Origin of the sequence: Corallococcus sp. AB038B, assembly GCF_003668955.1 — a bacterium.
GTDB lineage: Bacteria > Myxococcota > Myxococcia > Myxococcales > Myxococcaceae > Corallococcus > Corallococcus exiguus.
Map to the genome: position 1 here is coordinate 227,478 of NZ_RAWO01000002.1, position 57,671 is coordinate 285,148.

At 69.7% G+C, this 57,671-nt stretch carries 38 protein-coding genes (2 of these 38 cut by a window edge); 23 read left to right on the top strand and 15 right to left on the bottom strand.

The annotated features are described in order from the left end of the window. Together D7Y04_RS12210 and D7Y04_RS12215 are read right to left on the bottom strand one after the other, a co-directional pair. On the bottom strand, positions 1 to 11,174 hold the 5' portion of the coding sequence (locus tag D7Y04_RS12210; protein WP_121759447.1) for a non-ribosomal peptide synthetase/type I polyketide synthase. It extends 6,643 nt beyond the left edge of the window; the window shows 11,174 of its 17,817 coding nt (coding positions 1-11,174); it begins with the start codon at positions 11,172 to 11,174; its stop codon lies off the left edge, out of view. Beyond that, positions 11,161 to 14,478, bottom strand: coding sequence for a non-ribosomal peptide synthetase (locus D7Y04_RS12215; protein WP_158627501.1), 3,318 nt, complete (start codon positions 14,476 to 14,478; stop codon positions 11,161 to 11,163). Before D7Y04_RS12215 ends, D7Y04_RS12210 begins: the two co-directional genes overlap by 14 nt. 290 nt (positions 14,479 to 14,768) lie before the next feature. Here D7Y04_RS12215 and selA point away from each other — a divergent pair, with 290 nt between their 5' ends. The 6 genes from selA to D7Y04_RS12245 all read left to right on the top strand — a co-directional run bounded on the left by selA (position 14,769) and on the right by D7Y04_RS12245 (position 21,048). Beyond that, entirely contained in the window at positions 14,769 to 16,163 is a 1,395-nt protein-coding gene (gene selA / locus D7Y04_RS12220; protein WP_121759449.1) for an L-seryl-tRNA(Sec) selenium transferase, read from the top strand. Continuing rightward, complete coding sequence (locus D7Y04_RS12225) at positions 16,160 to 16,753, top strand: HNH endonuclease (protein WP_014396030.1); 594 nt, start codon at positions 16,160 to 16,162, stop codon at positions 16,751 to 16,753. The genes selA and D7Y04_RS12225 overlap by 4 nt, the downstream gene beginning before the upstream one ends. 122 nt (positions 16,754 to 16,875) lie before the next feature. After that, a complete protein-coding gene (locus tag D7Y04_RS12230) occupies positions 16,876 to 17,922 on the top strand; it encodes a P-loop NTPase (RefSeq protein WP_233601386.1) in 1,047 nt (348 codons plus the stop codon). Further along, positions 17,919 to 19,670 carry a helix-turn-helix domain-containing protein gene (locus tag D7Y04_RS12235; RefSeq protein WP_121759450.1) on the top strand — a complete coding sequence of 584 codons (1,752 nt, stop codon included), beginning with the start codon at positions 17,919 to 17,921 and terminating at the stop codon, positions 19,668 to 19,670. The genes D7Y04_RS12230 and D7Y04_RS12235 overlap by 4 nt, the downstream gene beginning before the upstream one ends. A gap of 77 nt (positions 19,671 to 19,747) precedes the next feature. Next, positions 19,748 to 20,011, top strand: a complete 264-nt coding sequence (locus D7Y04_RS12240; protein ID WP_120526362.1) for a hypothetical protein — start codon at positions 19,748 to 19,750, stop codon at positions 20,009 to 20,011. Positions 20,012 to 20,022: 11 nt separating this feature from the next. Then, positions 20,023 to 21,048, top strand: coding sequence for an RluA family pseudouridine synthase (locus D7Y04_RS12245; protein ID WP_120595648.1), 1,026 nt, complete (start codon positions 20,023 to 20,025; stop codon positions 21,046 to 21,048). On the opposite strand, the gene D7Y04_RS12250 is transcribed toward D7Y04_RS12245, so the two are convergent. Beyond that, the gene (locus D7Y04_RS12250) at positions 21,029 to 22,339 is read right to left on the bottom strand and encodes an HD-GYP domain-containing protein (RefSeq protein WP_120595647.1); all 1,311 of its coding nucleotides are present in this window, start codon (positions 22,337 to 22,339) and stop codon (positions 21,029 to 21,031) included. The genes D7Y04_RS12245 and D7Y04_RS12250 overlap by 20 nt on opposite strands. A 4-nt stretch (positions 22,340 to 22,343) precedes the next feature. Beyond that, positions 22,344 to 24,110 carry a HEAT repeat domain-containing protein gene (locus D7Y04_RS12255; protein WP_121759451.1) on the bottom strand — a complete coding sequence of 589 codons (1,767 nt, stop codon included), beginning with the start codon at positions 24,108 to 24,110 and terminating at the stop codon, positions 22,344 to 22,346. 200 nt (positions 24,111 to 24,310) lie between these two features. Between D7Y04_RS12255 and D7Y04_RS12260 the strand changes: the two genes are divergently transcribed. Next, positions 24,311 to 24,643, top strand: coding sequence for a hypothetical protein (locus D7Y04_RS12260; RefSeq protein WP_121759452.1), 333 nt, complete (start codon positions 24,311 to 24,313; stop codon positions 24,641 to 24,643). 46 nt (positions 24,644 to 24,689) lie between these two features. On the opposite strand, the gene D7Y04_RS12265 is transcribed toward D7Y04_RS12260, so the two are convergent. The 7 genes from D7Y04_RS12265 to D7Y04_RS12295 form a co-directional block, all read right to left on the bottom strand. Then, on the bottom strand, positions 24,690 to 27,155 hold the full coding sequence (locus tag D7Y04_RS12265; protein ID WP_121759453.1) for an OPT family oligopeptide transporter: 2,466 nt from the start codon (positions 27,153 to 27,155) through the stop codon (positions 24,690 to 24,692). A 70-nt stretch (positions 27,156 to 27,225) separates the two neighbouring features. After that, positions 27,226 to 28,113, bottom strand: coding sequence for an RNA polymerase factor sigma-32 (locus D7Y04_RS12270; protein ID WP_120557449.1), 888 nt, complete (start codon positions 28,111 to 28,113; stop codon positions 27,226 to 27,228). A gap of 418 nt (positions 28,114 to 28,531) precedes the next feature. Then, the gene (locus D7Y04_RS12275; protein ID WP_121759454.1) at positions 28,532 to 30,601 is read right to left on the bottom strand and encodes a DUF3488 and transglutaminase-like domain-containing protein; all 2,070 of its coding nucleotides are present in this window, start codon (positions 30,599 to 30,601) and stop codon (positions 28,532 to 28,534) included. Next, a complete protein-coding gene (locus tag D7Y04_RS12280; RefSeq protein ID WP_121759455.1) occupies positions 30,598 to 31,578 on the bottom strand; it encodes a DUF58 domain-containing protein in 981 nt (326 codons plus the stop codon). Before D7Y04_RS12280 ends, D7Y04_RS12275 begins: the two co-directional genes overlap by 4 nt. After that, positions 31,575 to 32,555, bottom strand: coding sequence for a MoxR family ATPase (locus D7Y04_RS12285; RefSeq protein ID WP_120600120.1), 981 nt, complete (start codon positions 32,553 to 32,555; stop codon positions 31,575 to 31,577). The genes D7Y04_RS12280 and D7Y04_RS12285 overlap by 4 nt, the downstream gene beginning before the upstream one ends. A 136-nt stretch (positions 32,556 to 32,691) precedes the next feature. Continuing rightward, positions 32,692 to 33,018 carry an STAS domain-containing protein gene (locus D7Y04_RS12290; RefSeq protein WP_120600119.1) on the bottom strand — a complete coding sequence of 109 codons (327 nt, stop codon included), beginning with the start codon at positions 33,016 to 33,018 and terminating at the stop codon, positions 32,692 to 32,694. 220 nt (positions 33,019 to 33,238) lie between these two features. Then, positions 33,239 to 33,976 (bottom strand): lytic transglycosylase domain-containing protein, encoded by a 738-nt coding sequence (locus D7Y04_RS12295; RefSeq protein WP_120579618.1) that lies wholly within the window; start codon positions 33,974 to 33,976, stop codon positions 33,239 to 33,241. Positions 33,977 to 34,268: 292 nt separating this feature from the next. Here D7Y04_RS12295 and D7Y04_RS12300 point away from each other — a divergent pair, with 292 nt between their 5' ends. The 14 genes from D7Y04_RS12300 to cglE all read left to right on the top strand — a co-directional run bounded on the left by D7Y04_RS12300 (position 34,269) and on the right by cglE (position 50,475). After that, positions 34,269 to 34,427 (top strand): lmo0937 family membrane protein, encoded by a 159-nt coding sequence (locus D7Y04_RS12300; RefSeq protein ID WP_120525751.1) that lies wholly within the window; start codon positions 34,269 to 34,271, stop codon positions 34,425 to 34,427. Continuing rightward, the gene (locus D7Y04_RS12305) at positions 34,424 to 34,993 is read left to right on the top strand and encodes a hypothetical protein (protein ID WP_120579617.1); all 570 of its coding nucleotides are present in this window, start codon (positions 34,424 to 34,426) and stop codon (positions 34,991 to 34,993) included. The genes D7Y04_RS12300 and D7Y04_RS12305 overlap by 4 nt, the downstream gene beginning before the upstream one ends. Positions 34,994 to 35,033: 40 nt before the next feature. Further along, a complete protein-coding gene (locus D7Y04_RS12310) occupies positions 35,034 to 35,687 on the top strand; it encodes a HupE/UreJ family protein (RefSeq protein ID WP_121759456.1) in 654 nt (217 codons plus the stop codon). Positions 35,688 to 35,802: 115 nt separating this feature from the next. Continuing rightward, positions 35,803 to 36,216 (top strand): hypothetical protein, encoded by a 414-nt coding sequence (locus D7Y04_RS12315; protein WP_223743187.1) that lies wholly within the window; start codon positions 35,803 to 35,805, stop codon positions 36,214 to 36,216. A 79-nt stretch (positions 36,217 to 36,295) separates the two neighbouring features. Further along, positions 36,296 to 37,066 (top strand): hypothetical protein, encoded by a 771-nt coding sequence (locus D7Y04_RS12320; RefSeq protein ID WP_120599972.1) that lies wholly within the window; start codon positions 36,296 to 36,298, stop codon positions 37,064 to 37,066. 143 nt (positions 37,067 to 37,209) lie between these two features. Then, a complete protein-coding gene (rplC, locus tag D7Y04_RS12325; protein ID WP_120599973.1) occupies positions 37,210 to 37,878 on the top strand; it encodes a 50S ribosomal protein L3 in 669 nt (222 codons plus the stop codon). 330 nt (positions 37,879 to 38,208) lie between these two features. Next, positions 38,209 to 39,027, top strand: coding sequence for an outer membrane beta-barrel domain-containing protein (locus tag D7Y04_RS12330; protein WP_120599974.1), 819 nt, complete (start codon positions 38,209 to 38,211; stop codon positions 39,025 to 39,027). Between the two features lie 9 nt (positions 39,028 to 39,036). After that, a complete protein-coding gene (locus D7Y04_RS12335; protein WP_120599975.1) occupies positions 39,037 to 40,233 on the top strand; it encodes an outer membrane beta-barrel domain-containing protein in 1,197 nt (398 codons plus the stop codon). A gap of 2 nt (positions 40,234 to 40,235) precedes the next feature. Beyond that, positions 40,236 to 41,774, top strand: a complete 1,539-nt coding sequence (locus D7Y04_RS12340; RefSeq protein WP_121759457.1) for a tetratricopeptide repeat protein — start codon at positions 40,236 to 40,238, stop codon at positions 41,772 to 41,774. Positions 41,775 to 42,033: 259 nt separating this feature from the next. Beyond that, positions 42,034 to 45,687 carry a tetratricopeptide repeat protein gene (locus tag D7Y04_RS12345; RefSeq protein WP_121759458.1) on the top strand — a complete coding sequence of 1,218 codons (3,654 nt, stop codon included), beginning with the start codon at positions 42,034 to 42,036 and terminating at the stop codon, positions 45,685 to 45,687. After that, positions 45,684 to 47,141: a tetratricopeptide repeat protein gene (locus D7Y04_RS12350; RefSeq protein WP_121759459.1), complete on the top strand. Its 1,458-nt coding sequence runs from the start codon at positions 45,684 to 45,686 to the stop codon at positions 47,139 to 47,141. Before D7Y04_RS12345 ends, D7Y04_RS12350 begins: the two co-directional genes overlap by 4 nt. A 159-nt stretch (positions 47,142 to 47,300) precedes the next feature. After that, complete coding sequence (locus D7Y04_RS12355; RefSeq protein ID WP_120547342.1) at positions 47,301 to 47,585, top strand: hypothetical protein; 285 nt, start codon at positions 47,301 to 47,303, stop codon at positions 47,583 to 47,585. A gap of 56 nt (positions 47,586 to 47,641) precedes the next feature. Further along, positions 47,642 to 49,711 carry a TonB family protein gene (locus tag D7Y04_RS12360; protein WP_120599989.1) on the top strand — a complete coding sequence of 690 codons (2,070 nt, stop codon included), beginning with the start codon at positions 47,642 to 47,644 and terminating at the stop codon, positions 49,709 to 49,711. A gap of 164 nt (positions 49,712 to 49,875) precedes the next feature. Beyond that, positions 49,876 to 50,475 carry an adventurous gliding motility protein CglE gene (gene cglE, locus D7Y04_RS12365; protein WP_120580183.1) on the top strand — a complete coding sequence of 200 codons (600 nt, stop codon included), beginning with the start codon at positions 49,876 to 49,878 and terminating at the stop codon, positions 50,473 to 50,475. Here cglE and D7Y04_RS12370 read toward each other — a convergent pair. After that, positions 50,472 to 51,287, bottom strand: coding sequence for a DUF6597 domain-containing transcriptional factor (locus tag D7Y04_RS12370; protein ID WP_121759460.1), 816 nt, complete (start codon positions 51,285 to 51,287; stop codon positions 50,472 to 50,474). The genes cglE and D7Y04_RS12370 overlap by 4 nt on opposite strands. Positions 51,288 to 51,446: 159 nt before the next feature. Here D7Y04_RS12370 and D7Y04_RS12375 point away from each other — a divergent pair, with 159 nt between their 5' ends. After that, the gene (locus D7Y04_RS12375) at positions 51,447 to 52,253 is read left to right on the top strand and encodes a hypothetical protein (protein ID WP_121759461.1); all 807 of its coding nucleotides are present in this window, start codon (positions 51,447 to 51,449) and stop codon (positions 52,251 to 52,253) included. 76 nt (positions 52,254 to 52,329) lie between these two features. Here D7Y04_RS12375 and typA read toward each other — a convergent pair whose 3' ends face one another. From typA to D7Y04_RS12390, 3 genes are all read right to left on the bottom strand, one after another. Beyond that, positions 52,330 to 54,180 (bottom strand): translational GTPase TypA, encoded by a 1,851-nt coding sequence (gene typA, locus D7Y04_RS12380; RefSeq protein WP_121759462.1) that lies wholly within the window; start codon positions 54,178 to 54,180, stop codon positions 52,330 to 52,332. Positions 54,181 to 54,346: 166 nt separating this feature from the next. Continuing rightward, positions 54,347 to 55,270 carry an alpha/beta fold hydrolase gene (locus tag D7Y04_RS12385; RefSeq protein ID WP_120599093.1) on the bottom strand — a complete coding sequence of 308 codons (924 nt, stop codon included), beginning with the start codon at positions 55,268 to 55,270 and terminating at the stop codon, positions 54,347 to 54,349. Continuing rightward, positions 55,267 to 56,856 (bottom strand): sigma 54-interacting transcriptional regulator, encoded by a 1,590-nt coding sequence (locus tag D7Y04_RS12390; protein WP_120599094.1) that lies wholly within the window; start codon positions 56,854 to 56,856, stop codon positions 55,267 to 55,269. The genes D7Y04_RS12385 and D7Y04_RS12390 overlap by 4 nt, the downstream gene beginning before the upstream one ends. Positions 56,857 to 56,969: 113 nt before the next feature. On the opposite strand from D7Y04_RS12390, the gene D7Y04_RS12395 reads away from it, so the two are divergent. Continuing rightward, a protein-coding gene (locus D7Y04_RS12395; RefSeq protein ID WP_120599095.1) for a cation diffusion facilitator family transporter crosses the window boundary here: on the top strand, positions 56,970 to 57,671 show its 5' portion. Its footprint extends 306 nt past the window's final position; the window shows 702 of its 1,008 coding nt (coding positions 1-702); the start codon lies at positions 56,970 to 56,972; its stop codon lies off the right edge, out of view.

A 57,671-nucleotide genomic window follows, 5' to 3' on the forward strand; every position in this document is an offset into this window, starting at 1 on the left:
GAGAAGGCCTCGTAGAGGGCGGCCACTTCGCGCACCAGCACGCCCATGGACCAGCCGTCGGAGACGATGTGGTGCAGCGTGAGCGCGAGCACGTGCTCGGTGGAGCCCAGGCGCCAGAGCTTCGCGCGGGCCAGGGGACCTGCGTCGAGCTGGAAGGGCCGCGAGGCCTCCTCGTGCAGCTGCGGCTCCAAGGGAAGGGCACCCGGCTCCACGACGACGAGCGGCAGCTGAGCCGTGGCGGCGATGCGCTGAAGCGGTTGGCCTTCGTGCTGGACGAAGGTGGTGCGCAGGGCTTCGTGACGACGCACCAGTTCGTCGAGCGCGCGTCGCAGCGAGGCTTCATCCAAAGGGCCCACCAGCCGCACGAAGGTGGGCATGTGGTAGGCGGCGCTCAGTGGCTGCAACTGGTCGATGAACCAGAGGCGCTGCTGGGCGAAGGAGAGGGGCGGGTCGCCGTCGCGAGGAACAGGGCGCAGGGCGGGAGCTTGCGTGCGCGCGGCGGAGTCGATGCGCGCCGCGAGCGCGGCCACGGTGGGCGCTTCGAAGAGCGCTCGCACCGGCAGCTCCACCTCGAAGGTCTGCCGCACCCGCGAGACCACCTGCGTCGCCAGCAACGAGTGACCACCGAGCGCGAAGAAGTCCTCCTCCACGCTGATCCGCTCCGTGCGCAACAGCCCGGCCCACAGGGCCGCGAGCCGTTCCTCGGTGGGGGTTCGCGGGGCGATGAAGGTCGCTTCGCGGGTCGTTTCTTCAGGCCCGGGCAGGGCCTTGCGATCCAACTTGCCGTTCGAGGTGAGCGGCATCGCTTCCAGGTACACGAAGGCGGCAGGCACCATGTAGGCCGGCAGCCGCTCCTGGAGGAATGCGCGCAGTTCCCCGGCGGACACGGGCTCCGCCGCACTCACGACGTAGGCCACGAGCCGCGTGTCCCCGGGCATGTCCTCGCGCGCCACGACCCAGGCCTCACGTACGGCGGGGTGTTCGCTCAGGGCCGCGGTGACTTCTCCCGGCTCAACACGGAAGCCGCGCACCTTCACCTGGAAGTCGGCGCGACCGATGAACTCCACGCGTCCGTCCGGCAGCCAGCGCACCCGATCCCCGCTGCGGTACATGCGCGCGCCTGGGACGGGGCTGTGCACGTCTGGCAGGTAGCGCTCCGCCGTCAGCTCCGGCCTGCCGAGATAGCCGCGCGTTACCTGCGCGCCGCCGATGAACAGCTCGCCCGGGACGCCCACGGGCACGGGCCGCAGCCTTTCGTCCAGGACATACAACCGCGTGTACGCCAGGGCTTGGCCCAGCGGCACCGGTGCCTGGGGCCGGACCTCCACCGGACCCGCGATCACCCCCACGGTCGTCTCCGTGGGGCCGTAGTGGTTGAACAGCTCGCAGTCTGGCGCCAGCGCGCGCAACTGCTCCAGCAGGGCCGGCGAGGAGGACTCACCTCCCAGCACCAGCTTCTTCCGGGGCAGGATGTGGCGGGGCTCGGCCGCTGTCAGCAGTGCGGCCAGGTGCGATGGAACGATCTTCATGCAGTCCACCGCGTGGCGCTGGAAGTACGCGGCCACCTCCGCGGGACTGCTGGCCAGCTCCTGCGGCAGCACGTGAAGCAGGCCTCCCGTGCACAGCGCGGGGAAGAGCACCGTGTTGCCCAGGTCCGCGGCGAAGGTGGAGAGGAGCGCGAAGCTTGCGCACTCCTCCAGCCGCAGCCTTTCGGTGGCGGCCCGCACGTACTGGAAGAGCTGGGCATGCTCCACGGCCACGCCCTTGGGTCGGCCCGTGCTGCCCGACGTGAAGAGGACGTAGGCCAGTGACCGCGCGGTGGCTCCGTGGACGGGAGCTTCCCGTGGCTGGGCCGCGAGCACCTGCGCGTCCGTGTCCATCCGCACCACGTGCGCCGCCAGCGAAGTGAAGGCCTCCGCGTGACGAGACGCTGTCACGACGACGGGCGCGGCGATCTCCTCCACCAGGGCCCGCAGTCGCTGCGCGGGTTGGGACGGCTCCAGCGGGACGTACGCCCCTCCGGCCTTCCAGACCCCCAACAGAGCCACCACCATGTCCACCGAGCGCTCCAGGCACAGCCCGACGCGCGTCTCGGGCCTCACACCCAGCGAGCGCAGCCGCCACGCCAGTTGGTTGGCGCGCGTGTCCAGCGCTCCATACGTGAGCACCTCACCGGCGCAGGCCACCGCTGGTCGCTCCGGGTGGCGGGCGGCTTGCTCCTCGATGAGCGTGTGCAGGGGGCATGGTGCGACGAAGGCGTCCTCGGTCGCGTTGAAGCCTTCCATCACCTGCGCGCGTTCCCCGGCGGACAGCAGGGACAGGTCGCCCACGGGCGCATCCGGCGCGGCGAGCGCGGTCTCCGTCAACGTGCGCAGGTGTTCGCCCATGCGGGTGATGGTGGCCGCGTCGAACAGGTCCGTCCGGTAGAGGATCTCTCCGGCCAGGCCCTCGGGTGTCTCCGCAAGTGAGAGGTTCAGGTCGAACTTCGCCGCGACGACGTCCGACTCCACTGGACTCAGCTCCAGCGCGGATGCGCCCCCCTCCACCTGGATGGCCGCGTCCGGTGTGTTCCTCAGCGTGAACATCACCTGGAAGAGAGGGGAGTGACGAAGGGAGCGCTGTGGCTGGAGCTCCTCGACGAGCTTCTCGAAGGGGAGGTGCTGGTGCTCGAAGGCCGAGAGCGTGGTGGCCCTCACTTGGGCAAGCAGCTGACGGAACGACGAGCGCGGCTCCACGTGGGAGCGAAGGACGAGGGTGTTGACGAAGAAGCCGATGAGGCCTTCGGTTTCGGAGCGGGTGCGGCCCGCGATGGGAGCGCCGACGCTGATGTCGAGCTGGCCGGAGTAGCGGGACAGGAGCAGCTGCCAGAGGGCGAGCAGGGCCATGAAGGGAGTGGCGCCTTGCTGCTGGCAGAAGTCGAGGAGGCTGGAGGTGAGGGGCTGGGGAAGATGGAAGGGGACCCACGCGCCGCGAGAGGACTGGACGGCGGGACGCGGCCTGTCGGTGGGTAGCTCAAGGAGCGCGGGGGCACCGGAGAGTTGCTGGCGCCAGAAGTCGAGGTGGCGCGAGAGGACGTCGCCTTGCAGCCACAGCCGCTGCCACGCGGCGAAGTCGGCGTACTGGAGGGAAAGGGGCGGCAGGGGTGAAGGCCTGCTCTGGGAGAAGGCCGCGTAGAGGGATGCGACCTCACGCACGAGCAGGGCCATGGACCAGCCGTCGGAGACGATGTGGTGCATCGTCACCACCAGCACGTGCTCCTCCGCGCCGACTCGCAGCAGCAGGGCTCGCAGCAGCGGACCCTCCGCCAGATTGAACGGGCGTTGGGTCTCTGCTTCGGCGCATTGCCGGACGCGCTCCGAGTCCGAAGCGTCCGACAAGTCCACCTCTGGCAGAGCGAACTCCGTGGGAGGCTGGATGATCTGCACGGGCTCGCCGTCCTGCGTGGCGAAGACGGTGCGCAGGGCTTCGTGACGTTCGACGAGCCCGCTGAAGGCCCTGCCCAGCGCTCCCCGGTCCAGGCGTCCGCGGATCCGCAGCACCGTGGGGATGTTGTAGGCGGTGCCTCCGGGTTCGATTTGCTCGATGAGCCACAGGCGCTGCTGCGCGAAGGACAGCGGCAGGGCGCCCGTGCGTGGCACTGGCAGAAGGGGCGGAGCCCGCGATGCGTCCTCGGGGCGGGCCGCGTCCAGCCGGCGTGCGAGCGCCGCGAGCGTCGGGGCTTCGAAGAGGGCTTGCAGCGCCAGCTCGACGCCGAAGTCCGCGCGGATGCGGGAGACGAGCTGTGTGGCCAGCAGCGAATGGCCTCCCAACTCGAAGAAGTGATCCTCCGAGCCCACTTGCTCCACCTGGAGCAGCGGCTTCCAGAGCGCCGCGAGCCGCTCCTCCGTGGGCGTGCCCGGGGGCACGTGGCCCGGAGCGCCGCTCGCGCGGAGCTCGGGTGAAGGCAGGGCCCTTCGGTCCACCTTGCCACTAGAGGTGAGCGGCAACGCATCCAGCACGACGAGCGTCGCGGGCACCATGTACTCGGGCAGACGCTGCTGGAGGAACACGCGCAGCGCGGCCACGTCCAGAGGCCCGTCCCCGTTCGCCACCACGTACGCGACCAGCCTGGGCAGCCCCGGTGCATCCTCGCGCACCAGCGCCACGGCCTGGAGGACCGCCGCGTGCGCTTGCAGCGCGGCCTCCACCTCTCCCAGCTCGATGCGGAAGCCTCGCAGCTTCACCTGGAAGTCGGTCCGGCCCAGGTACTCGAGGTCTCCCTTCTGCCTCCAGCGCACGCGGTCGCCAGTGCGGTACATCCTCGCGCCGGGCTCGGTGCCGAAGGGATCAGGGAGGAAGCGCCCGGCGGTGAGGTCCGGACGGCCCAGGTAGCCCCGGGCCAATCCCACGCCTCCGATGAACAACTCTCCCGGCACGCCCACGGGCACCGGACGCAGGTGCGCATCCAGCACGTAGAGCCGAGTGTTGGGCCACGGCTTGCCGATGCCGGGCGCGTCGGCGTGGACTGGCCCTGGCGTGATGGAGGCGCAGACGGTGGCTTCGGTGGGACCGTAGGCGTTGAGCAGGGTGCGGCCCTCACTCCAGCACCGGGCAATCTCCGGCGACAGGGCCTCGCCCGCGGAGATGACGGTGCGCAGGCTCGCGAGGTTCTCCGACGTTAGCTGCGCCAGTACCGACGGCGTCAGCGTGACCGCGGTGATCTCCTGCTCGGTCAACAGCGCGCGCAGCGGCGCGTCCGGCAGCAGCCGCTCCCGAGGGGCCAGCACCAGCGTGGCACCCGCGAGCAGTGGCGCGAAGGTCTCCAGGATGGCGGCATCGAAGGTCGGGGACGCGAACTGGAGGACGCGGCTTTCAGAGGACAGTTCATGCGCTCGGATCGCCGCGAGCACCGAATTGCACAGCCCCCGGTGCGCGAGGAGCGTGCCCTTGGGCCGTCCGGTGCTGCCCGAAGTGTAGATGACGTAGGCCAGGTTCCCGGCGTGGACCTCCACCGCCGGTGGCGTCGTGGGGCGGCGCGAGATGGCGGCCGCGTCGGCGTCGAAACAGCACGGCACGCAGGACGAGGACAGGGGCAGCACGTCCAGCAGCGCGTCCTGGGTCAGCAGCACCTGGAGCCCCGAGTCCTCCAGCATCAGCGCGAGCCGCGCGGTGGGATGGGCGGGATCCAGGCAGAGGAAGGCGCCTCCCGCCTTGAGGATGGCGAGCATTCCCACCACGCCCTCCACCGAGCGCTCCACGCACAGCCCCACGATGACCTCGGGGCCCACCCCCAGCGCGCGCAGGTGGTGCGCGAGTTGATTGGCGCGCGCGTCCAGCTGGCGGTACGTGAGGTGTTGCGTCTCGAAGACGACCGCCCGCGCGTCTGGCGTGCTGCGGACCTGCGCCTCGAACAGCGTGTGCAGGCTCGCGTCGCGCGGGAAGTCCGCGTCGCTGGTGTTCCACTGCACCAGCAACTCGTGGCGCTCGGCGTCCGTGAGCAGGGGCAGCTCGGACAGCCGCAGATGGGGGCTTCGCAGCGCCCCCTCCATCAGCACGTGCAGATGGGTGACCAGGCGCCGTGCCGTCTCCGGGCGGAACAGGTCGCTGGCGTACTCCAGCGTGCCCGTCAGGCCTCGCGGCGTGTCGGTGAGCACCAGCGTCAAGTCGAAGCGGCCCGTGCCGCCCTCGATGGGAATGGGCTCGAAGCGCAGCCCCGGCGCCTCCAGCGTGCCCATGGGCATGTTCTGGAACGTGAAGTTCACCTGGAAGAGCGGCGAGCGCGAGGGATCCCGCTCCGGCCGCAACGCCTCGACGAGCTTCTCGAAGGGCAGGTCCTGGTGGGCGTGCGCCTCCAGGGTCGTGTCGCGCACGCGGGCAAGCAGCTCGCGGAACGTGGGGTCCGCGTGCAGGCGAGTGCGGTACACCAGCGTGTTCACGAAGAAGCCGATGAGCGCTTCCTGCTCCGCGAAGCGGCGGCCGGCCATCGCGCTGCCGACGCTCACGTCGTCCTGTCCTGCGTAGCGGCTGAGCAGGGCCTGGAATCCGGCCAGCAGGGCCATGAACGGGGTCACGCCTTCGGCCTGGCACAACGCCGCCAGGGACTCGGAGAGCGCGCGCGGCAGGGCGACGGGCACTGCGTCGCCACGGAAGGACGCCACCGGCGGACGCGGGAAGTCGGTGGGCAGCGTCAGGAACGCGGGGGTGCCTTCCAACTGCTGACGCCACCAGCGGATCCGCGACTCCAGGGCCTCCCCCCGAAGCCACGCGCGCTGCCACGCGGCGTGGTCGGCGTACTGCACCGGCAGCGGGGCCAGCAGGGAGGGCTGCCCGGACGCGAAGGCCTGGTAGAGGGCCACCATCTCCCGGACCAGCACGCCCAGCGACCAGCCGTCGGAGACGATGTGGTGCATCGTCACCACCAGCACGTGCCGCGCCTCCGCGAGCCGGATCCGCACCGCGCGCAGCAGCGGCCCCGCGGCGAGGTCGAACGGACGCAGTTGCTCTTCCGCCGCGAGCCGGTGTGCCTCCGCTTCGGGCGCGTCGTGGGACGACACGTCCATCACCGCCAGCCGGAAGTCCGCCGGCGGGTGGATGCGCTGCAGGGGCGCTCCGCCGTCCGCGTGGAAGGTGGTGCGCAGTGCTTCGTGCCGGCGGACGAGCTCCGTGAAGGCCTGCTCTAGAGCCGCCGTGTCGACGCGGCCCTCCATCCGGAGGGCGGACGGCATGTTGTAGGCGCTGCCTCCCGGGTGGAGCTGATCGAGGAACCAGAGGCTCTGCTGGGAGAAGGACAGCGGCAGGGGCTGTCCATCGCGAGGCACCGGCGTCAGCGGCGGGAGGATGTTCGCGGGAGCGCCAGCAGCGGTCGCGGCGTCCACGCGCTCCGCGAGCTTCGCGGGCGTGGGCGCTTCGAAGAAGGCGCGCAGGGGCAGCTCCACGGCGAAGGCGGACCTCACGCGCGCGAGCACCTGGGTGGCCAGCAGCGAATGTCCGCCCAGCTCGAAGAAGTCATCGTCCACGCCGAGCGCGTCGATGCCCAGCATCTCCTGCCACAGCTCCACCACGCGGCGCTCGCTGTCGCCACGGGGCGCCACGTACGGAGTCGCCAGGGGAGGGCGGGGATGCCGTCCTGTGTCCTGGGAACCGCTAGCCGGATCCGGCGCCGTCCCGGAGTTCCCACCGGCATCCGGCTCCTCCGCGCGCGGCGGGCCCTGGGAGATCCACCAGCGTCCTCCTTGCCCCGAGGCGGCGAGCAGACCCAGCCACACCGGGATGACCTCCTCCCGCCACGCATCCAGGTCGACCACGTACCAGCGTGGGCCCGGGCCCCGGTTCTGTTGCGCCGCGAAGGTGTCCATCGAGGCATGCGCGGCGGCCAGCACGCCACGGCCCACGCCGCCCACCACGGCCGTCAGCGAAGAACACACCGTTACGAAGTCCGGAGCACGCCCCTGGAGCGCTCCGGCCAGCGCGCCCAGCACGCCCACTCGGGAGCGGAAGACAGGCGCCCACGCCTCATCCGTGGCGTCCGCCAGGGATTGCCTGACCGCGCCCGCCGTGCCCTGCGGCAAGAAGAAGACGCCGTGGATCGCGCCGAAGCGGGCCTCGGCTGCGAGCAGCCCTTGGAGGAGCGGTTCGGGATCACCCGCGCCCATCGGAGCGAGGAGCACGCCCTGGGCCCCCATGCGCTCGAGATCCCCGAGGCGCTCCAGGTGGGACGCCTGAGGCACGGTGTCGGTCAACAGCACCAGCCTCGCCCGCGCGGTGGTGGAGAGCGCTTCGGCCAGAGCGAGGCCTCCGGCCTCCAGGTCTCCCATGATCAGGTACACGCCGCTCTGGCGCAGGGGGGAGGCCGCCGTGCGCGACGCGACGACCGGCTCGAAAGACTCCGTGAAGCGGTGCGGTCCGCGCAGCGCGACCACGGCTGGTGCGCCCGCGCCCAACTCCGCTACCAGCTGCTCCGCCCAGCGTGGACCTTCCTCCGGCCGTGGCGGGCTCACGTCGATGGCGCGGCAGCGCAGCCCCGGGTACTCCTGGGACAGCACCCGGCACACGCCGGACGCGGTGGCCTGCCAGGCGCGCAGGGGCTCCTCGCCCGTCACATCCTGGGCGCCACACGTGATCACGGCCAGCGTCACGGGCCGCGCGGCTGCGGCCGGCCCCAACCGCCGCGCGAGCTCCAGCAGTCCGTGAAGCACGCGGTCCACCGCGCCCGAGCCCTCCTCCGGGGACAGAGGCCACAGGAACGCGACGTGGTCCGGTCCTCCACCGGCAGCCAGCCGTTCCTCGAGCGGCGCCCATGTCGCGTCCAATCCCAGCGCGAGGACGTCCGCGCCCCGCGCCTCCATCAGCCGCGCGATGCTTCCACCAAGCGCGTTCGCATCCTCCATCACCAGCCAGCGCTGATCATCGAAGCGGGGGACGGGAGCGCCCGCGATGCGCTGCCACGTGGGCACCGCGCACTCGAGCGCGGGGGGGACGTCCTCGCGGGGGACCTCGGACACGGCGAAGGCCGGAAGCCGGGCACCTGGAACAGACGCGACCGCGAGCAGGTCGAAGCGCTCCCGCTGGAAGGGGTAGGGCGGCAGCGGAACGCGGCGGCGGGGCTCCTTGCCGTACAGCTTCGCCAGGTCGATGGATGCACCGGCCAGCCAGAGCCGCGCGGCGGTCTCCGTCAGGTGCAGGTGGGCGTCCTGTCCGTCGCGTGGGCGTGGCAGCGACGTGAGGGCGGTGGGGGGATTGCCCGGGGGCGCGCACTGCCGGACGAACGTTCCCAGGGCCTGGCCCGGACCGACTTCCAGATAGAGCCGCTCCGTGCTCCCGAGCAGCGTGGTCGCGGCCTGCGCGAAGCGGACGGGTTCGCGCAGGTGGCGCGCCCAGGTTCGTGGATCCGTGGCCTGCGCGGCGGTGATCCACGTCCCGGTCAGGCTGGAGACGTACGGCCGCTTCGGCGGCGACAGACGGACGCGCGAAAGCTCCTGGAGGAAGCCCTCCACCATCGGCGCCACGGCCTCCGAGTGGAACGCGTGCAGGGCGCGGACTCGCCGGGTGCTCACGTCCCTGGCGGCCAGCGTCGCCTCCAGCGCCTCCAATGCCTGGATGGGCCCAGCCACCACGACCAGCGCGGGTGCGTTCACCGCCGCGACGGAAACCCCTGGTGGCAGCAGCGGCGCGAGTGCGTCCTCTGGCAGGGACACCGACAGCATGCCGCCGGGAGGCAGCGCATCCATGAGGCGCCCGCGCGCGGCCACCAGCGCCAGCGCGTCCGGGAGCGAGAACACGCCCGCGAGGCACGCGGCCACGTACTCGCCCGTGCTGTGGCCGACCATGGCCTCCGGCTCCACGCCGAACGAACGCCACAGCTGCGCGAGCGCGTACTCCACCGCGAACATCGCGGGCTGCGCGAAGGTCATCCGCTCCAGCAGCGCCTCCGCCTCATTCGGTGCCTGATCCGGAAACAGCACGGAGCGCAGGTCCTGGCCCAGGTGCGGGGTCAGCGCGTCGCGGCACGCGTCCAGATGCTTGCGGAAGACGGGCTCCGCTTCGTACAGCGCGCGGCCCATGTCCACGTGGTGGCTGCCGTGGCCTGGGAAGAGGAACACCACGGGGCGGCGAGCGTTCACGCTCGAGCCCCCCAGGTGGCGCCGTGGATCCGCCAGCGCGGCCCGCGCATCCTCCAGGTCCCGGCAGAGCAGCGCGCGCCGGTGCTCATGCGTGCGGCGGCCCCGCTGGAGCGTGGACGCGACGTCCGCCAGCTCCAGTCCCGGCGTGCGCTCCAGGTGCGCGGCGAGCCGGGACGTGGCCTCCTCCAGCGCCCGGGGCGTGCGCGCGGACAGCGGAAGCACGTGCCACGCGCGCCGGGTTCCGGCGGCCTTCGCGCGCGGCGGCTCCTCCAGCACCACGTGGACGTTGGTGCCCCCCAGGCCGAACGAGCTGACCCCGGCCCGGCGCTTCACCGCCCCGTCCCACGGCCTGGGCTCGGCGGTGACGAAGAAGGGGCCGCCGTCGAAGTCGATGGAGGGGTTGGGCTGCTGGAAGTGGGGCGTGGGAGGGATGACCGCGTGCTTCAGGGCCAGCACCGTCTTGAGCAGCCCCGCCACGCCCGCGGCGGAGTCCAGGTGGCCGATGTTCGCCTTCACGGTGCCCAGCACGCAGCGCCGCGTGCCCGAGCGCGCGCCACCGAAGGCCTGGTTGAGCGCGGCGACCTCCACCGGGTCGCCCAGGGCCGTCGCCGTGCCGTGCCCCTCTACGTACTGCACGTCCTCCGGCTCCACGCCCGCGACGCCCAGCGCCTCCGCGATGGCGGCCGCCTGGCCCTCCACGCTGGGCGCGGTGAAGCCCGCCTTGGCGGAGCCGTCGTTGTTGACGGCCGACCCCAGGATGACCGCGTGGACGGTGTCCCGGTCCCGCACCGCCTCCGACAGGCGCTTGAGCACCACCACGCCCACGCCCGAGCCGAAGATGGTGCCCTGCGAACGAGCGTCGTACGCGCGGCACAGCCCGTCCGGGGAGATGATCATCCCTGGCTGGTACGCGTACCCGGCCGCCTGCGGGAACGCCACGGAGACGCCGCCCGCGAGCGCCATCTCGCACTCGCCCGACAGGAGGCTCTGACAGGCCAGGTGCACCGCCACCAGCGCGCTGGAACAGCCCGTCTGCACGGTGGCGCTCGGCCCGCGCAGGCCCAGGCGGTGCGAGGTGCGTGTGGCGACGAAGTCCTTGTCGTTGGCGAGCGACAGGTTGTACAGGCCCACCGTCTGCAACAGCTCTGGACGCCGCAGGAGCGCCTGGAACAGGTACGAGCTGGTGCTGGTGCTCGCGAAGGCGGCGATGGCCTCGGGGAAGCGCTCCGGGTCGTAGCCGGCGTCCTCCAGGGCCTCCAGCGCCGTCTCCATGAAGACGCGCTGCTGCGGATCCAGCACCTCCGCCTCGCGCGGGCTGTAGCCGAAGTACCCCGCGTCGAAGTGCGTGGGCCCGTCCAGTGGATACGCGGCGCGCACCCAGTCCGGCCGCTCGCGCTGGGCACGGGGCACACCGGCCTGCTCCAGGTCCGCCGCGGTCAGCTCGCGCCGGGAGTGCACGCCGCGCCGGAGGTTGTCCCAGAAGGCGTCGAGCGTGGGAGCGCCCGGAAAGCGTCCCGACATGCCGACGATGGCGATGCGCTCCACCGTGTCCGCCGTCTCCTCAGACATCCGCATCCCCGTCCAGCTCCAGGTCCGCGTCGTCGTCCGAGTCCCGCGCGGGTGCGGCCACCGTCTTGCGAGCGAAGGCCTGTCGCCGGCGAGACCGGTCGCGTCCGGACTTCGCCCCGCTGTCGGATCCGCCGCCCTGCGCCAGGCGTTCCGCCAGGGCCCGGACCGTGGAGTGCTGGAAGAGCACCGTCAGCGGCAGCTCCACGCCCAGCTCCGCGCGCAGCCGCTGGTGCAGCCGCAGCGCGAGCAGCGAGTTGCCGCCCAGCTCGAAGAACGGATCATCCAGGCCCACGCGCTCCACCTGGAGCACGTCGCTCCAGAGCCGGGCCAGTTGCTCCTCCCGCTCCGTGCGCGGAGCCTCGAACGTTCGCCCCGATTCCAGCTGACCCGCAGTGGGTGGCGGAAGCGCGCGCACGTCCAGCTTGCCGTTGGCGGTGAGGGGGAACGCGGGCACGGAGACGAAGGCGGAGGGCACCATGTGCGGCGGGAGCCGCTCCAGGAGGAACGCGTGCAGCGCCGTCGCGGTGGGTGGTTGTCCCGCCGTGGCCGGGACGAGCCACGCGACGAGCCGCTGGCCCCCCGCGGGCGTGTCCTGGATGAGCACGGCGGCCTCTTCCACCGAGGCGTGCTGGCGGAGCGCCGCCTCGATTTCCCCCAGCTCGATGCGGAAGCCCCGCAGCTTCACCTGTCCATCGAGCCGGCCCAGGAACTCCAGCTCCCCGTCCTGCCGCCAGCGCACGCGGTCTCCCGTGCGGTAGAGGCGCGCGCCCGGCTCGGACGCGTACGGATCCGGCACGAAGCGCTCGGCCGTGGTGCCCGGCAGGTTCAGGTAACCCCGCGCGAGGCCCACGCCGCCCACGCACAGCTCTCCGGGGACTCCCACTGGCACCGGCGACAGCCGCGCGTCCAGCACGTACACGCGCACATTGGGGATGGGGCGGCCCAGCGGCGGCGCGCGGCCCTCCGGCCGGACCTCCGTCGCGGTGGCTGTCACCGTCACCTCCGTGGGCCCGTAACCGTTGATGAAGCGGCGGCCCTCGCCCCAGCGCGACACCAGCTCCGCGGTGCATGCCTCGCCACCGGAGAAGACGGTGCGCAGCGAGGGCAGGCCCGTGGCGTCGGTGGCCGCGAGCGCAGTGGGCGTGGCGTTGAGCACGGTGATGGCCTGTTGCTTCAGCAGCTGGTGCAGCGGCTCGCCGGGCATCAGTCGCTCCACCGGCGCCAGGCACAAGGTGCCGCCGGCCGTGAGGGTGGCGAAGATCTCCTCCACGGACACATCGAAGCCGGGATTGGAGAACTGGAGCACGCGCGAGGCCGGGCCCAGCTCGCTGACGCGCGCCTCGTGCACCACCAGGTTGCAGGCCGCGCGGTGCGTGGCCACGACGCCCTTGGGCTGGCCCGTGGAGCCAGAGGTGTAGATGACGTACGCGGGGCCGTCCGGCAGGGGCGCTCCAGGGGGCGCCCGCGAGGTGTCCGCATCCGGCACCCCATCCTCGAAGCACACCGTGCGCGCGCCCGGAGCGGAGGGCAGTCCCGCGAGCAGGGTCCGGTGGGCCAGCAGCACCTTCACGGCGGAGTCCTGGAGCATGAAGGCCAGCCGCGCCGCGGGATAGGTGGGATCCAACGGGACATAGGCACCGCCCGCCTTGAGCGTCGCGAGCATGCCCACCACCATGTCGAACGAGCGCGCGGCGCACAGCCCCACGTACGCCTCCGGCCCCACGCCCAACCCGCGCAGGTGCCAGGCCCACTGGTTGGCGCGCGCATCCAGCTGCCGGTAGCTCAGCGATTGGCCCTCGAAGGTGAGCGCGGGCGCGTAGGGCGTGCGGTGCGCCTGGGCTTCGAAGAGGGTGTGCAGACCGTCCTCTTGGGGGTAGGGCGCGGAAGTGCCGCTCCACGCCCCCAGCAACTGTTCGCGCTCGTTTGGGGTGAGCAGGGGCAGCCGAGACAGGCGCTCGTGCGGCGTGGCCAGTGCTCCCTCCAGAAGGCGGATCAGGTGCGCCAACATCCGGCGGACGGTGCCGGGTTCGAACAGGTCCGTGGGGTACTCCGCGGTGAGGCGCAGTCCCTGGGGCAGGTCCTCGGCGATGAGCGTCAGGTCGAACTGGGCGGAAGCCGTGTCCACCGGACGCGCCTCCAGTTGAAGGCCCGGCACCTCCAGGGGCGGCAGCGGTGCGTTCTGGAGGACGAACATCGCCTGGAAGAGGGGCGCGCGGCTCGGGTCGCGACCGGGCTTGAGGGCGTCCACCAGCCGCTCGAAGGGAAGCTCCTCGCGAGCGAAGGCATCGAGCGCCACCGGCTGGAGACGCGCCAGCAGCTCCCGGAAGGACGGGGCACCTGAAAGGTCCGTCCGCAGGACGACCGTGTTGACGAACAGGCCGATGAGCCCCTCCAGCTCCGCGCGGGGGCGGTTGGCCACGGGCGTTCCGACGGCGAGGTCCTCCTGACCGGTGTAGCGGTGGAGCAGGGTCTGGAACACCGCCAGCAGGGTGACGAACAGCGTGCGGCCTTCCTTGCGGGCGAACGCCTTGAGGTCCGCGGTGAGCGCGGTGGGCAGTTCCACCGCTTCGCGCGCGCCGCGAGTGCCCAGCACCGCCGGACGCGGCTTGTCCGTGGGCAGCTCCAGCAACGCGTGGGGGTCGATGCGCTCGCGCCACCAGGCGAGCCGTGCATCCGCCTCTTCGCCCTGCTGGGCCCGACGCTGCCAGCTGGCGTAGTCGCCGTACTGCAGCGGAAGCGGCGGCAGCTCGGGAGCCTTGCCCTCCTGGAAGGCCGCGTAGAGCGCCGTCAACTCGCGGACGACGACGCCCATGGACCAGGCGTCTGACACCCCGTGGTGCATGGCGAAGAGGAGCAGGTGCTCGCGCGCGGACAGCTGGAAGAGGCGCGCCCGGAACAGCGGACCCCGTTCCAGGTCGAAGGGCTCACGGGCCACCTCCGCGACGCGCTGGACGGCCCGGGCCTCCCGTTCTGATTGAGGAAGCGCCTGCAGGTCCTCCAGGGGGAGTGCCGCCTCCAGCGTGGGTGCGACGACCTGCACGGGCCGCCCGTCCGCCAGAGAGAAGGTGGTGCGCAGCGCCTCATGGCGGATCACCAGCGCCTGGAGCGCGCGCTGGAGCACCGGCGCCTGGAGCTCGCCCAAAAGCCGCACGGCCACCGGCATGTTCAGCGCCGAGCCCCCGGGGCTCCACTGTTCGAGGAACCACATCCGTTCCTGCGCGAAGGAGAGCGGAGCGCGCCTGGGGGCCGCGACCTTCTCCTGGAGGAGCTTCGCCAGCAGGGCCCGCTTGTCGTCCGAGGGTGACGTCATGGTTTCCATCATCGCCCTGGAGGGCATGAAAACGTTGAGAACCCCGCGAATGTCTCACGAAACATCCGGGGCTCCGACAAGCCGCTGGATCTCCCCCTTCACGGCGACTTTTCGACCCAGGGGAGGGGGCTCTTGCAGTCGCAGCGAAACGGTGTTTCCGGCCGAGTGGCCTCCCACCGGGCCCTCTCAGGGTGAGGGGAGGGATGTCTGTTATTGATGTGTGGCTTTGCGGTGGAGAAAAGTCGCCGGGCACGCCCGTAGGCACGGTGGTCCGGGTAGACTCCGGAGCCATGGGTGCCGCGTCGAACTCCCCCGGAGGGAAGAATGCGCTCTTGCGCGGCCTTCCTTCCATTGAACAACTCTTGCGTCGACCGTCGTTGGAGTCCCGGCTCGCGAACCTTCCCCATGCCCGCGCCGTCGCGGCACTGCGGCTCGCCGTTGAACGTGTGCGCGCAAGGTTGCTCGGGGGGGACCCGCGTCCTTTCGAGGACGCGGACGTGGAGGCGGCGCTCGCGTCCCTGGCCACGCCGAACCTCCGGCGCGTGATCAACGCCACCGGCGTCGTGCTCCACACGAACCTCGGCCGCGCACCGCTCGCTCCAGAAGCCGTGGAGCGAGTTGTCGCCGTGGCCCGGGGCTACTCCAACCTCGAATACGACCTGGACGAAGGCGAACGCGGCAGCCGCTACGCTCCGCTCATCGGCCTCCTGCGCACGCTCACCGGCGCGGAGGACGCCATCGTGGTCAACAACTGCGCGGGGGCCGTGCTCCTCATCCTCGCCGCGCTAGCCTCCGGCCGTGAGTGCGTTGTGTCCCGCGGCGAGCTCGTCGAAATCGGCGGAGGCTTCCGCATCCCGGACGTCATGCGCCAGTCCGGCGCGAAGCTCGTCGAAGTGGGCACCACCAACCGCACCCGCCGCGCGGACTACGCCAACGCACTGAGTCCAGACACCGGCCTCATCGTGAAGGTCCACCGCTCCAACTTCGCGCTCGTCGGCTTCACGGAAGAGGCGCCCCTGACGGAGCTCACCGAGTTGGGACGCTCCCGTGACGTGCCCGTGTTCCAGGACCTGGGCTCCGGCGCACTCATTCCGCTGTCCGGCCCAGGCCTCACCCCGGAGCCCACCGTGGGCCAGGCCATCCGGGACGGCGCGGACGTCGTTGCCTTCTCCGGCGACAAGCTCCTCGGCGGCCCCCAGGCCGGCGTCATCGTTGGCCGCGCGGACCTGCTCCAGCGCATCAAATCCCACCCGCTCACACGTGCGCTGCGTGTCGACAAGATGACGGTCGCGGCCCTGGAGGCGACGCTGGAGCTGTACCGGGATGGCCGCGCGGACGCGGTCCCCACCCAAAGCCTGCTCACCCAGCAACCGGCTTTGTTGCGATCCCGTGCCGAACGCCTGGCGGCCCTGCTCGCGGCGCACGGCGTCGAGGGCCGGGTCGTGTCCGTGGACGGACAAGTAGGTGGAGGTGCCATGCCGCTGTCCCGGTTGCCTTCCTACGCTTGCAGCCTCACCGTAGAAGCGCCGAAAGTATTCCTGGAACGTCTGCGCGAAGCCGAGGTGCCCGTTATTGGCAGGATTGCGGATGACGAGGTCGTTCTCGACGTCCGGTGTCTCTCAGAGGAGGACCTGGGGCAGGTCGCGCAGGCTGTGGCGGCCGCCCGTTCGGGAAGCCAGCCATGATCAACAGCGCCGTGCTCGTTTTAAACCGGTACTACCAACCGGTTCACGTGACGTCAGTCAAACGGGCCTTTTCCCTGCTGTATCAGGGCGTCGCCAAAGCCATCGACGAACAGTACCGGCTGTATGAGTTCGAGGACTGGGCCGCCCTCAGCGCCACCCAGGACAGCATCACCACCATCGACCGCACCATCCGCGTGCCGCGCGTCCTCGTGCTCGGCGCGTATGACCACCTGCCTCGCGCCAAGGTGCGCTTCTCGCGCCTCAACATCTACGCGCGCGACAACGACACCTGCCAGTACTGCGCGAAGCAGCTGCCCCGCAGCGAGCTCAACCTGGACCACGTCAGCCCCCGCACCCAGGGCGGAAAGACGACGTGGGAGAACGTCGTGTGCTCCTGCGTGCCCTGCAACCTGAAGAAGGGCGGGCGCACTCCGGAACAGGCCGGGATGCGGCTGCTCAAGAAGCCCGTACGCCCGCGCTGGACGCCGCTGTTCCGTGGCGCCATCCGCAAGATCACCTACCGGGAGTGGCTGCCGTTCCTCCACCTCGCGGATGTGTCGTACTGGAACGTCGAGCTGCTCGACGAGTGACAGCGAACGGCTCCCCGGCCGCCTGCTCCCCGAGCCTCCGGGCTCCGGGGCGCGGGCTTCGGGCGCTACAGGGTCGGCCGTGAAATGGCGGGGTGTCGACTCGGGCGGTAGGACGGGCTTTGATGCGAGCCTTCGTGAAGCCCGCCCCCCTGCCTCCATCCGCTCCCGCCCCACTGGCTGGCACCTCGCCGCGTGCAGCCAATGACGCATCGCCCTCGGGACCCGCGGGCCTCGCGCGGCGCTCCCGCGCGCGGCGGATCATCGCGGTGGGCGGTGGCAAGGGCGGCATCGGCAAGTCGATGGTGTCCGCCAACCTGGGTGTCGCGCTCGCGCAGGCAGGCCAGAAGGTGCTGCTCGTGGACGCCGACCTGGGCGGCGCCAACCTGCACACCTGCCTGGGCGTGGGCCCTCCAGAGTCCACGCTGTCGGACTTCCTCCGCCGTGGGAAGGCCAACCTCGAAGAGGTGATGGTCTCCACCGGCGTGCCCGGGCTGTCGCTGATCGCCGGCGCACAGGACTCGCTGGACGCGGCGAACCTCAAGTACGCGCAGAAGCAGAAGCTCTTGCGCACGCTGCTGTCGCAGACGACGGCGGACTACCTCATCCTGGACCTGGGCGCGGGCACCAGCTTCAACACGCTCGACTTCTTCCTCATCGCGGACCACGGCCTGCTCGTCGTGCTGCCGGAGCCCACGTCCGTGGAGAACGCGTACCGCTTCGTCAAGGCGGCCTTCTTCCGCAAGCTCCAGCAGACGGAGGCGCGCTACGGCATCCAGGACATGGTCGAGGGCGCGCTGTCCACCCGCGAGGGCGCCCTGCGGACGCTGCACGACATCGTCGCGCAGGTGCGGCGCAAGGCCCCTTCCGACGCGGAGCGGCTGGAGCGCGAGCTGGCGGCGTTCCACGTGCGGCTCGTCGTGAACCAGGCTCGCACGGACGCGGACGAGAAGGTCGGCGCCGCGATGGTGTCCGCGTGGAAGAAGTTCTTCGGCATCGACATGGATGACCTGGGCGCCCTGCGCCACGACGATGAAGCGTGGCGCGCGGTGCGCAAGCGCAAGCCGGTGCTCCTCGAGCGGCCCGATTCGCCCGTATCCCAGGGACTCCAGCGCATCGCAGCGCGTATCCTGACGCTCGACGGCATTTCCCCCGAGTCCGCCATCCCATGAAGCCCTTCGCGCAGCAGACCTACTACGAGATCCTGGAGGTGCCGCCCACGGCGAGCGACGCGGACATCCGCGCGGCCCACCAGCGCCTGATGGAGCTGTATTCGCCGGATTCCATCGCGGTGTACGCGCTGGGGGATCCGGATCAGGTGGAAGCGCTGCGTGACCGGATGAACGAAGCGATGGAGATGCTCACCGACGCGGACCTGCGCGTCGAGTATGACCGCTCCATCGGGCTGACCACGGAGCGGCTGGCGAAGGCCGCCGCGACGGCGGAGGCCGCGGGCGCGGTGGACTCGGCCGCGCGTGTCGCGGAGGCCCTGGCCACCGCGGCGGCGGCGCTGGCGAAGGCCGCGGGCGCGGTGGATGCCGAAAGGCTGGAGGCGGAGTCGCGACTGAAGGCCGCGACGTCCGTGAACGACGATGAAGGGGAGGCGGCTCGCGCGAGCGGGACGCCTGGAAAGAGCGAGGAGCGGATGCGGGGTGAGGAGTCGACGCGGCAGGAGTCCTCGGGGCTGGACGCGCCAGGCGTGCCCTCCGAGCCGGTGATGGTGGGTGGCGTGGCGGTGGTGGAGGCCTTCCGTGCCTCGTTCACCCGGAGCCTGTCGTTCGTCTACGTCCCCGCGAGTCCGCTGCGCGGCCAGGGCAGGGGAGCCACCGAAGCGCCGGCCCCCGCCGTGGACGTGAAGTCCTCCATTGCAGAGAACGCGCCGGCTGCCTCGGCACCCAGGGCCGAGGCGCCTGGCCCGGTCGAGCCCCCTGCCAATGCGGTCGCGTCGCCTGCGGAAGCCGTGCCTCCGGCCGGATCCGTTTCCGCGCCCGCGAGCTCCTCCGTCGAGCCCCCGGAAGCCGCGGAGCCTTCCGCGGCGGTCGCCCCAGACCGCGTTGAGGCCTTCGATGCGCCTGTTGCCTCCGAGGCAACAGAGGTCCCGGCTCCCCAGCCCGTGACGGACCCCCATCCCGTGGCCGCGTCGCCCGTGGCCGAGGTCAGCGCCACTCCCGCCGCGCCGCTCACGCCGGAAGAGAGCGCCACGCCCTCCGCGCTGGTTGCCGCGACTCACGTGCCTGAAGCGGGCGCCGCGCCGGAAGCCAGCGCCGCGCCCCAGGCCCCGGAGACCGGAGCCGTGGCCGCCAGCCCCGCGCCCGCCTCCGACGCGGCGGCGGTGACGACCACCCAGGGCGAGTCGGATCCGAACCCCGCTCCGGGCACTCCGACCCTGGACTCCAGTACGACCGCGCTGGCCCGGATCCCCGCCACCGGGGCCTCCCGCGCCGCCGTTCGGCCCCTGACGTCGTCTCGCCCTGGCGACTCGCGTCCGCCGCAGAAGGGCCCCACGGGGCCGGGCACCGTGAAGGGCCCCACGGTCCGCAAGCTCGGGGACGCCCAGGTCCTGGCTCAGGACTCCGCCATCGCGACCGCCGAGTCCGCGCTGGCCCAGGTGGCCGCCAAGGTCCGCGAGGCCCGTCCCCGGGGCGTGGACATCCCCTCGGATGCAGAGTTCAACGGCGAACTGCTCCGCCGCGTCCGCGAGGCCCGCGGCCTCTCCATCCAGCAGCTGGCCGACCGCACCCGCATCTCCGTGCGTCACCTGGAGAACGTGGAGGCGGACCGCTACACCGCGCTCCCCACCACCGTGTATCTGCGCGGCATCCTCATGAACCTCGCCCGAGAGCTGGGCCTGGACCCCCTGCGCGTGTCCAAGAGCTACCTCGCGCTGTTCTCCGAGAAACCCGCCAAGTCGGGCCGTTGACCGGGAGTTGGCCAGACCCCCTCCCGTGCGACGGGAAAAGTTGACTCGCACGGGGTGGGTGCCTAAGTAGTGGCACGATGACGGAAGAGGAAAAGGTCAAGGCGATGCGACTCGCTCGCGCGATCGCCTCCGATATCTCGCTCTACAACGAGCAGAAGATCATCAAGGGCATCGAGCAGGACAACCTTTTCGAGGTCCTCAAGGAGGAACTGGAAGAGGGGCGAGCGCTCTACAAGAGCCGCGTGAGCGCGGAAATCAGCACCCAGGCGAACTTCTTCGAGCGTGCCATCAACGACATCGTGTTGCGCTCCAAGGCGCACGTGAAGTCGAAGATCTGGTAGCGCCCTCCGCCGTGGCCGCACCCGACACGCGCGAGCACCGTGCCCTCCCCGAAGCCCGGGGTGAGCGACTGGATGCGTACATGGCCCGCGCGTTCCCGGACCTCACGCGCTCCCGCCTCCAGGGCCTCATCGCCGACGGCCACGTGCTGTCGGACGGCAAGCCCGGCAAGACCGCGCAGCGTCTGCGCGGAGGCGAGCTGCTGGTCCTCCACATCCCCGCACCCGTCGCGGCCATCCCGCAGGCGGAAGCCCTGCCCGTGTCCGTACTGCACGAGGACCGCGACCTCGTCGTCGTGGACAAGGCCGCCGGCATGGTGGTGCACCCGGGCGCGGGCCACGCGTCCGGCACGCTCGTCAACGCGCTCCTGCACCGCGTGAAGGACCTGGCCGGCGTGGGCGGCGAGCTGCGCCCCGGCATCGTCCACCGCCTGGACAAGGACACCACCGGCTGCCTCGTCGTCGCCAAGCACGAGCAGGCGCTGGTGGCGCTCCAGAAGGCCTTCAAGACGCGCGAGGTCCAGAAGACGTACCTGGCCCTGGTGCACGGCGTGCCGCCCGCGGAAGGGCGCATCGAGACGCTCTACGGCCGCCACCCCATCCACCGGCAGAAGTTCACCGGCAAGGTGAAGGAGGGCAAGACCGCCATCACCCTGTTCCGCGTGCGCGAGGCCTTCGACGGCGCCGCGCTGGTGGAGGTGGACCTGCTCACCGGCCGCACGCATCAGATCCGCGTCCATCTGGCGGAAGCCGGACACCCGCTCTTGTGCGACGCGCTCTACGGCGCCGGCCGCAAGGCGAAGGGCGCGGTGGCGGAAGCCCAGGAGGCGGTGGGCCGTCAGGCGCTGCACGCGTGGCGCCTGGCCTTCGAGCACCCGCGCACCCACAAGGCGCTGGACCTGGAAGCCCCCCTCCCGGAGGACTTCCAGAAAGCGCTCACGCGCCTGCGCGAGGCGAGCGTCCCCGCGGGCCCGCCCACGAAGGCGAAGCCCGCGGCGAAGAAGCCGGCGGCGAAGAAGGCTACAGGCCGGAAACGCTGATCTGCTGCTGGCGGCGGGAGAGGACCTTGATGGGCTGGATGGCCATCACCCGCATGAAGACGGACAGCAGCTCCGGGTCGAACTTCTGGCGCATCTCCGTCCACATCAGCATCAGCGCCACCTCCGGGCCGTACGCGTCCCGGTAGGGCCTGCGGGAGGTGAGCGCGTCGTACGCGTCGCAGATGGCGATGATCTTCGCGTACACCCCCAGGTTCGTCTTGGGGATGATCATCTGGATGTTGCCGCGCGCGTCCCGCACCGCGGTGCCGTAGTCCGTCTTGTGCTCGAACGTCGTCACCACGCGCAGGAGCGTGGAGCGGCTGAAGCCCTTCTCCATCAGGATGTTGCGCACGCTGATGAGCGGGGCGCGGGCCACCGTCGTCTTCTCGTCCGCGGTGAGCGCGCCGCGCTTGGTGGCCAGCTCCTCCGGCAGCGTCGTCATGCCCGCGTCGTGGAAGAGCGCGATGTAGCCCAGGTCGCGCAGCTGCGGCTTGGTAAGGCCCAGCTCCGCGCCGAACACGATGCACATCAGCGCCACGTTCACCTGATGGTAGACGAGGTAGTCCTCCTCGCGCTTCTGCGTCGTCATGCCCAGGAAGTGGGTGCGCTGATCGTAGGAGATGTCCACGAAGTCCTGCACCAGGCGCAGCGCCCGCGACGAGCCGATGGGCTTCCCCGCGCGCACGGACTCCAGGTACTTCTGCAGGAAGAACACCGCGCGGGCGTACACGGTCATCGCGTACTTCTTGCGGTCGACCTTCTGGTCGCCCGGGTTGTCCATGTCCTTGTTCAGCTTCTCCTTCAGCTTGGAGAACTTCGCCACGCGCATGTTGAGGAGCTTGCGCCCCTGCAGGCCGTCCTCCTCCGCGGTGGAGGACTGCTCCTTGCTGAAGATCCAGACGAAGTTCTTCAGCTCCTGCGTGGTGACGGGCTTGGTCAGCGTGATGCCGCCCACGTCCTTGGCGCGCAGCTCCGACAGCAGGTAGCGCTGGTTCTCGATGGAGTTGAGGTCCACCTTCACCAGCATGCCGTTCAGGTAGAACGAGTCCTTGACGCCCGTCAGCTCCAGCCGGCCTTCCTTGCCGATGATCTGGTTGATGATGTCCTGGAGCTGGTGGAGCGGCTTTTCGAAAACGGCGTTCTCCGGGTCATACATCTTCACCGAGCGCACCAGCATGTAGAGGCCGGCGAGCATGGAGCGCGACAGGTTCTGGAGCTTCTCGTTGTGCTCTCGACCGTACTCGCCCAGGTTTTCGTCCTGGGTCTGATTGATCTTCAGATTGTCGGCCATGGTGTCAGCTCGCCTCTTCCGGCAGCGCCGAGTCCCCGAACAGGGCCTTGCGCGTCTGGTACATCGCCTTGCGGGCCGCGGTGAGGACGTCCAAGGGCTGCGCCTTGTCCTCCAACACGCCCTGCAACATCTTGTAGGACTGGATGGAACCCGCGCCGCCCAGGCCCGTAATCGCCAGCAGCTTGTCCTCCAGCACACGCCGCTTGTTCAGCAGTGACGGCTTCACCGTCAGCAACTGCTGCATCATCGACAGCGCGGCGGGCAGGTTGGTGGCCCCGATGGCCGCGTAGAAGGCGGCCTTCTCGTCGGATGTCTTCTTGTCCCAGCTCGACTCGCGCACCTGCCGCACCAGGTCCGTGAAGGCCCGCTCGCGGTCGAACTCCGGCAGCAGCTTCGCGGCCAGCATGCGCACCTGCGCGACGCCGTCGGTGAGCGCATCCAGGATGATGCGCCGGGCCTCCGCCGTGCGGCCCCGCCCGATGATCTGCATGACCTCCAGCTTCACCACCAGGTTGGGGCTCTTCATCACCTGGCCGAACATCTTCACCCGCTCCGGGTGGTTGCTCTTCTCCAGGATGTAGACCATGTCGCGCACCGTCTGCGGCCGGTCCGACAAGAGGCGCGCGACGAAGGGCTCCGGCAGGTCTCGCGCGAACGTGGCCAGCACGTCGCCAATGAGCAGGCGGTTCTCCGGCAGTTCAATCGTCTCCAACACGCTGAGCAGCGGCAGCACCGAGTCCACGCCCAGCGCCTGCAGGTAGCGCGTCACGTCCTGCGGCTGCCGCGTGCGCGTCGTCTTCAGCGACTCGCCCAGCCGCGTGAGGCGCTGCTCCTCGCCCATCTTGTGGAGGAAGTTGTTGAGCATGCGCCCCAGGTCCTCGCCGCCTTCGCGCTGGGAGAGCGCGCGCAGCTTGAGGACGATCTGGTTCACCGTGGCGAAGTCGTCCTGGAGCAGCAGCATGTCCAGCAGCTGCAGGAAGATCTCCTCCAGCAGCGCCGCGTCATCCACGCCGCCTTCCACCACCTGGAACACCGCGCCCACCAGCTTGGGAAAGAGGCGCGCGTTCTCCTCCTCGGTGATGTCGCGCTGGATGCGGGCCTTCAGGTCGTCCGAGGCGTGCCGGCCGCCCACGACGAGGCCGCGGATCTGCTCCACGCCGTCCAGCTTCGCGTCCAGGTCCTCCGCGGACACGCGCGCGAAGCGCAGGAAGTCATCCGAGTTCGTCTGGAGGCGGGAGTAGAGGTAGCCCACCACCTTGTCCACCTCCACCTGGACCTCGTCCTCGGAGGCGCCCTCCATGGAGAAGCCCTCCACCACCACGTACTCCACCTGCTGCATGCCCGCGCGCCACAGCTGCGCGAGCACGTCGTCCGCGCCGCGCTCCGGCTCCGACAGCGCGATGAGCGTGAGGGTGACCAGCTCCTCCAGCGGCAGCCCCGGCCGGAAGATGAGCTGGCGGATGCCGTCGCGGAAGAACTTGTAGGGCAGCGGCGACTCTTCGGAGAAGAGCGGCTCGCCGTGCAGCATGAAGTTCTGCTGCTCCACCTTCAGCGAGAGCGGTCCGAACTTCTCCGTGTACGTGGAGATGGCCTCCAGCGCCTTGGAGAGGAACTCCGGGAAGCGCGCCTCGTTGTGGCGGTACATGCCAATCTGCTTGATGCCCTTGAGCAGGTGGAACGCGAACGTCTTCGCCAACTCCACCTTTTCGCGGACCTCCGGTGACTGCTCCGGCTCCGCGGTCGCGTCCGTGACTTTCTGGGGCTGTGCCATGAATCCTGGAAGAATCCGGAGGGGGCGGAAGGCCCCGGTGGGGGGAGCCTGGAGTGTACTCCCGTCCAGGTCCGGCTCCCAATTCGACAACTGCCCAGAATCCAGGGGGTTGGCGTGACACCTGGGCAACATGGGGCGGACTGGCGGTGAAGCCCCGGTGTGTTACGCAAGGAGTCCCTTTGCAGCCTGGAGTCCCGTCCATGAAGCGACTGGCCGCGTCCGCCCTGGTCCTGGCGTCCCTCACGGGCTGCTTCCGCATGAGCGTGCGCAGTCCGGCGCCGCGGGATGGCGCACCGGAGGCCCAGACGGGTGTGAGCCTGGTGGAGGGGCTGACGACGTCCAACGTGGCCGCGGCGGAGTGCAGGCATGGCCTGTCGCGGGTGGACGTGTACTGGCCGTGGTGGAGCCCGTTCGTCTACGCCTTCACCTTCGGCATCGTGACGCCGCTGCGAGCGGAATACGTCTGCGCGAAGGGGTCGGCGAACGCTGCCGGCGGCGACACGGAGGTGCCGCCGTCGGTGCCCGGGCTGTGACGGAAACCTCCCCGCGAGCACGAAGCGGGGAGGGTGCTTCAAGCCGTCAGTGCGACGGCGGCGGGGCTTCCGCGCCGCTCTTGCCCTTGACGGCCGAGCGGAACAGGACCGCGGTGAGGACGGCGAAGAACGCCAGGCCCCAGACGTTGGACCACGTCGGGTGCGCCAGCTCGCTCTCGCCCACGGCGTTGAGGAAGGAGCCCACCGCGCCTTCATGCCCGAAGAGGGCGGGCAGGTTGATGGCGCGCGTCCAGGCCCCGTCGCTGGCGATTTCCAGGAACGCGATGAGCACGCCCGCGATGGAGCCGCCCGCGATGTAGCCGGAGGACATCAGCGTGCCGGGAGAGAACTCGGACTCCGCCGCGCTGCCGCCGCGCAGCTTGTCCACGAAGTGGCGCACCATGCCGCCCACGAAGATGGGGGCGCTGCTGCTGATGGGCAGGTACACGCCCACCGCGAAGGGCAGCGAGGACACGCCGCACAGCTCCAGCATCAGCGCGATGAAGACGCCCAGCAGCACCAGGTCCCACGGCAGCCGCTGCGTAAGGATGCCGTCGATGATGAGCGCGAACAGCTGCGCCTTGGGCGCGGAGTAGCGGGTGAGCGTCTGGCCCTCGTACTCGCTGATGCGGCCGCCGATGCCCGGGTCCACCACGTACTGGATGGTGCCCTGGTCATCCACCAGGTAGCGGCCGGCGGGCACGGGCGTGTCCGCGCCGCGCACGAAGCCTTCCTTGTAGATGCGGTCCGGACCGGCGGTGATGGCGCCCGCGTCCGACAGCTTCAGCGACGGGCCGTTGGCCGGCGCCAGCGTGAGGCCGGACAGCTGCTCGGGCGGCATCGGGCGCCAGCTGCGCAGCTCCAGCGCTCCGTCCACCGGCGTCGCGTCCAGGCGCTCCGCCCACAGCGAGCGCTTGAGCTTTTCGGGCGTCATGCCGCGCTGGGTGAGCGCGTCCTGGGACACCGCCCAGCGCCAGGTGTGCTGGGTGCGCGTCTCCTGCGTCAGCTCCGTCACCTGCACGCCCGGGTGCGCTTCCGGGATGACCGCGGTAGCGCCCTGGTTGAGCAGCACCAGCACCAGGCCGATGAACATGGCGCTGGTGAGCACGCCGACGAAGAGGGCGATCTGCTGCTTCTTGGGCGTGCCGCCCACGAGGAACGCCGTCTTCAGGTCCTGCGCGGTGGTGCCGCCGTTGGACGCGGCGATGCCCACGATGGCCGCCGTGGTGAGCGCCATGAAGCGGTCCGGCGACGACGTCCAGCCGAACAGCAGGTACACGAGGCAGGTGACGAGCAGCGTGGCCACCACCATGCCGGAGATGGGGTTGGACGAGGAGCCAATCTCACCGGTGATGCGCGCGCTCACCGTCACGAAGAAGAAGCCGAAGATGACGATGAGGATGGCGGAGATGAAGTTCACGTGCAGCGGCGGCGCCAGCCAGATGGCGAGGATGAGCAGCGCGCTGCCCACCAGCACCACCGTGATGGGCAGGTCCTGATCCGTGCGCAGCACCGTGGGCAGGGCCCCCTTCGTGCCCGACTGGCGCAGCGTCTCCACGCTGCGCTTGAAGGCGCCCACGATGGTGGGCAGGGAGCGGATGAGGCTGATGAGGCCGCCCGTCGCCACCGCGCCCGCGCCAATGTAGAGCACGTACGCGTTGCGGATCTGATCCGGCGACATGTCCTTGATGAGCATCCCGTTGTGCACCAGCAGCGGCGTCTCCATGCCGCTGCCGAAGAAGGAGATCATCGGGATGAGGATGAGGTAGCTGAGCACGCCGCCGGCGAAGGTGATGCCCGCCACGCGAGGCCCGATGATGTAGCCCACGCCCAACAGCTCCGGGGACACCTCCGTGGAGAGCGTCGCGGCCTTGAGCCCCTTGATGGGCGTGCCGATGGCCTCCTTGAAGAGCTTCATCCCGGAGTAGGCGAACTTGTAGACGCCGCCGATGATGAAACCCAGGATGACCGTGCGCGCGTTGGTGCCGCCCTGCTCGCCGACGATGAGCACGTCCGCGCTGGCGGTGCCCTCCGGGTAGGTGAGCTTGCCGTGCTCCTGGACGATGAGGCCCTGGCGCAGGGGAATCATCATCAGCACGCCCAGCACGCCGCCCAGCGCGGCGGTGAGGAACGCGTGCGTGAGGCTGATGTCGTAGCCCAGGATGAGCAGCGCGGGCAGCGCCGCCGCCACGCCGAACGCGAGCGACTCACCCGCGGAGCCCGTCGTCTGGACGATGGTGTTCTCCAGGATGCTGGAGCGCCCCAGGGCCCGGAAGATGGCGATGGAGAGCACCGCCACCGGGATGGACGCGGACACCGTGAGGCCGACCTTGATGGCCAGGTACACGGACGACGCCGCGAACACGATGCCCAGCACCGACCCGAGCACCAGGCCACGGATGGTCAGCTCCGTGGGCGACTGCTCGGGGGGCACATAGGGTTTGTGCGGGGCACCATGCGCCTCCGCGAGAGGGACGCGATCATCGACGACCGGCGGGGAACCGTGGGACAAGCAGGCACTCCTGACAGGAAATCAGGGGGCCCGTTCTAGCAGGGTCTCCGCCGGGGCGCGAAAACAGCCCTCAGCCCTGGGCGGCGAGCGTCTCCGGATCCACCTCCGCCATCAGGGCGGCCAGCTCCGACTTGAGCTTGTCCTTGGCGCGGATCTCCAGCTGGCGCGCGCGCTCGCGGGAGAAGCCGAAGTGCTCGCCCAGCTCCTTGAGCGTCATGGGGCGCTCGTTCATCACGCGCTGCTCGATGATGAAGCGCTCGCGCGGGTCCAGGCGCATGAGGGCGGTGCGGACGCGGTTGTTGATGAGGCCCGCCTCCTCCTTGTCCGCGAACTCGTCGTCCTGGGGCGCCGCCGCGCTCACCACGAAGTCCACGTGGCTGTTGCCGCCGTCCTCGCCCATGGGCGCGTCCAGGGACAAGTCCCGGCCACCCATGCGCTGCTCCATCTCACGCACTTCACCGGGCTTCACATGGAGCTTGCGGGCAATCTCATCCACGTTCACCACGGTCTCGCCGCTGCCCAGCTTCTCCAGCTCCCGGCGGGTGCGTGCCAGACTGAAGAACAGCTTGCGCTGCGCCTGCGTGGTTCCAAGCTTCACCAGGGACCAGCTCTTCAGGATGTAGTTCTGGATGTACGCGCGGATCCACCACACCGCGTACGAGATGAGGCGGATGCCCTTGTCCGGATCGAACTTCTGCACGGCCTTCATCAGGCCGATGTTTCCCTCCTGGATGAGGTCCGACATCTTGATGCCGTAGGAGCGGTACTCGTAGGAGACCTTCACCACGAAGCGCAGGTTGCTCGTCACCAGGCGGTGGCCCGCGGCCAGGTCACCCTTGATGAACCGGCGCGCCAGCTCCTGCTCCTCCTCCACCTTCAGGAGCGAGTACTGGTTGATCTCCGAGAGATACATCGCGAGGGAGCCAGAATTGGACGACTGCTCGGTCGAAGCCTGCATGGATGGATTCTCCAAATCGGGCCTCCTGCCGCGGCGGAGGCGCTTGAAAGGTGCTCTGGGTTCAAGTCCTACAACTTGACGTGTCTGCCCTGAGCAACCGGGATGCCAACCAGGGTTGGATGTATTCGCGTGTGTCTCCGAGGGGTTGGAAGGCGCAGATGGGCGTCCCCTGGCAACGGTCTGTAACCGTTACCCGTGGCCGGTAGGAAAACCGCGGGTCTGCGAGGGGAGAAAATGCACGGCGCGGTGCCCTCGAGCGCACGTCGCCATGACGTTCGCGAATGGGGTTTCGTGAAACGCTTAATGGCGACGGGTGGCGGCTGTGGAGACATTTCTCCACCTCGGCCGGGCGTTCCTGGGGAGGGCGAGCGACCGGCGACGGAAGCCCGCTTCCATCCAGAGGGCACTTCTCTTCCGCTCAGGAGGCGCGGGCGGTAGGGCCCGCCTGTCCGGCCGGCTTTACTGCTCGACGGGCGGCTTCCGCCTCCAGCGCGCGGCGCAAGGTGGCGAGCAGGTGCTCGGCCTCTCCCTCGCGCAGGGCACGGCCGCCGAAGCGGGCCTCCAGGTAGCGGCGGGTGAGGGGCGTCAACGCCAGCGCCAGCGGATGACCTTCACGCGCCAGTCGCGTGGTCAGGTCCTCCAGCGTCTCGTGTTCAAAGCGCGGCACATGGGCCTTTTGGAGCACCACGTCCACCCGGTCGAGGAAGCGCGTGGCCTCCAGCACCGGGGCGCGGCCCGTCCAGCGGGAGACGAAGCGGCCCGCGCGCCAGACCACAAAGGCCACGACGGCGGCCGTCACCCACGCGCGGGGCGGGGGCAGGCGGCTGGGGCCTTCGTTCGTTGGAGCGCCGGGCGCACGGCGCGGCGGGCGGACCAGGGCGCTCGCCAGTTCGAACTGGTCGCGGAAGGAGTAGTCGACGACGGAGTTGCGCCAGCGCGACTCCACCGCTTCATAGAGCGCGAGCACCTTCTCCAGCAGCGCGGAGCCCTGGCTCGTGCGGTTCGACGGCGGCGTCGCGTCCACGGTGACGAAGCCCCGCCCCGGGACGAGCACATGCGTCCAGGCGTGCGCGTCGCCCGCGCGCACCAGGTAGCCGCCGTCCATGCGCGCGCCGCCATAGAAGCCCGTGGCGAGCCGGGCCCCGATGCCCTGTGTGCGCAGCATCAACGTGAGCGCGGTGGCGAAGTGCTCGCAGTGGCCCGCCTTGCGCACGAAGAGGAACTCCGCCAGCGGATCCTCCGGGGTGCCTGCCTGGTCCAGCGTGTACCCGTAGTCCCGCTGCAGGAAGCTGGCGAGCTTGCGCGCGGCGGCCAGCGGCTCCCTCTCTCCCTGGAGCACCTGCGCCGCGAGCTGCGCGACACGCGCATCCAGGTGCTCGGGCAGCGCCAGGAGTTGGTCGCGCTCCGCCTGGACCAGGCCGTCGGACATGCCCTTCTTCGCGTCCGGCGGCAGGCTGTAGGCCTCGTAGGTGTACGAGGGCGCGGTGACGGTGAAGCGCACCTCGCCCCCGCCCTGGAGTTGCACCGGGCTGTTCCGGGTGCCGGTGGGCGTGTGGGCCATGGCGTTGCCCAGGCGCGAGGGCATCTCCAGGGCAATCAGTGTGCGGGCGCCGTACGCGGGCAGCAGCTCGATGCGCTGGTGGAGGAGCGTGTCGCTGGCGGGGCGCAGGGTGATCTGCCGCTCCGTCTGCTGCGCGCCGACGACGTTCGTCCACTCCATGCCGTCGAAGGTGTCGTAGGTGCGGCCCACCCAGTAGGCGTCCAGCGCTTCGCGGCCCGGATCCGGCGTGAGCGTGGCGCGCAGCACCACGCGCGGGTTGCCCTTGATGGTGCCCGCGCCGCCCAGCCGCACGGTGTTGGAGTAGCCCGCGCTGCTCACCGCGCCGAAGCCCGGCGCCGAACGCGGCCCCACCATGGCCCAGTTGAGGCGGGGGAAGAGGACGAAGAAGGCCACCGCGCCGGCCACCGCGAACATCACGCCCACGGACAGCGGTCGCAGCACCGCGCGCACCGGCACGGGCTCGCCGTCCGGTACCGCCGCCTCCACCACGCCCAGCGCCAGCGCCAGGCTGGCCAGCACCCCGAAGGCGATGAGGCACAGCGCGTACGTCATGTCGCCCGACAGCGCCGCGCCACCGGCCACCATCAAGAGGCCCGTCAGGTGCGTCTGTCCATCCGCCGCGGCGTCCGGCGTGGACAGCATCCGCTGCGCGGCGATGAGGCTCGCGAAGGCGCACGCCGCCACCACCGCGTTCATCGCGCCGGCCGTCAGCTGGAGGCCCAGGAGCACCGCGGCGATCAGCAGCCCCAGCGCGGACAGGCGGGAGAAGCGCGCGACGAGCCGCACGTCGCACAGCGCCAGCACCAGTGCTCCGATGAAGACGCCCAGCACCCACACGGGGAGCTGGCCGGACATGGCCATCGCGGCGAAGGCGAAGCCCACCGCCAGGTCGCGCAGGGCGAGCCGCAGCCTCAAGGGGCGCTTCACGCCGCCTCCCGGGAGTCCGTCCCTGCGTCCACGCCCTCGAAGCCCACCCACGCGAGCGCCTGGAGGATGCGCCGCTCCTGCGAAGCCCCCGCCGCGGGCCGCAGCGCGCGCTCCGGCAACTGGAGGCCGACCTCATGTCCCGCGTCCAGCAACTGGTGCGCCTGGGCGGCGACCTCTTCACACCGGCGCTCCAGCGCGTCGCCCGTGAGGCCCGTCTCCAGCGCGAGCTTCCAGATGCGGCGCTCCTCGCGCTCGCGCTCCACCTTCAGGAGGCGCCCCGCCGCGGCGCTCTTCAGCCAGTGGATGCGGCGCGCGTCCTCGTTCGGGGCAAGCTCGCGCAGGCCCGCCACATCGCCGGTGCCGTCCAGGTGGCGCGGGCTGCCTGACTCGCCCCGGGGGCCCTTCTCCGCGGGCCCCGGTTCCTTGCAGGCGTAGCCGCGGCGCGGATACACGAGCAGCGTCCCCTCCAGGGAGAACACGCGCGTCTTGGCGAACAGGCCCAGGGGCCACGTGGTGGTGACGCGCACGCCGGACAGACGCACGGGGCCCCGGTGTGGCGCGGCCAGGTCCGCCCGGACGATGTGCTCACTGCCCGCGGACAGGTGCCCCAGCTTCCCGGTGCCGGTGAGCGGCGAGAGGTCCTCGGAGAACGTCAGCGCGAAGCCGTGGCCCTTCTTGCGCGACACCGCCCAGCGGTAGGCGAAGGGCTCGCGCGCGAAGGCCGCGTCCGCGCCCACCCGGCGCACCGTCAGGTCGCGCAGGCAGCGCTCCGACAGCACGCCGGACACCACCACCATGCTGAGCAGCAGGCCCAGCAGCAGGTAGAGCAGGTTGTTGCCCGTGTTGAGCGCGCCCAGCCCCACGCCGAACGTCACCACCAGGTACGTGCGGCCCGTCTTCGTCACCGACAGCGTGCGCGGCGGACGAAGGAGGGCGCGCAGCCGCGCCTTGAGAGGGGGGCGGGCTTGAGCCTTCACCGGGGCGCCGCCACCTTGCGGGCGATCTCCTCCACCAGGTGCGCTGCCTCGTCCCGCGCGGACACGCCCTGCACGGCGCTCCTCAAGAGCACGCGGTGCGCCCAGCAGGGCACCAGCATGGCGCGCACGTCGCCGGGGGTGACGAAGTCGCGCCCCTCCCACAAAGCCTGTGCCCGGGCCGCGGACCCCAGCGCCAGCACCGCGCGGGTGGACGCGCCGCGCTCCAGGTCGCCGTGCTCGCGCGTGGCCCGCGCCAGCCGCACCACGTAATCCGCCACCGTCGCGTCCAGCTTCACGTCCTGGGTGAACTCACGCAGCGACGCCAGCTCCTCCGGCCCCGTCACCGCCTCCACCGACGGCAGCGGGGACGCCGCGCCGCGCGTGGTGAGCAGGCGCGCCTCCACATCCGGCGCCGGGTGGCCCAGCGACAGGCGCACGAGGAAGCGATCCAGCTGCGAGTCCGGCAGCGGATAGGTGCCGGAGAAGTCCACCGGGTTCTGGGTGGCCACCACCGTGAAGGGCGAGGGCAGCGCGTGGGTCTGGCCGTCCAGCGACACCTGGCCCTGGGCCATGCCCTCCAGGAGCGCGGATTGGGTGCGCGGGGGCGCGCGGTTGAGCTCGTCCGCCAGCACCAGCTGACGGAACAGCGGCCCGGGCCGGAAGGAGAAGGTGGCCGTCTGCGCGTGGAACACCTGCGCGCCCAGGATGTCCGTCGGCAGCAGGTCCGCGGTGAACTGGATGCGGGCGAAGGACAGGGCGCACGCTCGGGCCAGGGCCTCCGCCAGCGTCGTCTTGCCCACGCCGGGCATGTCCTCCAGCAGCAGGTGCCCGCCGGCCACCACGCAGGTGACGACGCGCCGCACCTCCTCCGGTTTTCCCTGCACGGCGCGGCCAAGCTGGGCGGCGAGCCGCTCCATCACCGCGCGCGCGGAAGCAGGGGAGGGAACTGGACCGAGGACGCGAGCGGGCTGGGTCATCTAGGCGCGGACTCTAGCCCAGGCAAACGCCCGCCGGCACCCCTCCAGGCCGCCCGTGTTCCACGCCGGATGCCCGCTTGCCTTGGAGGCGCGGGCACTTGCCGGGGATGCACACGGCCCGGAGGGCCCTTCCTCCTCAGACGGAGAGGATGTCCTCGGGCGTGTAGTACGCCCGGTGCGTCGTCGGCGAGGCCAGCACGCCGAAGTAGCGGAACATCCGCTCGTGGTGCGTCGCCAGCCCGCGCAGCTGCACGGCGCCGTCCTTCAGGCCGTGGGTCAGGACGCCCACCGCGCTGTCCTTGAACTCACGCAGGTGCGCGAAGTCCAGGACCACCTCGCTCTGGCCCAGCGCCTGGAGCGAGTTGCGCAGCTCCTGGGCCGTGCGGCCGTCCAGCGTTCCTTCCAGGCGCAGCGTGATCCGACCCGCCGCCTCCTCCTCCCGATGAATCTGAAGCCCCGTCATGATCCGCGCTCCCGCTAAGGTGTGCACGTGTGTGCCACCCGCGATGTGATGGCGGCTGCCGCACGTTTCCGGACCACAGGGGTGGTCCGGGTTCCCACCGCAGGGTGGGGGTGCACAGCCGGAGCCGAACAGTGCATCTTCACCGGCGATCAGGTCAGTGCCGGGCATGCAACTTCGGCTGGAGTGTTGGCGACCGGGCGGAGCGCATGTCACGCAGCGGTCAACCCTTGCGGTCGGCTGTCGGCTGCTCGGCACGCAGGCTGATGGCGCGCTCCTGCTGGGCCTTCAGCTTGCGGAACTCCTTCACGACCTTGGCGGGGTAGCCGGCCATGAACTTCACCCGGTTTTCCTTCTTGGCCAGGATGCGCTTGGCCAGCCCGGGACCCGCGTTGTAGGCGACGAGCGCGCCCTCCACGGAGCCGAAGCGGCTGATGAGGTCCGCCAGGTACGCGGTGCCCAGGTTCACGTTCGTCTCGAAGTCGAACAGGTTGGTGTGGCGGCCCAGCCGCCAGCCGGACTTCTCCGCCAGGTACTTGCCCGTGTCCGGCATCACCTGCATGAGGCCCATGGCGCCCACGCCGGACACCGCGTAGTTGTTGAAGGACGACTCGCAGCGGATCAGCGCCACCACCAGCAGCGGATCCAGGTTGTTGCGCTCCGCCTCGCGGACGATGGAGACCGCCAGCCGGCGCTGCTGCCGCTCCGGGAGCCCGGAGGCGCGCACGGCCTCGGCCACGCCCATCTGCTCCGCGCGGAGGTAGTCCGCCTCGTCCTCATAGTGCTGCAGCCGAGCCAGGGCGGCCTTGAGCTGTGCGTCCTTCTCCGCCAGCTGCGCCCTCAGGGCCGCGACGTCCGGCGCTTCCCCCTGCGCACCCACCGGAACCTGCACCGGGAACGCCACCGCGTTCGTCCCCATCAGCACCACCGCCGCCGCCATCGCCACCGTCCAACCCCTCATCACGCCCTCCCCTGGCGCCCAACCACTCGCGCCCGCTGACTCGCCCACACCCAGCGGCTAAGCAGGCAACGTGCCAGCGTACGTAGCGTGCGCCAGCTGCCTCACGGATCCTTAAGAGAGGGGCTGAAACAGGGCTGGCATGGCCCACGGCATCCGGAAAAAATGCCCGGCCTGGGAAGTTTGTTTCCCAACCTGACCCTGCAGAAAGCTCCACCTGTTGCCGCGGTGCCTCCGCGTTCCTAGCTTGCGCCCGGTCTGATTATCCGAGGCCCTGTGTGGCGGGAGGCGTGGCGTGTACTGGACCATGGGCATCATCTTGATGGTGTTGTGGGTGATGGGGCTGATCACCGGTTCAACGGAGGGGCAGTGGGTGCACCTGCTCCTGGTGTTCTCGCTCATCGCGTTCGTGCTGGCCGTCGCGTCGCTGGGGCGCCGGCGGGGGCTGGCATGAACCTGCCGGAGCTGGACATGGCGTGGCTGGAGCTGCCGCGGGACAAGGCGGGCTTCGTGCGGCGCGAATGTCCCCGCTGCCAGCGCTCCTTCAAGACGCGGCCCAGCCGCCACGACGCGGGGATGCTGCAGCGGCTGCTCGCGGGCTACTTCCCCTTCGAAAACCTCCACGAGGCGTACACGCCCGAGGAGCTGCCCGCGTGGCACTGCCTGTACTGCGGCCACCGCGCGCTGCCGGACGCGTGGCTCACGCCGGATCAGTCCGCGCACGTGGAGCAGATGGCGCGCGCGTGGGCGAACCACGTGCGGTACGAGCAGCTGGCGTACGTGCAGCGCACGCTGTCCCAGAACCCGCGGCCCACCTTCATCTCCGTGGCGCCGGAGCCGCTGCCCCGGCCGCTGCCTCCGGACGAGGAGATGCTGCGCACGCTCCCCATGGTCTGTTGCGGGGACGAGGTGCAGGCCCAGTGGGAATGGGATCTGCCGATGGTCTGTCCGCGCTGCGGCGCGCACCACGGCGGGCTTTCGGGCCGCCACCAGGTGCAGCTGGAGTTCGTGCACGAGTAGTGGACGGGCAGGGCGCGCGGAGGGCAGGCTCCTTCGCGCGATGAAGCCGTTCCCCCCGGTCCGGGTGGTGTTGCTGGCCTTGCTCCTGTTGGGACCGGCCGCCGCCCATGCCCACGAAATAGAGGTCGCGCCCGCAGCGGTGGACGGCTTCGCCGGCTGGGTGGGCGAGGGCATCCGCCACATCCTGGCCGGGGCGGATCATCTCCTGTTCCTCCTGGCGGTGCTGCTGGTGGGCGGCTCGTTCCGGCGGATCCTCTTGTTGGTGACGTCCTTCACGCTGGCGCACTCGCTGACGCTGGGGCTCACGGCCCTGGGCGTGGTGACGCTGGGCGCGCGGGGCACGCGGTGGGCCGAGGCCGCGATCGCCGCTTCCATCCTCTACATGGCGCTGGAGAACCTGCTTCTGCGCCAGCACGGGCACCGCGCGGGGCTGACCTTCCTGTTCGGCCTGGTGCATGGGCTGGGCTTCGCGAGCGTGCTCGGCGGCTACGGGGTGGGGACGGACGTGGTGCCGGCGCTCCTGGGCTTCAACCTGGGGGTGGAGATGGGGCAGGCGGTGGTGGTGGCCTTCCTGGTTCCCGTGCTGCGAATCGTTCAGCGCAGGCCCCGTTTGCACTCGAGGGTTGTGCGCCTGTCGTCCATTGGCCTCGCGGGAGTGGGGCTTTATTGGATGGTTGCTCGCGCGGTCGGTTGAATTGCACCAACAGCGTTCCTAGCTTGCGTCTCACGAGGGTGGGGGAGGGACGCTGATGGGAGCGAGGCATACCCGGCTGGCAGCCGCACTGGCCGCCGCGTGGGAAGCAGAAGTGGTGTCGGCCCGTCGTATGACGGGGCTGGCGGAGCGCATGAACGACGCGCGGGTCCGGGCGCGCCTGATGGTGCTGGCCGCCTTCTGCCGCGCCCATGCATCACGGCTCCTGGCCCGCCTGGCGGCGCTGGGACGAGGGCCGTTGCCGGTGCCTCCAGAGGAAATCGATCTGGATCCGGACACGGTGCTGGAACTGCGACGGGAGGGGGCCTTCGCTCGAGCATCGGCCGCGCGCTACGAGACAACCGCGGAGATGGCGCGCCAGCACGCGGACCTGTCATCCGCCTGGGTGTGCGAGCTGAACCGGACCGAGGAGCAGGATCGGGCCCGGGAGCTGCTCGCCCTGGCGGAAGGGGCCCTGGCGGCGGTGCGACGGGGCGAGTCCCAGGCCGTCGCGGCTCCCGCGGATTCCTGAGGGGGCGGAAAGAGGGCCGGGCGCGGGGAATGCGCTCGGTCGGTGACAGTCCTGGCGTCTTGGGCGTATGAATCCGCCCATGGCGAAGGAGAGCTACAACGATCTCATCTTCCAGCTCGGCGACCTGGCCCGGGACGTCCTCCCGGGCAAGCCGAACTGCCCCCGCTCCATGGAACGCGTCTACCGCGCCGAAGAGGTGCTGGAGGCGCGCCGGGACGAGCTGGCGGCGCTGGAAGCGGAGATGAACGACGAGGACGTGGCCTATCAGGACTTCCAGGCGCAGCACGAGGATGACTGCGGCGCCCAGAAGGAGATCACCGGCCGGTTCCAGAAGGCCGTGACGGCGGTGGAAGGCAAGGTGAAGGGGCTGCGCAAGACGCTGGCCACCCGCCGCGCCGACCTGCGCTACGCCATCGTGGGCCTGAAGAAGCTGGAGGCGAAGCTCGCGGACCTGGAGATGACCACCCAGGATCCGGTGAAGCTGGACGCCGCCAAGCAGAACCTCAAGAAGAACCGCATCGCCCAGATGCGCCTGGCGCGCGAGGTCGAGGACTGGGAGTCCCAGCTGGCGGCCTCCCTCACGCCCACCCCCGGCCAGCCCGGCGCGGCCGGCATCCTGGCGCACAAGCGCCTGATCGAGCTGGAGGACGCCGCGGAAGAGCAGAAGACGCAGCACGACGCCCGGATGGCGGAGCTCGACCAGTCCATCGCCACCAAGGAGGAGGAGATCAAGGGCGCGGAAGATTATCTGGATCAGGCCCTGTTCCTCCTCGGCGAAGAGGTGTATGCCCAGCGCATCGCGGACGGGCAGCTCAACCCCTTCTACAAGCGGTTGGACGTCGCGCAGTGAGGGGTACGCCCACCCTTGGTGCTTGACGTTGAGGACGTGTTTGCTATCTTGCGCCGCTTCCTGGCGGCCGCAGGTACGCGTGTAGGCCAGTTCATTGAATTCATTGGGCTTTCAGCGCCACGGGCGCTCGCTGTGAGGACGACGTGAAGGGTCTGATTGGCAAGAAGATCGGCATGACCCAGGTGTTCAACGACGAGGGCAACCTCGTTCCGGTGACGGTCATCGACGTCAACACCTGTCTGGTGGTCGGCAAGCGCACCCCGGAGAAGGATGAGTACTCCGCGGTGACCGTGGGCTTCGGCGAAATCCGCGAGAAGCTCTTGAACAAGCCGGAGCTCGGCTTCTTCAAGAAGGCCAGCGCCACGCCGCGCCGTCATCTGCGCGAGTTCCGCGTCACGGCCGAAGAGGCCGCGGGTTTCAACGTGGGCGACGCCGTCAAGGCGGACATGTTCACCAAGGGCGAGCTGGTGGACGTCACCGGCGTGACCAAGGGTCGCGGCTTCTCCGGCGTCATGCGCCGCTGGAGCTTCAAGGGTTCGCAGACCAAGACCCACGGTACGCACGAGTATCAGCGTCACCCGGGCGCCATCGGTCAGCGTAAGACGCCGGGCCGTACGTACCCGAACAAGAAGATGCCGGGTCACTACGGCGTCGATCGCGTCACCACGCAGAACCTGACCGTGGTGGACGTGGACGTGGAGAAGGGCCTCGTGCTCGTGAAGGGCGCGGTCGCCGGCCACAACGACGGCATCGTCATCGTGCGTCCCTCCATCAAGGTGGCCATGCGCGCGCAGCACAAGGCCGCGCGCTGATTCGCAGCCACTGACGCCGGGGCGCTTCACCGCGCCCCGTTCGACGCCCCGCTTCCGGCACCTTCGGGTTGCCGGGCGGGGCGTTCGTCGTTTCCGGGGGCGGTGTCCGCGCGTGCTCGCGGGGGCTGAGGCCTCGCATCCGTGCGGAAACGTTGAGTGCTGGTCGCCCTGGGGGCAAAGGGCGAAAACTTTACCGACTGCCGCTGGGATCCGCTTGCGGTGAATGGGCGCCGTGCTCACATCGCTGTCCCACGCCGGAGCCTCGCCGTCCAAGCAGACGGGTTGCCATCCGGATCACCCAACGGCCCACCCCCGGGCCGGGCAGGAGATATGAACGCACGCACGCTTCGCGTCTTCGCCGCGCTGAGCCTCTCGTTGACGGCTCTCGGCGCCGCCGCACAGGAAGACGGCGTCCTGGACTCGGCGGTCGTCCGCAATCGGCTCTACAAGCCCGCGGGCCATCCGGAGGTGTCCCTGTCCGTGGGCCTGCCAGTGCAGACGCACCTGACGGCGCACTACTTCTTCGACGTCGGGCTGGCCTACAACCTGTTCGACACGTTCGCGCTGGAAGCGCGCGCGGGCTACGCCGCCAGCCGCCACACGGGCCTGGCGCGCTCCATCTCCGAGTCCTTCCTGGACCGCGAGGACAAGCGCGTCACGGACGAGCTGGAGGACATGTGGCGGATGGGCCTGCACGGCGTCATCGGCGCGCGGTGGGCTCCCATCTACGGGAAGATCAGCCTCGTCGCGGACATCCCGGTGCACTTCCAGACGTACCTCTGGGCGGGCGGCGGCCTCACCAACCTGAAGCGCCAGTCCGTCATCCAGTGCTCCCAGGTGGTGGATCGGGCCGCGGGCGTCTGTGACAACCGCACGGCCGTGGATGACCGGGGCAGCGCCACGGAGAACTACTGGGTGAAGGAGTCGCGGGTGGCGCCGGTGGTGTCCGCCGCGCTGGGCTTCCGCTTCTTCATCAAGGAGCAGCACGGCATCCGGCTGGAGCTGCGCGACTGGATCTTCAAGGACAGCTACCGCGTGAACCTGCTGCGCGACGACTGGGAGGCCGGCAATCCCACCGGCGAGCCCGCCGGCAGCCCGGGCCTCACGCACCTGGTGCAGTTCGACCTCGGCTACACCTTCTCCTTCTGACCCATTCCTATGCGACCCTTCCGTTCCATCGCGCTCCTCGTCGCCGCGGTGCCTGCCCTCGCGTTCGCGCAAGGCGCCTCCCCGGCGCAGCCGCCGGCCGCTCCGGGTCCGGATGCGACCGCGCCGGCTTCTCCTTCACCGGCTGAACCGCCGGAGCGCCAGCGCACCGAGCGCGACGCGCCGGCAGTGCCCCAGTCCATTCCCGAGGCCGCGCCGGCCACGCCGTCCGCGCCCGCCGTCACCGGTGAGGACGACGCGGACAGCGCGCCGGCTGCCCAGGCTCCGGCCGCCACTGCGCCCACGGACGCGCCGGTGCTGGACACCGGCGAAGCGCCGCGCACCACGGACGCGCAGCAGCAGCGGCTGGTGAATGGCGCGCCGCTCTACAACCCGAACGTCAACGTCCACATCGTCCAGAAGAAGCGCTTCGCGGACGAGGGCAAGCACGAGCTGGTGCTGTACCCCGGCGTCGTGCAGGTGAACGGCAAGTTCACCAACCACGTGGGCACCGGGCTGAACTACGTCTACCACCTGCAGGAGAACTTCGCCCTCCAGGTGGGCGGCCAGTACAACTGGTACTCCGACGAGAGCGACTTCAACCTGGAGCTCATCGACAAGGTGCGCGAGCAGGCCCAGGCCGCGTCGTCGCTCCTGCTCCAGTGGGGGGCGTACGCGGGCGTCGAAGTCACGCCGCTCTACGGCAAGTTCGCCTTCTTCAATAACTCGCTGGCGCAGTTCAGCGTGGTGCTCAGCGGCGGCGCGGGCATCGGCAAGACGCGCCACCTCATCCGCCCGGAAGTGGCGAACGAGGTGGAGGGGCAGACGTTCCAGGTGCCCGCGCGCTTCGGCGACACGGGCAACAAGTTCCTGGGTGAGGTGGGTGGCGGCTTCCGCGTGCAGTTCGGTGAGCACTACGCCCTGCGCCTGGAGGTGCGCGACCTCATCTACACCGCGCGAGTGGACAAGGTGGATGGCTGCAACCTGGCGGACTTCGAGGCGCTGGAGGCCGCGCGTGCCGCCAACCAGCCCTTCGACGGTCTCAGCCTGAGTGGCAGCTGCAAGGTGGCTAAGTTCGACGGCGTGGACCCGAAGACGAAGAAGAACTACCGCGAGGACATCATCCTCGGGAGGGACCTCGTCGCCGAGCCTTCGTCGGACGTCCTCAACAACGTCAGCTTCTACGCTGGCTTCTCGGTGCTCTTCTAACCATGTCCCGACTGCTCCGACTCCTCGTCGTCCTCGGGCCCCTCGCCGTGTCCTCGGTGGCCCTCGCCCAGCAGGACGTGGGCACCTACAACCGCGCGCTCTCCGCCTTCAACGAAGGCAAGCTCGACACCGCGGCCCCCCTCTTCGCGCAGCTGGCGGAAGGGGAGGACGCGGACCTGAAGGGCAAGGCCGAGTTCTACCTGGCGCAGACCTTCGCCAAGAAGGACCTGCCCGTCGCGGCCTTCATCTCCTACGCGGCCATCGTCAACGCCGGCCCCGCGCACCCCTCGTACCTCAAGGCCATCGAGGGGCTGGTGGACATGCAACAGCGGCTGGATGAGCAGAACCTCATCCCCAGCATCCTCAACCAGGCCTACACCGACGAGGTGCGCGACCGCTGGGTCACGCTGCCCAAGGAGGTGCTCGCGCGCATCAACTACCTGGTCGGCACCGCCAGCCAGCGCCGCATGCGCTTCGAAGAGTCCCGCTCGCTCCTGGAGGCCGTGCCCGCCGACAGCCGCGTCTACGCGAAGGCCCGCTACCTGTTGGGCACCGTGCTCGCGGACCCGCGCTTCCCGGGGCGTCCCGGGGAAGGGGAGACGCTGGACAAGGAGGCCATCGCCGCGGTCCAGGCCGTGCTCAACACCAAGGAGCCGCAGGTGGAGCTGCCGGAGACGCGCGAGCTGGCGCTGCTGGCGCTGGGCCGCGTGCACTACCGTCGCGGTGAGTACGCGGACGCGGTGAAGGCGTACGAAGGCGTGCCCCGTTACGCTCGCTTCTGGGACCAGGCCCTGTTCGAGAACGGCTTCGCCCGCTTCCAGAACGAGGACTTCGGCGGTGCGCTGGGCAGCCTCCAGGCGCTGCACGCGCCGCAGTTCGAGGGCGCCTTCCAGCCCGAGTCGTGGATCCTCAAGGCGACCGTCTATTACTACTCGTGCCTCTACGACGAGGTGAAGACGACGCTCGCCGCGTTCGACGAGCGCTATGGCCCCATGGCCAAGCAGCTGGAGCCCTTCACCGGCGAGGACGTGGCGCCCATCCAGGCCTTCAACCTGGTGGCCTCCGAGAACCGCCGCCTGCCGCGCGCCGTCTACCTGTGGATCCGCAACAACGAGCGCATCCGTGAAGTGATGCGGACCCTGTCGCGCGTGGACCAGGAGAAGCGCGCCATCAGTGAAGGGCCGTGGCGCGGGACGCCGTTCGCCGCGCAGACGGTGGCGTCGCTCGAGGACATCCGCACCACGCTGCTCCAGGTGGGCGGAACGCTGGCGAAGAACCGCATCAAGGAGGCCGCGGACAACCTCCGCACCTTCTCCGACCAGGCGGAGATCATCCGCGTGCAGACGGCGCTGGATGAGAAGGACCTCTTCTCCGAGGGCGTGGACCAGAAGGCGCTGCTCACCCGCCAGACGCTCTACCGCCCGAAGATGCCCGGCGCGGCGTGGAACTACTGGCGCTTCCAGGGCGAGTTCTGGATCGACGAAATTGGCTACTATCAGTACACGCTCAAGCGGGGCTGCCCCGCACGGCAAGAGAAGTAGGCAAGTAGGAGCCGGTCGCACCCGGCCGCCATGAGCAGCACCCAAGAGGCCCCGCCACCGTGCGTTTGTCACGGGGGACGGGGCCTCTTCGCGTGATGTTGAGTCCTGGAAGGTGGCTCGGCGTGATCGCGTACGCCGGGGCACAAGGCACGTTCCGGGCCACTTCTCAATCTGGGTACCCGCGTCTACTTTCCGTCGTCCCTCCCAATTGGGCAGAAGTTTTCCCAGGCAGGCGAGGCGCGGTTCTCCAGGAGCTCGCATGAAGGTGGTTCTTCGGTTCGGTGCACTGGCGGTGGGCGTCGCGCTCGCGGCTGGTGGGGTGGGGGAGGCGGCGGAGGAGACGGCACCGCCGCGGAAGGTGGCGACGAAGAAGTCCTCTTCGAAGGCAGCGGCCAAGAAGGCCGAGGCCGCGAGCAAGAAGGACAAGGAGGAGGCGAAGAAGGCGGAGCTGCCGCCCGGCGTGGCGCCCCAGGACATGCGCAAGGGCCCGGCGCGGGTGAAGCCCGCCACGGCCAAGTTCGCGGACATGCCGCGCATCGCGGACTCCAAGAAGGACGCGCTCGCGGACAAGAAGCGCGACGAGGCCATTGAAGGCTTCAAGCGCCTCATCCCCAAGCTGCAGGAGACCTCCACGCAGAAGGCGGAGATGCAGTACCGCCTGTCGGAGCTCTACTGGGAGAAGTCCAAGTACCTCTACCAGCTGGAGATGGAGAAGTTCCTCACGGCGGAGAAGGCCTACGACGCCGCCGTGGCGCGCGGTGAGAAGGCGACCGCGCCGGAGCAGGACCACCGCGACTCCGAGCGCTACCGCGCGGAGACGATGCGCATCTACGAGGCCATCCTCAGCGAGTACCCGGACTACCCGGCCCGCGACGAGGTCCTCTTCTCCCTGGGCTACAACCTCTACGACCTCAACCGCCGCGCGGACGCGGTGGCTCGGTACGAGGAGCTGATCCGCGACTTCCCGAAGTCGCAGTTCGTCCCGGACGCGTACATCCAGCTGGGCAACCACTACTTCGAGAACAACAAGCTCGCGCCCGCGAAGGAGAACTACGAGAAGGCGCGCGCCTCCGGTGTTCCGAAGATCTACGCCTACGCCACCTACAAGCTGTCCTGGTGTGACTTCAACGCGGGCGACCTGGACGCGGGCCTGAAGAAGCTCCACGAGGTGGTGGACTACGCCAGCCAGCGCGGCGAGGAGCTGGGCGACCTGCGCACGGAGGCCCTCAACGACCTCACCGTGTTCTACGTCCAGCTGGATCAGCCGAAGGAGGCGCTCGCCTACTTCAAGCAGAAGGCTCCGGCCAAGCGTCAGGGCCGGCTGCTCGCGAAGACGGCGGCGGGCCTGGTGGACGCGGGTCACTTCGACAGCGCCATCCTGGTGTACCGCACGCTCATCGACGACTCGCCCATGGGCGCGAACGCGCCGGAGTACCAGCAGGCGGTGGTGCGTGCGTTCGAGGGCCTGCGCCAGCGTCAGCAGGTCCGCAAGGAGATGAAGCGGATGGTGGACCTCTACCGCCCCGGTGGCGAGTGGTGGACCTCCAACGCCAGCAACGCGGGCGTGTTGCGCAACGCCTTCAGCGTCACCGAAGAGGCCATGCGCGTGATGGTCACCGAGTACCACCAGGAGGCGCAGAAGACGCGCCAGGTGGAGACCTACCGGCTCGCGCGCGACATCTACAAGCAGTACGTGGACGCGTTCGCCTCCAGCGACAATCCGGAGTTCGTGGCGGACTCCGCCTTCAACATCCGCTTCTTCTACGCGGAAATCCTCTGGGCCCTGGAGGAGTGGGAGGCCGCCGCCGGTGAGTACGACGCCGTGGTGGCGTTCAAGATTCCGGACCGCGACTCCGCGAAGGAGGTCTCCAACGAGGCCTACCGCAAGAGCGCCTCGTACAACGCGGTGCTCGCGTACGACAAGCTCGTCAAGATCGAGCGCGGCCAGCTCTCCAAGAGCGACCTGAAGGACGGCCAGAAGGTCGACGAGAAGAAGGACAAGGGCGACGTCGCCAAGCAGAAGCTGGTGAAGCGCGACGCCAAGGAGCAGGCGGAGCAGTCCCTCACCAAGTTCGAGGACCGTCTGGTCGCCGCGTGCGACACGTACAACAACCTCTACCCGGGCAACCAGGATGAGATCGACCTGCGCTACCAGGCCGCCGTCATCCTCTACGACCGCGCGCACTTCGTGGACGCGGCCCGCCGCTTCGGGGAGATCATCGAGAAGTTCCCGGAGGAGCGCCGCTCGCGCGACGCCGCGGACCTGACCATGTACGTGCTGGAGAGCCGCGAGGAGTGGCAGGAGCTCAACACGCTCTCGCGTAAGTTCCTGGGCAACAAGAAGCTGTCCAAGCCCGGTTCGGACTTCGCCCTGCGCGTGTCCCGCGTCGTGGAGGGCAGCCAGTACAAGTACGTGGATGAGGTCGTCTACAAGAAGGAGAAGAACCCGGCGAAGGCCGCCGAGGAGTTCCTCACCTTCGTGACGGAGTTCCCCAAGTCGGAGAACGCGGACCGCGCGCTCACCTACGCGATGGTCATCGCGCAGGAGGCCGGTGAAGTCGACAAGGGCATCATCGCTGGCGAGCGCGTCCTCAAGGAGTACCCGAACAGCAGCTTCGAGCTGAAGACGCGCTACACGCTGTCCGGCCTCTACGAGAAGGTCGCCGAGTTCAAGAAGGCCGCGGCCATGTCCGAGTCCTTCGTGGCCGAGTACGACGCGGCCATCAAGGCCCGCGAGACGCAATCGAAGAAGGGCAAGGAGAAGGCCAAGGCCACCACCGTCGCGAAGAAGGACGACACGCCGGGCGCCGTGGAGGACGTGGAGTCCAAGCGCTCGCAGAAGGCCGCCGAGCTCAAGGCGCAGGTGGACGCGGCGGGCGAGTGGGTGGCGGATGCCCTCTTCAACGCGGGCGTCTGGTACGACGGCCTGGGCGAGTCCCAGAAGGCCGTCACCGCGTGGAACAACTACCTGGCGCGCTTCAAGGACCGCAAGGACGTGCCGCAGGTGGCCTTCTCCATCGGCCTGGTCTGGGAGAAGGAGAAGAAGTGGGGCGACGCGGCCCGCGCCTTCAACCGGTTCGTGGAGGACTACGGCCGCGACTCGCGCACCGCCGCGGGGCAGGCGTACCTGGCGCGGTACCACGAGCTGCTCTCGTACCAGAAGCTGAAGGACGTGCGCGGTCAGGAGAAGGCGCAGGACGAACTGGTGCGCGGCTGGAACAAGCTCGCGGAGGGCGTGCGCAAGGACACCGCGGTGCTCAACGCGTACGGCCACGCGCGCTTCCTGGCGCTGGAGCCCACGTGGAAGCGCTTCGCGGACATCAAGTTCACGCGCGTCTCCACCATCCGCCGCGACCTGACGAACAAGCAGAAGGAGATGCAGCGCGTGGAGAAGGAGTACGCGGCGGTGCTCGCCACGGGCTCCGGCGAGTGGGGCATCGCGGCGCTGACCCGCATCGGCCTCGCGTACGCGGACTTCGCTCGCAACATCATGGACTCGCCGGATCCGTCCGGTCTGGATGAAGAGCAGCTCAGCATGTACCGCGGCGAGCTGGAGAACCTGGCGCTTCCGCTGGAGGACAAGTCCAGCGAGGCCCTGGAGAAGGGTCTCCAGAAGGCCTACGAACTGGGCATCTACAGCGAGTGGACCCTGGCCGCGCAGGATCAGATCAACCGCCTGCGCCCGGGTGCCTACGCCCAGGTGAAGCCGGTGACGTACCGGGGCAGCAGTGATTCGCGCATCGCCTCGGGCGTGCTGAAGGACCTCAACGGCCCCATCAGCGCCTCCGTGGATCCGAAGCCCGCCGCGCCGGAAACCGTGCCCGCAGAGGGCACGAAGCCGGCCGCCACACCGGAGGGCTCGGAGCCCGCGAAGTCTGAGCCCACCGCGTCGCTCGAGGGGGTGCGGCCGTGAAGACGAACCACAGCATCGACATCAGCAGCCAGTTGAAGGGGATGGGGACGACGGGGATGAACGGCTTTCGCACCAAGCGCATGTTCCTGGCGGGGGCCTTCGCCTTCGCCTTCACCACGGCCTGCGCCACGGGCCCCAGGCCCACGCCCGTCGCGATGAACGCGGTGGAGAAGCCCGCCGTCACGGTCCCCGCCGCCGCGCCCCCTTCCGCTCCGGCGGAGAAGGGCGACGCGGACGGCCAGTTCGCGCAGGCCCTGAAGGCCTACGAGGCTGGGGACCTGGAAGCCGCTCGCAAGGGCTTCGAGGCCGTCGTCTCCCATGAGCCCAAGGCGCTCAACGCGCGCTTCAACCTGGGCGTCATCGCGGAGAAGCAGGGCCGCCCGGCGGACGCCCGCGTGGCGTACGAGCAGGTGCTCGCCTTGAACCCGGCGCACACGCCGTCCGTGATGAACCTGGGGCTGATGCACCGGCACGCGGGCCAGCTGGACGAGGCCCTCGCGCTGTACACGAAGGCGCTCCAGACGCCGGGCCATGAACACGACGAGCCCGTGCTCAACGCGCTGGCCGCGACGTACCGGCTGGCGGGCAAGCTGGATGAAGCCGAGGCCACCGGCCGGCGCGTGCTCGCGCGCAGCAAGGACAACCCGGAGGCGTACAAGACGCTGGCGCTGGTGGCGTACGACCGCGGCCAGTACCGCCTGGCGGAGCTGCTGGTCATCAACGCGCGCAAGGTGGCGCAGGACGACCCGGCCATCTCCAACACGCTGGGGATGATCTACCTGAAGATGGATGACCGCCCGCGCGCCCTGGCCCAGTTCCAGAAGGCCGTGTCGCTGGATGACAACTTCGCGCCCGGCCACCTCAACCTGGGCGCCCTGGCGCTGAGCTACCGCGACTACGCGGGCGCGGAGAAGGCCTTCACCAAGGCCCTGTCCCTGGAGCCGGACGGCCTGGAGGGCCAGCTGTACCTGGCGTACGCGCTGGACGGGCAGAAGGGCCTGGATCCGAAGAAGGGCGTGGCCGCGGGCGAGGCGTTCGAGAAGGTGCTCGCGCGCTCCGCGGACAAGCCGGAGGCGGTGTGCGGCGCGGGCTGGGCGTACGCGACCGAGCGCGGGGGCTTCGAGAAGGCCATCGCGTTCCTGGACCGCTGCAAGGAGCTGTCGTCCACGACGGATCAGGACAAGCAGCTCATCACCGCCAAGGTGAACGGCCTGCAGAACATGCTCAAGAACCCGCCGCCGGCTCCGGCTCCGGCCGCCACCGCGGAGGCCGAGGGCGAGGAGAAGAAGGACGCCGCCGCCACCGGGGGCGCGGGCTCGTCCATGATGAACCAGCTGCCCCAGGACACCAGCGCTCCCGAGCAGGAGGCTCCGGCGGAAGCGCCGGCTGCCCCCGCGTCCGACGATGCGTCCGGCAATGGACAGACGGCTCCGACGCCTGCTCCGACGCCCTGAAGAAACAACAGTCGTCCCAGCGGGGAGGACGAGAACTTTCTTCCCGCCTTTAGCCGCCCAGGTGCAAGCGACCGGGCGGCTCCCTTAGAATCCAGGGACTTGGAGTTGGTGCGAGCCCTGCAATGGAATTCGCGAAGCGGGCCTCGGCGGAGACATCACATGAAACGACTGCTGGCAGCGATGGTGATGGTGGGGGGGCTGGGGGTGGCGGCTCCCGCCCTGGCGCAGGACGGCAAGGACTCGGTGAAGATCATCCAGGAGGAGGATCGCACCGTGTACCGCAAGAAGACGGTGATTGATTTCACGGATGTGGCGGTGGAGGGCGAGCTCACGAAGCCGGAAGGCTCCTACGTCCTCAACCGCAAGAAGACGGATTTCCAAAGCCTCATCAAGGTCCGGGAGAACTTCGACCCGGAGCTTCAGAAGTCGGCGGACAATCTCTAGACAGCACAGGTGGCGTTGAACGTTTTCGGGACGGGAAGGGAAGAAGGAAGAACTTCATGGCGGCGGCGAGAAAAAACGGTTTGACGCTTCGAATCACCACCCCGGACGGCTCCATCCAGGAGACGGTTTCGGAGGCGGAGAGTGTCATCGTGGGGTCGGGCGCCCAGGCGGCGGTGAAGATTCAGGATCCGCGCGTGTCCAACCTCCACGTGATGCTGAAGGTGGACAACGATGGCTCCGTGACGGCCATCGATCTGGGCAGTGAAGGCGGCACCCAGGTGTCCGGGCAGAAGCTCATCATCCCCACGGCGCTCAAGCCCGGGGACGTGCTCACGGTGGGCACATCAAGGGTGGAGGTGCTCTTCGGTGAGGTGCCCCGGCCGGTGGCTCCGGCGGCGGCGGTGGCGCAGCCCGGCGTGTTCCAGCAGCGGCCGGTGATGCCTCCGGCGCCTCCGGTGGCCCATTCGGCTCCGGTGTCGCACGCGGCTCCGGTGCCTCCCAACATGCGGCAGGCTCCGCCTCAGCGGCCCGCGATGAGCGCGGCGCCCACCAACGTGGTGGGCACGGTGAGCACGCCGCGCTCCGCTCCGGCGGGCGCGCTGGGCACGCAGGTGTCCCAGAACGTGACGTCCACCCCGGTGTTCGGCCCTCCGCCGCCTCCGGTGGCTGCGCGCAAGGCCACGCCGCCCCAGGTGGCCGCGGCCCGCAAGCCGCAGCCTCCGCCGCACCTGCAGGAGCCTCTGCCCCGGGACGCGCAGCCCACGCCCGACGCGAAGGTGCTCCAGGTGTCCATGCTCTGGGGCGACCAGATGCTGGAGGTCCAGCACTTCAAGGACGGCGCACCGGTCACCATCGGCGAGGGCGCGAAGAACACCTTCACCGTCTTCTCTCCGCAGGTGGGCAAGCGCCACGTGCTAGCGGTGAGCAAGGGCGACAAGGTAGAGCTGCGCGCTCCGGCGGGCTCCGGCGTCTTCGTCACCAACAATGGCGATGTCCGCACGAAGGACGCGCTGCGCGCCGCGGGTCAGCTCAACAACGCCACGTCGGAACAGGAGCAGCTCTTCACGCTGGGCCTGCATGACCGTGCGGAGGTGTCGCTGGGCACGGTGGCGTTCGTGATGCGCTACGTGAAGCCGTCGCCGGCCATCCTGGCGACGTCGCTGTCGGACCGCGACTTCGGCTTCTTCAAGATCGCCGCCATCTGCATCCTCGCGGCGGCGGCGTTCGTCGCGGCCATGCTGCTGACGCCGCACACGGAGACGAAGTCCGCGGACGACGTCTTCGAGTCCCAGCAGCGCGTGGCCAAGTTCCTCATCACCCCGGAGAAGAAGGTGGAGGCGAAGAAGCTCCAGCTCTCCGGCGTGGAGGAGGGGGCCAAGGCCAAGGACGAAGAGGGCAAGTTCGGCAAGGAGGAGGCGAAGCAGGAGGAGGCCGCGCCCTCCAAGCCGGGCACCCAGGTGGTGGACAAGTCCAAGAAGGAGAAGGACCGCCAGGTGGTGGGCAAGGTCGGTCTGCTCGGCGCGCTCAAGGGCATGAAGGGTGGCGCTTCCGACGTGTTCGGTCCGGGCGGCATCGGCACCGGCATCAACAACTCGCTGGGCGGCCTCAAGGGCGGCGCGGCCATGGGTGACGCGCACGGCGTGGGCGGCCTGGGTTCGCGTGGCACGGGCAACGGCGGTGGTGGCACGGCGCTGGGCATCGGCGGCCTGGGCACCCAGGGCAATGGCCGGGGCACGGGCGGATCCGGCGGCATCGACCTGGGCGGCCGTGGCAAGTCCGTCACCAAGGTCATCCCCGGCAAGACGACGGTGATTGGCGGCCTGGACAAGGACGTCATCGCCAAGGTCATCCGGCGGCACCAGAATGAAATCAAGTACTGCTACGAGTCGGAGCTGAACAAGAACCCGTCGCTGGCCGGCAAGGTCGCGGTGGCCTTCACCATCGACCCGGCGGGCGCGGTGGCGGACGCCAGCGTGTCCGAGTCCACGCTGGGCAGCTCTCCCGCGGAGCAGTGCATGATCTCCCGCATCCGCCGCTGGAAGTTCCCGGAGCCCAAGGGCGGCGGCGTGGTGAACGTGACGTACCCCTGGCTGTTCTCGCCCTCGGGTGCGGACGCCGCTGAGTAGTCCGGGGCGCACTTCGTAGACTGGAAGACCGAAATGGCGTGGACGAAACGGTCCACGCCATTTTCGTTTTTCCCCGCTGCCGTTTCGTGCCGGGCGTCACTACTGTCCGTGCCACTGCTGCCAGGCGTGCAAGGGAGCAGGAGGACAACGTGACGGGAGGAGTCGTGAGGAAGTCGCTGCTGTTGGCCGCGCTCGCGCTGGCGACGCCGGCCCTGGGGGCCACGCCGCCGGAGGGCGTGCCGTTCGAGCCGCGCCGGGGGTTCTTCACCGAGACCGACGTGGGGGTCTTCTTCACGGTGGGCGGCGAGAACAGCTACTCCAACGCGCAGTCGTATGTGCAGTTGGGCATTGGCTATGACTTGACGGAGCGGCTGTCGCTGGGCGCCCACTTCGCGCTGGGCTCCTCCGCGCAGAACTGCTTCGCGGGCTACCTGCCGGACTCCAACGTCTGCGCGCTGTCCGACAACTTCACCGTGGCCTTCGGCGACCTGACGGCCGCGTACCACGTGCGGCTGGCCAACCGCTTCTACCTGACGCCCAAGGTGGCGGCGGGCTACACGCGGTTGGATCCGACGCCGGTGGATCCGGACCAGGGCGACCCGGGCCGCTCCATCAACGCCTTCAACGCGGGCCTGGGCGTGGGCGTGGAGTACGCCACGTCCTTCGACCACTTCTCCGTGGGCGCGGACCTGCTCGGGCGCTACATCTTCGGGCCCAACATCATGACGTTCGCGGTGTTCCCGCGCGTGAAGTACACGTTCTAGCGAGCCACCTGCCGGGCGTATCCGGCGGGTGTGCAGCCCACGATGCGCCGGAAGTCGCGGATGAAGTGGGCCTGATCGAAGTAGCCCAGCTCCAGCGCCAGCCGCGCCAGCTCTGGAGGTGGCGTTTCGCGCAGCCGCTCCGCGGCTTCATGCAAGCGGTAGCGCTGGATGACCCACTTGGGATTCACGCCCACGTAGCGGTTGAACAGCCGCTGCAACGTGCGCAGGCCCGGGCCTCCGGGTGTGAGCAGGTCCTCCACCTTCGTCACCGCGCGGTCCTCCAGGATGCGCGCGACGAGCCCCTGCACGAGCGCCACGTTCGGATCCGGCGCGGGCATGCGGGCCCGCAGGAAGGCCTCCGCCAGGGCGATGCGCTCGCGGTCCGCGTCTCGCACGACGTCGGTGGCGAGGATGGCCGCCTCCAGCGTCAGCGCCTCCGGGCCCAGCAACGCACCGGGTGAAGCGGTTCGTCGCGTGAGGGCGGACACGGGCGTGCCCACGAAGGGGAAGAAGCCGCCGGGCCGGAACTTGATGCTGAACACGCCGCCCAGCCCCTCCAGCGTGATGGAGAAGCGGCCCGGGTGCGGGCCTCCCACGCGCGACGTGCCGTCCTGGAAGGCCCAGTGCACGGAGGGGTGGCTGAGGCTCTGCTGGAGGTAGGGCGGCTGTCCGCGCAGGTCCCATCGCACGGCCCAGAAGTGTTCGACCCACGGGCTCAGGTCCTCCGCGGGCAGGACGCGGACGTGCTCGAAGTGCCGGGGATCCGGGCGGGGATACAGCAGGCCCCGAGGCTTGCCCGCGTTCGACTCCACCCGCCTTGCCGCCTCCTCCAGGACGTCCGTGTCCTGGCGCGCTTCTACTACCGCTTCGACGGACGTCGGACAGATGCCCCGGCCTGGCGGGCGGATTCAGCTCCGTCGCTCGTGTGCTCACCCTGAAAGTCACCCTCGCGGTTCTTTCCAGGTAATCACATGACCCCCGTTCTCCGTTGCCATGCGCGTGTGTGGGTGCTGGTGCTGTCGTTGCTGTCGGTCCCCGCGCTCGCGCAGGGCGTCCCGAACCTGCCGTCCGCGGAGGAGTGCTGGGGCCAGTCGCCGGACGCGGACCACGACGGCGTGAGCGACAGCTGCGAGCTCCAGGTGGCCGCGGCCTTCATGCCCACGCTGTGGATTGCCCAGGGCGAGAAGGGCGTGGCGCGCCGGCCGTACTTCGCGGCGCGGCCGTTGAACTCCGCCCTGCGCACGCTGCGCATCTTCTACCTGACCGCGTACTACGAGGACCACGGCATCCCCAGTCTGGGCATCTTCAACGTCTTCGCCCACGACGGGGACTCCGAGTTCCAGGTGCTGGATGTGCACTACGCCGACGGCCGCTGGTACCTGGACCAGGCCTTCCTGGCCGCGCACCTGGAGACGGCGTGCGACGCGTCAGGCTGGTACGGCTACGCGCAGCTCGAGTACGCGGGGGCGTACCGGGGCGCGCCGCGCATCTACGTGGCCGGGAACAAGCACGGCTCGTACAACTCGAAGGCCACCTGCGACCGGGGCTGCTTCTTCACCGACAGCTGCTCCCAGGGCCGGCAGGAGTCGTTGGATCCCGGCAACCAGCTCGCGGGCCGCAACGTGGGCTCCATCAGCATCCCGCTGATCAACGCCGTCACCGTCAACGGCCAGACGGAGCGGCTCCTGGACGACGTGGAGTTCAAGGGCTGGGACGACCAGGGGAACCGGAGCAACTCCACGCCGTACCGCGCTCGGCTCGTCCGCTTCGGCTTCTGACGCCGGAACGAAGAAGGGCCGCCACCCGGTGTGATGGGTGACGGCCCCTGGAAGCTTCAGGCGCTCAGCGGAAGGACTACTCCGCGTCGGCGCGCTCTTCGCGCTTGCGCTCGCGCTCGGCGCGGTAGCGGTCGCCCACGGCCAGCGCCTTCTTGCGCATGCGCACGGACTTGGGCGTCACCTCGACGAGCTCGTCGTCGGCGATCCACTCCAGGGCCTTCTCCAGCCCCATCTCGCGCGGCGGGACGAGGATGACGTTCTCGTCGCGGCCGGCGGCGCGGATGTTGGTGAGCTTCTTCTCGCGGCAGCAGTTGACGTTGAGCTCGGACGGGTGCGCGTTCTCGCCGATGATCATCCCCTCGTACACGGTGGTGCCCGCGCCGATGAAGAGCTGACCGCGCTCCTGGATGCTGAACAGCGCGTACGGCACCGTGTCGCCCAGGCGGTCGGAGACCATCGCTCCGTTGGCGCGCTTCGGGATGTAGCCGAACCACGGCTCGAAGCCGTCGAACTGGCTGCTCATGATGCCCTCACCGCGCGTGATGGTGAGGAACTCCGAGCGGAACCCGATGAGGCCGCGCGCGGGGATGCGGAACTGGAGGCGGGTGCGGCCCGAGCCCAGCTGCGCCATGTCCGTCATGCGGCCCTTGCGGGGCCCCAGGCGCTCCGTCACCACGCCCACGCTGTTCTCCGGCACGTCGGCGAAGAGCAGCTCCATGGGCTCGTGGAGCTGGCCGTTCACCGTCTTGGTGATGGGCTCCGGGTTGGAGGCCGTGAGCTCGTAGCCCTCGCGGCGCATGTTCTCGATGATGACCGCCAGCGCCAGTTCGCCACGGCCCACCACGCGGAACGCGTCCGGCGTCGCGGTGTCCTCCACGCGCACGGCCACGTTGCGGTAGGCCTCGCGGTACAGGCGCTCGCGCAGGTTGCGGGAGGTGACGTACTTGCCTTCCTTGCCCGCCAGCGGCCCGTCGTTGACCTTGAAGATCATCATCATCGTGGGCTCGTCCACGGTGATGCGCGGCAGCGCCACGGGCTTCTCGAAGTCCGCGATGGTGTCGCCGATGCTGATTTCCTCGATGCCCGCGATGGAGACGATCTCACCCGGGCCCGCGTCCGGAATCTCCGTGCGCTTCAGGCCGGAGAAGCCGAACAGCTTGACGACCTTGCCCTGCTGCACCTTGCCGCCATCGCGGACGATGGACACGGGCATGTTCGGGGTGATGCGGCCCGCCTGCACGCGACCCACCGCCAGACGGCCGACGTAGTCGTCGTAGTCCAGGTTGGCGACGAGCAGCTGCAGCGTCGTCTGCTCCACCGGGGGCGGGGGCGGGGGCGGGATGTGCTTGATGATGGCGTCGTACAGCGGCTCCAGCGTCTTGCCCGGCACGTCCAGCGACGTGGAGGCCTGACCCTGGCGCGCGACGGTGTAGAGGACGGGCATCTCCAGCTGCTCTTCGTTCGCGCCCAGGTCGATGTAGAGCGAGTACACCAGGTCCAGCACTTCCTTGGCCCGGGCGTCCTGACGGTCGATCTTGTTGATGACCAGCACGGTCTTCAGGCCCATGGCCAGCGCCTTGGTGAGCACGAAGCGCGTCTGGGGCAGGGGACCTTCGGCGGCGTCCACCAGCAGGATGACGCCATCGACCAGGCGCAGACCGCGCTCCACCTCGCCACCGAAGTCGGCGTGGCCCGGCGTGTCGATGATGTTGATCTGCATCCCCTTGTAGGAGACGGCAGTGTTCTTCGCGAGGATGGTGATGCCCTTCTCGCGCTCGAGGTCGTTCGAGTCCATGACCCGCTCGGCCACGTGCTCATTGGAGCGGAAGGTCCCCGCCTGCCGGAGCAGGTGGTCGACGAGGGTGGTCTTGCCGTGGTCGACGTGGGCGACAATGGCGACGTTGCGGATGTTTTCGCGAGAGATCATCAGGACCAACTAACGGAAAAGAAGGTGCGAGGAGAGACGCCCAGAACGGGGTTTCTCAATCCCACCGGAACCCGGAAGGCGGGGGCTTATATGCCGGGGGCTTCCCACCTGCAATGAAGGCGGGTGTCCAGCAGGCAAACAATCAGCCCCCCTGCCTGCTGGGCGCTTATCCCACCTTCGGGGCGACTTCCGCGGTTTCCACGCCCAGCCGCTCCCTCAGGAAGCGCTCCACCCGCAGCTCCACCAGGCCTGGAACTTCCAGTGGGGCGGTATGGGTGCCCTCGGAAATCATCAGGAGCTCAGAGGAGGGGATGCGCTCGGCCATCTTCCGGGACAGCCAGCCGGGGGTGAAGCGGTCCTTCTCCCCGGCGACCACCAGGGTGGGCACGTCCACGTGGTCCAGGTGGTCCTCGGCGGTGTGGTTCGCCAGCGAATCCAGGGTTCGCACGAAGACGACGGGGTCCATGCGTGCCAGATGCGTGAAGTACGGGGCCAGGTCGTTGCGGGCGATGAGGTCCGGGTTCATCTCCAGGCGGATGGCCAGCTGCACCACCAATTCCGTGGTGAGCGCCCCGTGCACGATGCGCGCGGTGTGCCGGGGGAAGCGCTCCACCGCGGCCCTCAGGGTGGGGAAGAGGCGCTTGAGCAGCGTGGAGTCATGGAAGGTGTCCAGCGGCAGGCCGTAGCTGCCGCACACCAGCACCAGCCCCTCCACGCGCCGGGCGTAGCGGCGGTGGAACTCCAGCGCCACCTGCACGCCCATGGAGTGGCCGAAGAGGACGGCCTTGTCCATCTGCGCGGCGTCCATCACCCGCGCCAGGTCGTCGCAGGTGTACGCCATGCCAATGCGTGTGCGGTCCGTGGGGACGGTGCTCTTGCCGTGACCCCGGTAGTGCCAGCGCAGCACTCGGTGGCGCCGGCCCAGGTAGGGCAGGAGGTACTTCCAGGCGAAGCCGTCACAGCCCAGGCCGTCGCACAGCACCATGCCCGGGGCCCCGTCCCCCCGCACCTGGTAGTAGAGGTCCGCGCCGTCCGGCACCCGCAGCGAGTCCTGCCGGAAGGAGACCGCCTGTCCGTGGGGTGCGCTCACGCCTCCACCTCTTCCGTGTCCAGCCCCTCGGGGATGCCCTTGTCCAGCCCGTAGCGGGAGATCTTCAGGAGGAGGTTGGAGCGGCTGATGCCCAGCTCGCGCGACAGCCGGCTCTTGTTGTAGCGGGTGCGCACCAGCCCCTGGTGGATCATCTCCTTCTCCAGGGACTCCACCGCCTCGTGCAGCTTGCCGTGCGCGCGCGGGGCGATGAAGGGCCCGCCGCCGGGGACGACGGCGTCTCGGATGCGGCTGGAGAGCAGGTCCGCGGGGATGGTCTCCAGCTCGCCGCCCAGCACGAGCAGCCGCTCGATTTCGTTCTCCAGCTCGCGGATGTTCCCCGGCCACGCGTACGCGCCCAGGATGCCCAGGGCCTCCGGCGCCAGGCCCCGCGCGCGCTGGCCCTCGCGGTGGTGCTTGCGCAGGAAGTGGTCGATGAGGACGGGCAGGTCGTCCTTGCGCTCGCGCAGGGGCGGCAGCTGCAGGCGGATGACGTTGATGCGGTAGAAGAGGTCCTCGCGGAACTCGCCGCGCTTCACCATCTCGCCCAGGTCCTTGTGGGTGGCGGCGATGACGCGCACGTCGACCTCGCGGGAATGGGTGCCGCCCACCGGCAGGAAGGTGCCCTCCTGGAGCACGCGCAGGAGCTTCACCTGGAGGGCAGGGGACATGTCTCCCACCTCGTCCAGGAAGAAGGTGCCCTGGTCCGCGACCTCGAAGAGGCCCTTCTTGTCCTTGAGCGCGCCGGTGAAGGCGCCGCGGGTGTGCCCGAAGAGGGCGCTCTCCAGCAGGTTGTCGTTGAAGGCGGAGCAGTTCTGCACGACGAACGGCTTGTCCTTGCGCGGGCCGTTGTGGTGGATGGCGCGCGCCACCAGCTCCTTGCCCGTGCCGGACTCGCCGTTGATGAGGACGGTGGAGTCGGAGTGGGCCACCTTCTCCATCAGGCGGAAGACTTCGTTCATGGCCCCGGAGCGGCCGATGATCTTCTCGAAGCGGTAGCGGTTGGACAGCTCGGAGGCCATGGACTGGATGGTCTCCTCCTTGCGCGTGAGCTCCACCTCCTGGTTGGCGATCTCCGTGACCGCGAACTCCAGCAGGTCCGACAGCTTGCTCAGCTCCGAGCCGTCCAGCACTGGCACGCGCTCCGCCGCGCCCTCCAGCTCCAGCATCGCCCCGGGCGCGATGTCGCGCATCTTGCTCAGGAGCACCTGTCCGTCCCCGGGCATGAGCGGCTGCCGGGCGAAGCCCTCCACGAAGAGGAAGCCCTCGTACTCGTTGCGGATGTAGAGCGGCGCGCCCACGATGGACAGGCGCAGGTGGCAGTCGTGGAAGAGCGAGCGGCGCAGGTTCTTGGCGGCCTTGAACTTCTCATGCAGCACCCGCACCGACTGGGCACACCGCCGCATCCCCTCCCGCGCCCCCAGCGAGTGGCGGCAGAAGTCGTTGGGCGGCGGGATGAAATCCCCGCGCTGCCAGTCGTGCACCAGGCCGTTGCGATCCGCGAACGAAAGCTCCACCTGCCACCACTTGCGGATGACATCCCTCAACATGACAATGGTGTGCAGATTCTGATGCTTCTCGAAGTCCATCCCCGCGTCCCTCGGCCTGTTGCGGATCAGGACAACGGATCTACGGGGTTGTCCGAAATCAATCCAGCGGCACCTGTCTGAATAACGGCGCCAATGGCGTACCCTGGTTCCCTGTGAGCGCACCCCCACATACACACGGCAGGGCCGGGCACGGTCATTCGCACGACCACGACCATGACCACTCGCACCATGGGCATTCGCACGGCCATGGGCACGGTCATTCGCACGGTCCCCGCAAGGGCGGGCTGGCGGAGGAGCGGCGCAAGGACCGGCGGCGGCTGCTGTTCGCGCTGGGGCTGACGGCGACCATCATGGTGGCGGAGGCGGTGGGTGGCTTCCTCACCAACTCGCTGGCGCTGCTCTCCGACGCCGGGCACATGCTGACGGACGTGTCGGCCATGGTCCTGAGCCTGCTGGCGCTCTGGTTCGCCGGGCGGCCCGCGGACCTGAAGAAGACCTACGGCTACTACCGGATGGAGATTCTGAGCGCGCTCCTCAACGGGGTGCTGCTGCTGGTCATCACCATCTTCATCCTGATGGAGGCCTGGCAGCGCATGCGCACGCCCGCTCCGGTGGAGTTGGGGCCCATGGCGCTGGTGGCGGGAATTGGCCTGGTGGCGAACCTGGCGGCGCTGGGCTTCCTGCACCAGACGCACTCCATGAACGTGCGCGGTGCGTTCCTGCACGTGCTGGGGGACACGCTGTCCTCGGTAGGCGTGCTGATTGGCGCGGGCGTGATGTGGTGGACCGGCTGGTACGTCGTGGACCCCATCATCTCCGTGCTGATTTCGATGATCATCGTCGTGGGCGCGCTG

Bases quoted from the DNA above. Each gene is read 5' to 3' on its own strand.
- D7Y04_RS12255 (WP_121759451.1), bottom strand. From the start codon at position 24,110: ATGGCACAGCCCCAGAAAGTCACGGACGCGACCGCGGAGCCGGAGCAG.
- D7Y04_RS12335 (WP_120599975.1), top strand. From the start codon at position 39,037: ATGCGACCCTTCCGTTCCATCGCGCTCCTCGTCGCCGCGGTGCCTGCC.
- D7Y04_RS12260 (WP_121759452.1), top strand. From the start codon at position 24,311: ATGAAGCGACTGGCCGCGTCCGCCCTGGTCCTGGCGTCCCTCACGGGC.
- D7Y04_RS12305 (WP_120579617.1), top strand. From the start codon at position 34,424: ATGAACCTGCCGGAGCTGGACATGGCGTGGCTGGAGCTGCCGCGGGAC.
- D7Y04_RS12295 (WP_120579618.1), bottom strand. From the start codon at position 33,976: ATGAGGGGTTGGACGGTGGCGATGGCGGCGGCGGTGGTGCTGATGGGG.
- D7Y04_RS12230 (WP_233601386.1), top strand. From the start codon at position 16,876: ATGCGAGCCTTCGTGAAGCCCGCCCCCCTGCCTCCATCCGCTCCCGCC.
- selA (WP_121759449.1), top strand. From the start codon at position 14,769: ATGGGTGCCGCGTCGAACTCCCCCGGAGGGAAGAATGCGCTCTTGCGC.
- D7Y04_RS12390 (WP_120599094.1), bottom strand. From the start codon at position 56,856: ATGGACTTCGAGAAGCATCAGAATCTGCACACCATTGTCATGTTGAGG.
- D7Y04_RS12330 (WP_120599974.1), top strand. From the start codon at position 38,209: ATGAACGCACGCACGCTTCGCGTCTTCGCCGCGCTGAGCCTCTCGTTG.
- typA (WP_121759462.1), bottom strand. From the start codon at position 54,180: ATGATCTCTCGCGAAAACATCCGCAACGTCGCCATTGTCGCCCACGTC.
- D7Y04_RS12310 (WP_121759456.1), top strand. From the start codon at position 35,034: ATGAAGCCGTTCCCCCCGGTCCGGGTGGTGTTGCTGGCCTTGCTCCTG.
- D7Y04_RS12375 (WP_121759461.1), top strand. From the start codon at position 51,447: ATGACCCCCGTTCTCCGTTGCCATGCGCGTGTGTGGGTGCTGGTGCTG.
- D7Y04_RS12355 (WP_120547342.1), top strand. From the start codon at position 47,301: ATGAAACGACTGCTGGCAGCGATGGTGATGGTGGGGGGGCTGGGGGTG.
- D7Y04_RS12270 (WP_120557449.1), bottom strand. From the start codon at position 28,113: ATGCAGGCTTCGACCGAGCAGTCGTCCAATTCTGGCTCCCTCGCGATG.
- D7Y04_RS12240 (WP_120526362.1), top strand. From the start codon at position 19,748: ATGACGGAAGAGGAAAAGGTCAAGGCGATGCGACTCGCTCGCGCGATC.
- D7Y04_RS12290 (WP_120600119.1), bottom strand. From the start codon at position 33,018: ATGACGGGGCTTCAGATTCATCGGGAGGAGGAGGCGGCGGGTCGGATC.
- D7Y04_RS12215 (WP_158627501.1), bottom strand. From the start codon at position 14,478: ATGACGTCACCCTCGGACGACAAGCGGGCCCTGCTGGCGAAGCTCCTC.
- D7Y04_RS12320 (WP_120599972.1), top strand. From the start codon at position 36,296: ATGGCGAAGGAGAGCTACAACGATCTCATCTTCCAGCTCGGCGACCTG.
- D7Y04_RS12340 (WP_121759457.1), top strand. From the start codon at position 40,236: ATGTCCCGACTGCTCCGACTCCTCGTCGTCCTCGGGCCCCTCGCCGTG.
- D7Y04_RS12285 (WP_120600120.1), bottom strand. From the start codon at position 32,555: ATGACCCAGCCCGCTCGCGTCCTCGGTCCAGTTCCCTCCCCTGCTTCC.
- D7Y04_RS12235 (WP_121759450.1), top strand. From the start codon at position 17,919: ATGAAGCCCTTCGCGCAGCAGACCTACTACGAGATCCTGGAGGTGCCG.
- D7Y04_RS12360 (WP_120599989.1), top strand. From the start codon at position 47,642: ATGGCGGCGGCGAGAAAAAACGGTTTGACGCTTCGAATCACCACCCCG.
- D7Y04_RS12345 (WP_121759458.1), top strand. From the start codon at position 42,034: ATGAAGGTGGTTCTTCGGTTCGGTGCACTGGCGGTGGGCGTCGCGCTC.
- D7Y04_RS12250 (WP_120595647.1), bottom strand. From the start codon at position 22,339: ATGGCCGACAATCTGAAGATCAATCAGACCCAGGACGAAAACCTGGGC.
- D7Y04_RS12225 (WP_014396030.1), top strand. From the start codon at position 16,160: ATGATCAACAGCGCCGTGCTCGTTTTAAACCGGTACTACCAACCGGTT.